Origin of the sequence: Elstera sp., assembly GCF_044372965.1 — a bacterium.
Taxonomy (GTDB): Bacteria; Pseudomonadota; Alphaproteobacteria; order Elsterales; family Elsteraceae; genus Elstera.
This window is the reverse complement of the sequence record NZ_JBILQX010000005.1, coordinates 1-54,279: the sequence shown is the minus strand read 5'-3', so window position 1 is coordinate 54,279 and position 54,279 is coordinate 1. Positions and strand designations below refer to the sequence as shown.

Below are 54,279 nucleotides of genomic sequence, written 5' to 3'. Positions count from 1 at the left end.
TGCAAAGCCGAACCGCGCGCTTTAACGAAGGCGAGATCTTTGCCCGACGCCACCGCGACTTCCTGCATTTCGGCTTCCGTGTGCGGCAGAAACTCGTGCAGGGGCGGATCGAGCAGGCGGATCGTGACAGGGAGCCCCGCCATGATGGTGAAGAGTTCGACGAAATCGCTGCGCTGCATCGGCAGAATCTTGGCGAGCGCCGCGCGGCGACCAGCTTCATCGTCGGCCATAATCATTTCACGTACGGCGATGATGCGGTCGGCGTCGAAGAACATATGTTCGGTGCGGCACAGGCCAATGCCTTCCGCGCCGAATTCCCGTGCGGTGCGGGCATCCAGCGGGGTTTCGGCATTGGTGCGCACCTTCATCGTGCGCTTGGCGTCGGCCCAGCCCATCAGCGTGGCAAAGCTGCCGGAAAGCTGCGGCTGCAGCGTCGGCACCTGCCCAACGAAGACTTCGCCGGTGCTGCCATCCAGCGTAATGTAATCGCCGACTTTCACGACGGTACCCCGAAGCGAAAGCGTTCCCGCCGCGTAATCGATGCGTACTTCCCCGGCCCCGGCGACGCAGGGGCGGCCCATGCCGCGCGCCACCACCGCCGCGTGGCTGGTCATGCCGCCGCGCGTGGTGAGAATGCCCTTGGCGGCATGCATGCCGTGAATATCTTCCGGGCTGGTTTCGATGCGCACCAGAATGACGGCCTCGCCCTTTGCGGCCAAATCTTCCGCCGCGTCGGCTGAGAAGACAACGCGCCCATAGGCGGCACCGGGCGAGGCAGGCAGGCCGCGCGTCAACAGATTACGCGGGGCATTCGGATCAAGGCGCGGGTGCAGAAGCTGATCCAGGCTGCGCGGCTCGACACGCTGAATGGCTTCTTCCTGGGTAATCAGCCCCTCGTTCGCCATATCGACGGCAATCTTCAGCGCAGCTTCCGCCGTGCGCTTCCCGCTACGGGTTTGCAGCATATAGAGCTTGCCCGACTGAACGGTGAACTCGATATCCTGCACGTCGCGGAAATGCCGCTCCAGCTTATCGCGCACCGCCGCCAGTTCGGCGAACACCTGCGGCATGGATTCTTCCATCGCGGGTAGGGTGGAATGATTAGCGATTTTGCCCTGAACGGTAATCTGCTGCGGCGTGCGAATGCCCGCCACCACGTCTTCGCCCTGGGCGTTGATGAGATATTCGCCGTAGAAAATATTCTCGCCCGTTGAAGGATCGCGGGTGAAGGCAACGCCGGTGGCGCAATCTTGGCCCATATTGCCGAAGACCATCGCCTGAATATTCACCGCCGTGCCCCAGCTTTCCGGGATTTCGTGCAGGCGGCGGTACACAATGGCGCGCTGGTTCATCCAGCTTGCGAAAACCGCGCCAATCGCGCCCCAAAGCTGCTCGTGCGGGTCTTGCGGGAAGTCGCGGCCCAGGGCGTGCTGCACTTCGGCCTTATAATCAGCAACGACTTCTTTCCAATCGTCTGCCGACAGGTCGGTGTCGAGCGAATGGCCCTTTTCGTCCTTATGCCGGTCCAGAATTTCTTCGAAATGATGGTGGTCGATGTCGAGCACCACATTCGAGTACATCTGGATGAAGCGGCGATAGCTGTCGTAGGCAAAGCGCCCGTCGCCCGAGAGCTTGGCGAGCCCTTCGACCGTGGCATCATTGAGGCCGAGGTTCAGCACCGTATCCATCATCCCCGGCATCGAGGCCCGCGCGCCGGAGCGCACCGAGACGAGCAGCGGGTTGGTGGCATCGCCGAACACCTTACCAACGATCTTTTCGACCGTCGCCAAAGCTGCTGCGGCCTGGGTTTTCAGTTCCGCCGGATACTGGCGGCCATTGGCATAATAATAGGTGCAGAGTTCGGTCGTAATGGTAAAGCCCGGCGGCACGGGCAGGCCGAGATTGCTCATTTCGGCAAGGTTTGCACCCTTACCGCCGAGCAGATTGCGCATCCCGGAATGACCTTCCGAGCTTCCGTCGCCGAAGCTGTAAACCCAACGATGCGTCGCCGTCGCCTCAACCATCTCGTTCCCCTTACCCCGATGAAAAAGCAGGCCCTGGGCGGGCCGCGCTAGCCTTCAATCACCCCGAAATCGGCAATGGCCGAACAGGTTTTGCGATAGCGGGCGAGCAGTGCCAAGCGATTGGCGCGCACCCCCGTATCGTCTGCATTTACCGTCACATGCGTAAAGAACGCGTCAACGGGATCGCGCAGCGCGCCGAGGCGTTTCATTGCCTCCACGAACTGTTCCTCGGCCACCAAGCTTTCCACGGCGGGCAATGCCGCTTCCAGCGCGTCGGCCAAGGCTTTTTCCTCTGCTTGCGTCAGCAGAGGCTGAGCGACGGTCTCCTGGGCAGGGCGACCGTCCTTCTTTTCTTCGATTTTCAAAATATTCGCGGCGCGGCGGAAGGCGGCCAGCATATCGGCCCCCACGGGGGTTGCAATGAAATCGCTGAGCGCGGTGACGCGCGCCAGCAGCCGCACCACATCATCTTCCGTACCGAGGGCGAAGACGGCCTGAATGAGATCATGGCGCTGGCCTTGGTCGCGCAGCGTGACTTTCAGCCGGTCGGCAAGGAAAGCGAGCAGCGCATCGACGGTGGCCGCCGTATCGAGCTTTTCGATCTGCGGCCCATAGAGCGATACCGCCGCATCCAGCACCGGACGCAGGGCCAAGCGCAGGCCGTTCTCGGTGATAATGCGCAGCACGCCCAGGGCGGCGCGGCGCAGGGCGAACGGGTCTTTCGAGCCGGTCGGCTTTTCGTCGATGGCGAAGAGCCCGGCGAGCAGATCGAGCTTATCGGCTAGGGCTACCACGCGGGAAACCGGCGCGGTCGGCACCCGGTCAGACGGGCCGACCGGCGCGTAATGATCGGCGATGGCATGTGCGACCGCCTCGTCTTCCCTCTGGTGGCGGGCGTAATAGCGCCCGATGACGCCTTGCAGTTCGGGGAACTCGCCGACCATGCCGGTGGAAAGATCGGCCTTGGCGAGGCGTGCGGCCCGGTCGGCCAGCGCGGCATCGGCTCCGGTTTGCCCTGCGAGCGTCACCGCCAGCACGGCCAGCCGGTCCACACGCGCGGCAACCGTGCCAAGCTTGGCGTGGAACACTCGGCTCGTGAGCTTTTCCGCCCAAACTTCCAGCCGAAGCTTGCGGTCTTGATCCCAGAAGAAGCGCGCATCGGACAGGCGGGCACGCAGCACGCGCTGATTGCCGGAGATAATCGCCGCCCCGCCATCGCGCGCCACCATATTGGCGACAACGACGAAATAGGGCGCGATCTTCGCGTCACCCTCGGCGGATTCTTGCGGCACCAGGGCGAAATATTTCTGATGCTCGCGCATAGAGGTGGTCAGCACTTCGGCGGGCACATCCATGAAGGCATCGTCGATGCGGCCCAGCAGCGGCACCGGCCATTCAACCAGCCCGGCCACTTCTTCCAGCAAGGCGGCATCCGGCTTGACGCGGCAGTTGACCGAGGCGGCGAGCGTTTCGGCTTCTGTGAGGATGAGGCGCTTGCGCTCCTCCCGGTCCAGCATCACGAACCCGGCGCGCAGCTTGGCCTGATAATCGGCGGCATCGACCACCGAAACCGCATCGGGCGCCAGAAAGCGGTGTCCGAAGGTCTGGTTGCCAAACGGCAGATAATTGAGATCACCCGTATCGCCCGCAGCGCGATAGCCCGGCTGCTCACCGCCCTCGACATTGCGGCCCAGGTGCAAACCGCCGGGCAGGGTTTGCCCGTCGAACAGCGCCAGAATCGACCGCAAGGGGCGCACCCAAGCAAGGCGCGTGTCGCGCCAGCGCATCGATTTCGGCCATGTATAGCCCAGGATCAGACCGCAAATCAGCTCCGGCAGCACGTCGCGCGTCGGGCGGCCCTGGATGTGGGTGACGGCAAACAGCACCGCGCCCTTATCGGTCTCGCGGGTTTCAAGCTGGTCGCGGGTAAGGCCGGTCGATTTGAGGAAGCCCTGAATCGCCCCCGCCGGCGCATCGGCGCGCGGGCCTTTGCGCTCTTCGGACCGATCCGGTTGGGCCGTGGGCAGGCCGGTGGCATGGAAAGTAACGCGGCGCGGCGTGACCCAGACCGCAAGGCTCTGCGGCGCAAGGCCCGCCTCGGTCAACGCGGCAGCCAGTCGGTCGCGCAGCTCTTCCGCCGCCCGCGCCTGCATGCGCGCCGGGATTTCTTCGGAAAAGAGTTCGAGCAGCAAATCGGCCATTATTCAGTTCCTGACGGTATTCACGCGCCGCGCACGGCAAGCCAGCCTTCGCAACACCCTTTGGAAAGGGCGCGCACCCGGCCGATATAGGCGGCGCGTTCCGTGACCGAGATCACGCCGCGCGCATCGAGCAGGTTGAAGGTATGGCTGGCTTTGATGGCTTGGTCATAGGCGGGCAGCGGCAGATTTACGGCCAACAGCTTCTGGCATTCGGCCTCGGCCTCGTTGAAGTGCCGGAATAGCACTTCGGTATTGGCGTGCTCGAAATTATAGGCGCTGAACTGCTTTTCATTCTCTAGGAACACGTCGCCATAGGTCTTCCGGCCAGGGCCTTTGACGCCGTTCCAATCGAGATCGTAGACATTCTCGACGCCCTGCACATACATGGCGAGGCGTTCCAGCCCGTAGGTAAGCTCGGCGCACACCGGATTGGCTTCGATACCGCCGACCTGCTGGAAATAGGTGAATTGGGTGACTTCCATCCCATCGCACCAGACTTCCCAACCAAGGCCCCAGGCCCCCAGCGTCGGGCTTTCCCAATCGTCTTCAACGAAACGAATATCGTGCTCGGCGGGGTCAATACCCAGCGCTTTCAGGCTGTCCAGATACAGCGCCTGCGGGTCGACCGGCGAGGGCTTCAGGATCACCTGGAACTGATAATAATGCTGCAAGCGGTTGGGGTTCTCGCCATAGCGCCCATCGGTCGGGCGGCGCGAGGGCTGGACGTAGGCCACATTCCACGTATCCGGCCCCAAAGTCCGCAGCGTGGTCGCGGGATGAAAGGTTCCGGCCCCAACTTCGACATCATAGGGCTGCAGCAACGCACAGCCTTGGCTTGCCCAAAAGCTTTGCAGCGTCAGGATCAGCGATTGAAAGGGAAGCGGGCCGGACGCCATCCTATGACCTTTCGGTGACACAGCGAAAATCGCGCGCACCTTAGTCTGCTCGCGTCGCGTAAATCAAGCGCTCTCCCGCGCCGTTTTTGCGTTGCAACCGGAACGATTTCTCGGGTTTTGGGGGATTAAGGCGCGTGCGGGCAGGTGGAGCGCCCGCAGGAGCGGGCATTGCGCACCGGAACATAGGTGTCGCAGAAGGTGCATTTCCGCAAATCTTCCATCTGCCCTGCGCTCTCTGCGGTGCGGGCGGCAGGCTGCGGCGGCGGAACGGGTTCCGGCGGCGCTCGGCGAGCGCTGGGCGGACCCGCGCGCAGCTTAGTCAGCAGCATCCAGCCGACGACGCAGGCGACGACGAGAACGAGGAGTTTTCCGAGAGATAAGCCAAACATGGCACCACCTTTCACCCTTTCGCGGGTTCTGGCAAGCGCCGCGATTTAAGATGAAAGCGCACCGTGAGCGCCACCGCCGCCACCGCAAGCCCCAAGGCAAGACCGCTCCACAGGCCGACCAAGCGCAGGTCGAGCCAAAAGCCCAAAATCGCCCCGCTCGCCATGCCAATCGGCCAATAGGCGATGAGCCCGATCACCATCGGTCCGCGCGAATCCTTCAGGCCGCGCAAGGCCCCGGCGGCAATCGCTTGCGTTCCGTCGAACAGTTGGAACAGGGCGGCGATCACCAGCAAGGGCGCGGCAAAATCGAACACCGTCGTTGCATCGGCTTTCGTGGGATCCAGAAACAGCGCGGCAATCCAACGCCCGCCGATGGCAAGACCCAGGCCGGTTCCGCCCATACCGACGATACCAAGGCCGATCCCCGCCCAGCCGATTCGGCGCACCGCCAGAAGGTCGCCCTCGCCCGCCGCGCGCGCCACCCGCACCATGGTGGCGTGCGACAGGCCGACGGCGATCATGAAGGCCGTGGTGATGCTCTGATAGCCGATGCTATGGGCGGCGACTTCGGCCTGGGTGAAAAACCCCGCCAACGTCGTCGTCAGCATAAAGAACAGCGTTTCCGCCCCAAAGGCCACGCCCATCGGCCAGCCGATGCGCCACAGATCGGCCAACTGCCCGGCCTGCGCCAGCCCGCGCCGATGCAAGCCATAGGCGCGCACCTGGGGGGCGAAACGCAGGTAGAGCAGCATCCCCGCCATCATGGCAAAGCAGCCAACCATCACGGCGATCCCGACCCCCGCCCCCCCCATCGGCGCACCGATCCAACCGGATAGCAGCACATGCCCAACCAGCAGTTCCACCAGAACGCCGAATATGGCCATGATCGTGCCGATCAGCGGGCGCTCGATTGCTGCGAGGAAATAGCGCAAGGCCAGCACAATGGCATAGGGCAGCATCCCCGGTGCAAGCGCCTGGAGATACTGCCCAGTCAGCGAAACCAACCCCGGTTCCTGCCCGATTGCCGATAGAAAATGCGGTGCGAAGAACAGCAGGGCCATGCTCGGAATCGCCAAGAGAATCGCCAGCAACACCCCGCGCTGCGCATATCCCGCCGCCCGCCGCCCGTCGCCCTCACCTTCCGCCTGCGCCACCATCACGCCGGTCGACGATAGAATTCCGTTCACAATCACGGCGGCGGAAAAAAAGAAGGCGCTTCCCAAAGCCCCAGCAGCCATCGCATCGGTCCCGATCCGGCCTAAGAGCAGCGTGCCCACCAGATTCATGCCGACCAGCGCCAATTGCCCGATGATGATCGGGATAGCGAGCCTGAGCGACTGTACCGCCTGCGCGGGAATCGAGAGGGGTGAACCGCTCACGACCCAGATCGATCAAGACTATTAGAAAGCATAGTATCCACGCGCTAACGACGGTAAGATGTAGTCGAGCCTGGGCCTGACTACATAGTCAAGATGTAATAGTCGAAACCGGAGGGCTTGGGGATATTTCCCACGCCGCCTCCCCGCGCAAAATCGCTTCGGTTTGCGCGGTATAGGCCGATCCTGCCCCATGCAGCACAAGGCCGGACTGCAGCGTTAGCGGGGCCTGACTGCCCAAGCTCGCCTGAACCAGAACGCGCTTTGCCGCTGTACCGACGCGCGGCCACAGCGGGGCGACGGTAATGCCGCCGAAGCGGGGGCCGGGGCGGTCCTCCCCCGTCAAGGCGGCGAGAAGCGCCGACAGCCCATCCGCCCGATAGATCAGGCTAAGCATCCCGCGACGGGGCAGCAGCCGGGCGGCAAGCGCCACCCAATCGTTCAGAATTGCGCCATGGGTTGCCCGCGCCCGCCGCCCGTCCGGCGAGGGGGTCGCCGCCGGGTCGTGAAAGGGTGGGTTGCTGAAGAGGGCGGCAATCGGCGGCAGCGCCTTCGGCGTTAAAGCCTCCACCGCCCCTTCGATCACCGTAAACCGGTCGCTCACCCCGTTCAGCGCGGCATTTTGGCGGGCAAGCGCGGCAAGCAGCGGATCAATCTCAACCCCGATCACGGATACATCGGGTCGCCGGGCCAAGAGGCACAGGCTTGCCGCGCCGACGCCGCAGCCTAAATCAAGTAGGGTCGACCCTTCGCGGGGGCCGAGGCTGGCCGCGAGCAAAACCGGATCGATGGCGGCGCGATACCCGGCACTGGGTTGGCGCAGGCGCAGCTTTCCGCCATAGAACGGGGTTTCCGTGATAGAATCGGAGGAGATCACGCGAGGATTTGCCTTTGTTACCGGCCACACGGGCATATCTGACTTGACCCTGCGGGTACGCCGCCTATGCTCCCGCCGCAAGGATGTGACTGAAGAGTAAGGGCTTACACCTCGCCCGTCGAGACGTGAGACCGGCTTCAAGGCCCAGAATCAAGGCCCCCGAATCAAGGCCCCGAACCAAAGACGGATTGCCGCGCAGCTATGACCCGAGCCCTGACCTCTCCCGATACGCCCCCGGCCGCGCCGTCGCTGGATCGCCTCGTCGCGCTGGTAGCGCCGGATATGGCGGCGGTCAATCAGATCATTCTCGACCGAATGCAAAGCCCCGTTGCCCTTATTCCGCAGCTTGCGAGCCATTTGATCGCGGCGGGCGGTAAGCGCTTGCGCCCGCTGATTACGCTGGCCGCAGCCCAACTCTGCGGCTATCAGGGCAGCCGTCATCAGAAGCTCGCCGCCTGCGTCGAGTTCATCCATACCGCAACGCTGCTGCACGATGATGTGGTGGACGATAGTCTGCTGCGCCGGGGCGCGGCCTCCGCCAATGCCATCTTTGGCAATAAGTCGAGCGTGCTGGTGGGCGATTTCCTCTTCTCCCGCGCCTTCCAATTGATGGTTGAAGACGGCTCCTTGCGCGTACTGGCCGTGCTTTCCGAAGCCTCCGCCGTGATTGCCGAAGGCGAAGTGCATCAGCTTCTGACAACCGGCGATTTGGAAACCACCGAGGCCCAGTATCTCGAAGTCATCAGCGCTAAAACCGCCGTGCTCTTCGCCGCCGCCGCCGAAGTAGGGGCCGTGGTCGCCGACCGACCGGAGGATGAAATTCAAGCCCTGCGCCGCTTCGGCACTAACCTCGGCGTTGCCTTTCAGTTGATCGACGATGCCTTGGATTACGCTGCAAGCGAAGCCGCGCTGGGCAAAACCGTGGGCGATGATTTCCGCGAGGGCAAAGTAACTCTCCCCGTCATCCTTGCCTACGCGCGCGGCAATGCGAAAGAACGCGCCTTCTGGCATCGGACGATCGAAGAGCTGGAGCAAACCGACGCCGACCTTGCCACCGCCCAAACCTTAATCGAAAAATACGGCACCGTGCGCGAAACCGTTGCCCGCGCCCGCACGGTCGGCGAAGCCGCCAAAGCCGAGCTTGCGCGCTTCCCCGATCTTCCCATCCGAAGCAGTCTGATGGAAGCCATCGATTTTGCCGTTTCGCGGGGGTATTGACGCTAAGGCATGGGGGCGCTATACAGCCGCCCTCTCCCGCGCAAAACCCGAGCGGGGGTAGACTGACGGAGTGTAGCTTAGCCTGGTAAAGCGCTTGCTTCGGGAGCAAGAGAGCGGAGGTTCGAATCCTCTCACTCCGACCAATCGCCGCCGCTGTGGAAAACCGCAGCGGCGGTTTTGTTTTGGGGTGCTAAAACCTCTCGGCTCTATCCACCTCCGGCAGTTTCGCCTATGGTGGCCTCATCTTATCTGCCCGAAAGGACCAGTCATGGCCCGCCTCGCCTTCCTGCTCGCCTGCGATCAAGAGACGATCTATCCCAGCCCCGAGGCCGATGAAGGCATCACCCTCAAGGCGCTCGCCGTCGATGAGGAAAATATTCCGCTGCTGTGGCTGTGCCTGTTCGGCACCGAGCAACTCTATCAAGCCGAAATGGTCGCCACCGAAGTCGAGGGCGGCGAAGAAGAGATGACGCAGCTCACGGCACCGCTCGCCAAAGTGACCGACGCGATTGCCCGGCTGGAACGCACCGTTCCGCGCTTGGAAGCCGCCTACCCCGGTCGTGGCAGCCTGTCGAACCATAAGGATCTGCTGATCCAGGTTTTGCGCGCGTCGGGCCTTGAGTATGTGACCATCGACGCCGCCGATATTTCGGAAGTGTTCGAATCGGACGAAGATTTCGCCGATCTGCTGGCCGTCTGCCTCGATTACCTGAACGGCGCAGACCTTGAAGGGCTGGACGATCCGTCGGAAATTCTCAGCACCCTGTGCGATCTGCCGGAAGACGGGCGGTTCCTGTCGATCCCCGAGTTGCACACCAGCCCGGACACGACCGAATCCGACCTGATCACGCTCTGCCGTCTGCTCGGCACGGAAGCCGAAGTGCCGCTGCCGTGGGAACCGGCGGAGGAAGCGTAACCTTCCGCCTATGAAAAGCGCCTTGCTTTGGCCGATCCCGGCGCGGCACCTGGAGGCAGGCAGCCTTCTGGAAGTCGCCCGGGCGGCCCTTGATCAGGAACCTAGCCTAGAGGCCGCCAAAAACCGCTTAGAGCGCCAGCTTAAAGCCGGGTCGGCCAGCGAAGCGCTTGTGTTCGGCACACGCGCTTCCTTTTTGTTGGTTGCCGCCGAGGCGGACGATCTACCCGCGCTTGAAGCTGCCGAAGATATGCTGCACGAGGCCATCGAACGCGCGCCGGAGGATGGGCGGCTATGGCAGGCGATGGGCATGGCCCTGCTGCGCATCGCCGATGCCGGATTGGAGCCGCCGCTTGATTTGCTACGCGGCGCGGAAGCGGCCCTGAGCAAAGCCCAAAAGCTCGATATTTCCCTAAACCGCCTCGCCCTTACCCAAACGCGGCTGCTGCTCGGCCTGCTGGAAGCCAGCGCCGGGGATGTTTCCGACGATCGGCTTGACGGGATCGATGCCGAGCTTGCCGCCGCCGAAGCCCGCTATAAAGCCGCGCCGATGCAGGTGGTCACGCTGTTGCCGCTACTCGACGCTTTGCAAGTCAGCGCCCGGCTGGATTCGGAGAATGTCGCCGCCCGCTTAAACCGTATCGTCACGCTGCTGCGCGCGGCGGTGCCAAAGCTACCCGAGTTGAAAAAGACAATCCCCGCCTTGGCTGAGATGCTGCTAAGCGGGGCCTATACGATTGCGGACGAGGATGCCGCCTTTGCGCTGGCAAAGCAGGCCGCCCTGATGGCGAACGACGCCGTGAGCCTGCTGCCCGACGCGGTCGAGGTTCGGGTTCTGCACGGCAAAAGCTTAATCGAAATGGCGGGCTATGTCGGCGATGTGGACGCCGCCCGGCTGATGTTCGTCGCCCTCAACCGGTTCCAAGAAGCCGTCGATAGGACCGAGCGGCGCGATGCAGCCTTGCTCGTCACCCTCGGCAATGCCCACCTGCTGCACGCCCGGCTCGTGCGCGATGGCGAAGCCGATCTGCATTTCGACGATGCCCTTGCCGCCTACAGCGCCGCCGCCACCGCGAAAGGCCACCGCCACACCTTCCAGGAAGCCATCGTCCACGCCCTGCGCGGGGATGAGGAAGCGACCCAGATCGCCCTGGAGGATTGCCAGGATCTACCGGATGGCCCGACGCTGCTCACGCTGCCGGGGATCGAGACGTATCGGGAGCGGGAGTGGTTGCGCGCCTTAGTCCAGACGGCCACCGCGCCCGAGTAAGGCCGCGTGCCACTGGCTTACGACGGCTTCAAGCTGATCCAACGATACGGTGAGCATTAGGGTTTCATCAAACAGCCCGCTCAGAAACGCCTCGGTCGCCGTCACCCGAAGCGCGTAAAGATTGCCATAGAAGCTAACCTCTGCCGCTCGGCCTTTGTCCCGCAGCGCCGTTAAAATCTCTTCGGCACGCGGCGTATAGAGCCCAATATCCGTTTCCAAAAAATCGGCCAAAAGCGGTGGCACCATGCCGGGTGTTATCCGTAAGGACCCTTCCGGTGTGGGGGTAATCTCAATCATCGGTGCCGCCTGCCTCAGATTATCGGGGGAACGCGGTATTGATCTTCAAACCGCTGCCGGAGCCGAGCGTCCCCATCCGAATTTCAAAGGGTTGACCCGCGCTATCCAGGCAATAGGCCCCGCCCCCTGTGGGCGGTGCCGACATGCCCGAAACCCCCCAAGGGGCCACCGGCCCGCCATTATGGGCATAGGCATATTGCACCGAGGTCACGATCTGCGCTTGCGTGCAGGCATTGGGAAAGAAGGTCGAGAACTTGGTCGATCCATTGCTGAACCGTGGCGTGGCATTATAGAGGCCGTTACGGATGGGCGCGATGCCGCTAATGCTCACGACCGTTTTTCCCGTAGCCGGTGGAATAACGGTAGCGGAATGATAGCCTTTTGGCGTGCCCCCCGTGATTTCACCGCAGAACACATGCTCCTGATTGACCGGAACCGGGCCACCACTCCAGGTCGGCAGCGAGCAAGCAGCCTGCGCGCCGCCGCTTGCGGCCATACCGATAAAAACTACCAACCCTAGGCTTAGTCCGAAGAATCGCATTGAGCACCCTCCTTATGCGTGTTGACCGCTAGAATCATACTCGCATAAGGATATATTTTGTCATGCTAAAATACGATTTAACCGACCCGCACTAAGCCATAACTCTTCTTACCCTTGCGTAAGACCAGCACGGTTCCCTCAATGAAATCATTCGCGGTCAGCACGGGTTCGCCCGAGACCGGCTCGCCGCCGTTGAGCCGCACGGCCCCTTGCTGAATCTGGCGCTTGGCGTCGCCTTTCGACGCGGTGAGGCCGGTTTCCGTGAGCAGATCGGTCAGCGCCACCCCATCAGCGATACGGCCCTGCGGCAGGGTGACGGCGGGCACATCGGCGAAAATCTCCAGCAAAGTCGCCACCGGCAACCCCTGAATCGCGCCGGAGAAGAGCGCGTCAGAGGCTTTCTTTGCCCCCTCCAGCGCGTCCGCCCCATGAATGTCCCGCGTCAGGGTCTCGGCAAGCAATTTTTGCGCGGGTCGCGCGCCGGAGTTGGTGTCGAGCGCGTCGATTTCCTCAAGCGCAATATCGGTGAACAAACGCAGCAGGCGCTGCACGTCCGCATCCGCCGAATTCAACCAGAACTGATAGAAGGCATAGGGGCTGGTGAGCGCCGGATCGAGGAAGATCGCCCCTTTCTCCGACTTGCCGAACTTCTTGCCGTCCGAATTGGTCAGCAGCGGAACCGTCAGCCCAAAGGCGCGGTTGCCGGTCACGCGGCGGATCAGATCGGTACCGGAGACGATATTGCCCCATTGGTCCGACCCGCCGGTTTGCAGTGTGCAGCCGTAGCGCTTATGCAGTTCCAAGAAATCGTAGGATTGCAGCAGCGAATAGGTGAATTCGGTAAAGGAAATCCCCTCCCCATCCCGCTCAAAGCGCGATTTCACCGAATCGCGCTGAATCATCGCATTCACCGAGAAATGCTTGCCGATATCCCGGAGGAAATCGAGCAGGTTCACCTCGCTCAGCCAATCGAGATTATTGGCGTAGATCGGCGGATTGTCGTCGGCCTGCAAAATACGCGTCACCTGGGCGTGGATCAGCCGCCCATTCTCCGCCACCGTTTCCGCCGTCAACAGGTTGCGCTCGGTCGACTTGCCCGAGGGATCGCCGATCAGCCCGGTGCCGCCGCCAATCAGCGCAATCACCCGGTGCCCCGCACGCTGCATATGCTTCATCAAGGTCAGCGGCAGCAAATGCCCGACGTGCAGCGAGGTCGCGGTTGGATCATAGCCATTATAGAACGTGATCGGCCCCGCCGCCAAAACCGCGCCCAAATCCTCAGCCGTCTTCTGATGGACCAGGCCCCGAGCTTCCAACGTCGCCAATACGCTCATTTTTTTATCCTTACTCTTTCGCTGCGCGAGATGGGGCGCTGCCCCAAACCCCGCTCAAGGGCCGAATGGCCCTTAAGAAACCCATTTTTGCCGTCAAACGGGAACACCCCGCCGTCAAAGCGCTTCGATGTAAGAAAAAAGGTTTCCAAAGGGCAAGCCCTTTGGTGGGGGTGCAGGGGGTGAAGCCCCCTGCAAACCTATCCTAGGCCTCGCCGAACACCCGTTTGAACAGGGTATCCACATGGCGCGTATGCTGGCCGAGATCGAAGAGGGCTTCGATATCCTTCGGCGTCAGATGCTTCGCCACATCGGCATCGGCTTCGAGCAGGGCGCGATAGTTTTTGCCCTCTTGCCAGGAGGCCATAGCGTTGCGCTGCACGGCCTTATAGGCGTCTTCGCGGCTCATGCCCTTTTGGGTGAGTTCCAGCAGCACTTGCTGGGAGTGAACGAGGCCGCCGAGCAGATCGAGGTTTGCTTGCATGCGCTCGGGGTAGACGACGAGCTTATCGACCACCGAGGTCAGGCGGGCGAGGGCGAAATCCAGCGTTACGGTCGCGTCCGGGGCGATCATCCGTTCGACCGAGGAGTGGGAAATATCGCGCTCGTGCCACAGGGCGACGTTTTCCATCGCCGGGATCACCGCCGCGCGGACGAGCCGGGCGAGGCCGGTGAGGTTTTCGGTCAGAACCGGGTTGCGCTTGTGCGGCATGGCCGACGAGCCCTTTTGCCCGGCGGAGAAAAACTCTTCCGCTTCGCGCACTTCCGTGCGTTGCAGGTGACGGATTTCCGTCGCCAACCGCTCGATGGAGGAGGCGATGACACCCAAGGTAGCGAAGAAGGCGGCGTGCCGGTCGCGCGGGATGACTTGGGTTGAGATGGTTTCGGCCTTCAGCCCCAGCTTTTCCGCTACATATTCCTCAACGCGCGGATCGAGATGGGCGAAAGTGCCGACCGCGCCGGAGATGGCGCAGGTGGCGATTTCTTCGCGCGCGGCCAACAGGCGGGTCTTGTTCCGGGCGAACTCGGCGTAATAGGTGGCAAGCTTCAGGCCGAAGGTGACGGGCTCGGCGTGGATGCCGTGGCTGCGGCCCACAGTGAGCGTGTGCTTATGCTCAAAGGCGCGGCGTTTCAGCGCAGCCAGCAGGCCATCAAGGTCTTCCAGCAGAATATCGGTGGCTTGGGTGAGTTGCACTGCAAGGCAGGTATCGAGCACGTCCGAGGAGGTCATGCCCTGGTGAACGAAGCGCGCTTCCTCCCCCACATACTCCGCAAGATTGGTGAGGAAAGCGATCACATCATGCTTGGTTTCCGCCTCAATCTCTTCGATTCGCGCCACATTGAAGGCCCCGCGCGCGCGCACTGCGACGGGCACTTCCTTCGGAATCGTGCCAAGCTCCGCCATCGCTTCGGCGGCGAGCGTCTCGATCTCCATCCAGATTTTATAGCGGTTCTCGGACTCCCAAATGGCGACCATCTTGGGGCGGCTGTAGCGAGGGATCATTTTCGGGCCTTGCTGCGTTGCAAAAAAGTAATCTCGATTTAATCCCTCTTAGGGCATAGTTTGTGTCAAACAAGCGACAAGAGCTTGACCCTGGTATGACAATCACCCGCCGGGGGACGTTCGATAGGCCCGAATGTGTCGGGCTTGCGTAGGATGGGGAGTTAGCAGATGTCGCCGTATTTCGCTACCCACGCCGGATTGCTCCAATATGTCGCCGATGATTTTTCGGCGCTGGCGGGGCGTGATCGAGAGTTTGGCGACAAGCTGGCCCTCTACGCCGATATTCTGCGCCATATGATCGATGAGTTGGCCCCAAAGGCCGATGAAACCGCCGAGCCGCTGCGCGAAGCCATTCCCGCCTGATCGCAAGGGCATTGCACGCATCTAATTGCAACCAAAAGGAAGTTTTTAGAGCTTTTTGCACATCATATCGCCTCCGGCATTTTCGATAATTGGGCCGCCGAAATCGCCCGGCGCACGGGGGTTGTTTTCGACATCAAACGCGCGCCGAGCGCCCGCTTGCAATAGGCGTTGAAAGACGGAAGTGTCGATCTTGCCTTCGGGGTCAAAAGCACCGGGACTGGCACGTTCGTCGATTATCCCGCCTGCCCGGTCGCAAGTCCGGTGCTGATTATCGCCGCCAAGGGCTTTAAAATGCAGCGAGTGGAAGATCTCTACAGCGCACCGCAGGGCGTCGGAGTTATTCGCGGCGTTAGCTATGATAAGGCGTTTGAGGCAATGGCAGCCGACGGATCGGCGGCAACGATTGTCACCAAATATGTCGGCAACGACTGGCATTAACCGCCCCCCCGTCGAGCTTTAGAAGCTCCGGTGCGGGGCCACAGCTCCTGCCGAGCATAAAGACGGCTTCCCAGCCAAGGCGGTCGCAGAGCGTTTGAGGTTTTATGGAACGCGAGGCTAGCGAACCAAAACCTCCGCCGCCTGCTTGGTGCTCGTTACCGCGCTTTGCACTTGTTCAACCGCAGAGCTAATCGCATCAATACTATTATTGAAGTTCGCGACGGCGGCGGAGGCGCTTTGCATGTTCATCGACATGGTCTGCGTCACCGCACTCTGCTCCTCCACCGCCGAGGCGGTTCCCACCACATGCTCCCGCACCGAAGAGACAATATCGCGGATGCCCGCGAGCGCCGTCGCCACCTCGCCCGAGGTTGCTTGAATCCCATCAATCTCGGTAGAGATTTGATCAGTTGCTCTGGCAGCTTGATTGGCGAGGTTTTTAACTTCCGACGCCACGACAGCAAAACCGCGTCCTGCGTCCCCCGCGCGAGCCGCTTCAATGGTGGCGTTCAGGGCCAGAAGATTGATCTGGCTTGCGATATTGTTAATCAGGCTCACGATGCCATTCATCGCCTGCCCCGCCACCGCCAAGCGTTCGGTGCTGCTGCTCGCGGCGAGCGTCTGCTCCACGGCGCTTTCGGTTGCGGTGCGGGCGCGGACCATGCTTTGCGCGATTTCCCCGATGGACGCCACCAGTTCTTCCGCGCTGGCGGCAACGGTCTGCACGTTAACCGACGTGGCTTCCGCCGCGTGGTGAGCCGAGGCAGCCTCAATGCTCGATTTTTGCAAGGCTGCATTGATGTCGCCGAAGTTGGTATCCAAAATAACTTTCAAGTTATTCAAAAGATTAACCTGGTTGGTCACATCAACCGCGAACTTAACAATCTTGGTCAGTTTACCATTTTGATCAAAAATTGGGTTATAAGCCCCCTCTATCCACACTTCCTTACCAGATTTAGCGATGCGCCGATATTGGGCTGCCTGATATTCACCTTTTGCTAGATTTTGCCAGAAACGCACATAGTCAGGACTATCGCGATAGGCACGATCCACGAAGATATTATGATGCTTTCCTAGCACCTCTTCCAAACGATAGCCCATGACCTTGAGGAAATTATCATTTGCTCGCGTAATAATACCATCGACCGTGAATTCGATAACGGCTTGGGAACGGCTGATCGCCATCATTTGGGCGGCGTAATCGAGATTCTCCAAGCGCTCCTTAGCATTCGACCATTCAACGACAAAACCGATGGACCGGCCCGCCTCCATTAAGGGGATAACCAGCAGGTCGAACTGGTAACTGGCCAGTTTAATGGTTGCGTTATGGGGCTTGTTTAAACTCGCCAGCATGTTGCGCTGATACTGCGGATTTTTATGAAAAACATCAATGTTGCTGCCAATGAGCGCATCCACCTTAAAGCGAGGCAGATCTCTTCTAAGATCAGTTTCAGCCTCTTTTAAAAGTTCAACGACAGATTTATTCACATAAACAATATTAAGATTTTCATCAGCGACCATAACTTTGGCGTTTAGTTCGTCTAAAGCCGCGATTTTGCGTTTCAGAACATTTTCCTTCTGAGATTTACGAAACATTTTTCCCCCACTTAAAAAACTCAGAAGTCCACAATATCACCACTTGATATATTATGTATTAAAATAAAAAAAATTATAGCCTAGCTTGAAAATAGATGAATTCAGCACATTTTTCTCATATACAACCAAAAATTGATCATTATTAGATATGTTGCAATTTTACTTTTACAAATAAACGAGATTTTTATTATCGATAATTAATAATAATTTTCATAAATATATCTAAATCTGCAACAAAATCCCTAGCTGCTTCCCGTCTAGACCGGCCACAACCACGCCGCGCCGCGCACCCCTGAACTATCGCCATGTTTATTCTTCAGAAACCGGGTGCGTAACGGGCCACCGCCGAACAACAGCGCTTCGATGCGCGGCGGCACGTTGGTATAGAGCCGGTCGAGGTTCGAGAGCCCCCCGCCCAGCACAATCGCATCGGGGTCGAGCACGTGAATGACCGTGGTGAGCGCCCGCGCAAGCCGGTCCTCATAGGTTTGCAACGCGGCCTCGGCCCAGGCTTCACCCGCACTGGCAGCGTCGGCGATGGCTTTGGCCTTGTGGCCGCGCCCTTCGGTCAACTCGAAGCCGGTGCCGGAAATCCAGGTTTCAAGACAGCCCGATTTGCCGCAGTAGCAGGGCGTGCCGGGAAGCTCGTCGGGGGTTGCCCAGGGCAGCGGATTATGGCCCCATTCGCCGCCGATCCCGTTCGGCCCGGCCCAAACCTGGCCTTTGAGGGCAACGCCCCCGCCCGTTCCCGTGCCGATGATGACGGCGAAAACCACATCGAGCCCGGCGGCAGCGCCATCCGAGGCTTCGGACGCAGCAAGACAGTTGGCGTCGTTCGTCACGCGCACCGGGCGGCCCAGGGCTTCGGTTAAATCCTGATCAAAGGGATGGCCGTTCAGAACTTGCGTATTGGCATTCTTCACCCGGCCCGTAATCCGGTCGACCGTACCAGGAATTCCGACACCCAAAGAACCCTGTTCGCCTAAGGCCGCCTCGGCCTGCGCCACCAGCCCGGCAATCGTCGCGATGATGGCGCGATAGTCGGTGCGCGGGGTTGGCACGCGCGTGCGGTAGGCTTCCGAGCCATCCGCGCGCAGGGCCACGATTTCGGTTTTAGTGCCGCCCAGATCGACGCCAAGACGCATGGTTTTCCTCCCGATTATCGCATTGTTGTAGCGAAATTTCTTCGCGCCGCCAGCCCCTCTTGCGTTAAAGAATGCAGCTACCGTTCAAAGCTGCATGTAAAGGACCGCTATGCCAGCCCTCACCGGAACAATCGTTGCCGTTAGCCTCAGCCCCACGCATCGTTTCAGCAAATCGCCGCAGCTTGAAATCCGGTTGCGCGCCGGGTTTGGCGTGGAAGGCGATGCGCACGCGGGCGAAAAGGTAAAGCACCGCTCGCGGGTGCGGGTTAACCCGGATCAGCCGAACCTGCGACAAGTCCATCTCATTCACACGGAACTGTTTGAGGAATTGGCGGCGAAGGGCTTCGATATAGCCCCCGGCACCATTGGCGAGAATATCGCAACGCGCGGGCTGGACTTGCTGGCGCTGCCGCAGGGCACCCGGCTTGCCATCGGCCCCAGCGCCCTCGTCGAGATCACAGGATTGCGCAATCCCTGCGCCCAACTCGACAACTATAAGCCAGGGCTAACGCAGGCAGTGCTGGACCGTGATGCGGCGGGCGAACTCGTGCGCAAAGCCGGAATCATGGGCATCGTCTTGGCCGATGGCCCTGTGCAGCCGGGCGATGCGATCCGGGTGACCCTGCCCCCCGAACCGCACCGCCCCTTAGCGCCCGTTTAACGCCCTATTTCGCGCGCAGAAGCTCCGTTACCTTCAGCAGCGTGATTTCATTATCGTCCGCCTTATCGACCGTCCGGCCAACCGAATAGGGCAGGTTGTTGTCGTTGGTGAGGGCGATATGGTCGGCATCGACGATGGCAACCCCTTCCGGCCCGAGGTGCGGCAGCACGAACTTCGCCTCGTTCGGGCCGATCTTGGCGAGCTTATTGGGGTTATCAATGTCGGTCAGGTCGATGTAACCCACCTTCTTGACGAAGCCTTCGGCATCGGCAGCGGCGAGATCGATCTTATAAACGCGCTTGAAGGCGGCGGGCTTGTTGAAGCAATCAAGCTTCGGCTCGCCCGCGCAGGCCTGGGCCTTGCTGCCTTCAGTCGTATCGTCCCGCTCGATGACAAGGGCGGTATCGCCGTCGATCATCGCCATATCGCCCAGCACATTTGCATTATCTTCGAGCAGATATTTGAACGACTTGCCCGTGTACGCCCCCTTGGCGACATCGAACTGAAGGATGCGCACGAACTGCTTGCCGTCTTTGGCTTCGGGGGCCTTGGTTTCGGCATTGAAGATCGGACCTTCAAAGGCCGGATAGAGGAACTGCCCATCGGGGGAGGCCGCCATCGGCTCGAACCCGCGCGAGCGGCGCACTTCAAAGCTCACCGCGCCCGGCACGTTCGGCAGCGCGCCATTGCGGTAATGATCCGGGCCGCGCGCCGGTTTGCCGTCCACCATGGTTTCATGGAAGGCCAACACTTTGCCCGCTTGGTCGACTTCGATGATGTAGGGGCCAAACTCGTCGCCGATGAACAGGCGATTGCCGACGAAGGCGATGGACTCGGGATCGAGGTCCGCGCCGGTCAAGTAGCGCTTGTCGGTGTTTTCATTGACGATGGCGAAGGGAATCTTCTTATCGGGATCGTGCAGGAAGCGCGTATCCTGCCGGTCGGCCTTGCCCGTCGCCCAATCGGTCTGCACGCGATGCACCATCAGCAGCGCATCGGGCGAGTTGGCTTTGCCGCCGAAGCCATTATCCGTGAGGATGTAAAATAGGCCGTTGCCGCGCGACTGAATGCCGGAGAACCCCTGCACCGCTTGGCCCTTCACCGGCAGGCTAACGCCGCTGGAGCGCGGGGCTTTCGGATCGGCGGTAAAAGTGGTCGTCGGGATCGTACCAACGGCCTCGACGCGCTTGCGGTCCGGTGCGGTGAATTTCCCCGCCGTCGCAAAGAAAGCCCCGGCATCGGCGGGCGGCGCGATCAGCGTGTCAGCCGGAACGGCGGCATGGCCTGCCAGCACCGCTGGAAACTTCGGCGCGGATTGAGCGGAGGCGGCACCCGCCGCCAGCACAAGGCCCATCGCCACCGAGAGGGAAAGACGCAACAGGGAGGACGACATGGAAAACTCCTTAAAATTCAATGAAATCGGGCTGACACCCGTCTCCCCTGCCGGGTATCAGCCCGCCGTTACAGCGCCGTGACCCGTCTGTGACTCTTTTGCAGCACGGTAAAAATCTGCATTTTTTTGCACTGCGGGGACTTGCGAATGTCATCGAATAGGCCGACCTTCGTAGGTGATGCAGCACCGCTTTAGCGCTTCGAGAGTGGTCGCCGTTTTGGGGCCAACCAATACCGGCAAGACCCATCTCGCAATCGACCGTATGCTTGGACATGCGTCCGGCATGATCGGGTTTCCGCTGCGATTGCTCGCCCGTGAAAATTACGACCGCATTTGCAAACTGAAAGGCGCGGGTTCGGTTGCCCTCGTCACCGGGGAAGAGCGGATCATGCCGCCGGGGGCGCGCTGGTTCGTTTGCACCGTGGAAGCCATGCCGCTGGATCGGCGGGTAGAGTTCCTCGCCGTCGATGAAATCCAGCTTAGTACCGATTGGGAGCGCGGCCATGTGTTCACCGACCGGCTGCTGAACGCGCGCGGCCTTTCGGAAACCATGTTCCTGGGCGCGGAAACCATGAAGCCGCTGATCCAGCGCCTCATTCCCGATATCGAGATTATCACGCGTCCGCGCTTCTCCTCGCTCACCTATACCGGACCGAAGAAGCTATCGCGCCTGCCGCGCCGCTCGGCCATCGTCGCCTTCTCGGCGACCGATGTTTATGCCTTGGCCGAACAGGTGCGGCGCACGCGCGGCGGCTGCGCGGTCGTGCTGGGCGCGCTCTCACCCCGCGCGCGCAATGCCCAGGTGGAACTGTATCAGACCGGCGAGGTCGACTATATGGTCGCCACCGACGCCATCGGCATGGGGCTGAACATGGATTTGGACCATGTCGCCTTCGCCCGTATTTCCAAATTCGACGGCCAAAGCCCGCGCCGCCTAACCGCGCCGGAAGTCGCCCAAATCGCTGGGCGCGCCGGGCGCTATATGCGCGACGGCTCGTTCGGCACGCTGCCGGACGTGGGCGCGCTCGATCAGGATTTGGTCGAAGCCATCGAAACCCACCGGTTCGATCCGATTGAAACGATCCAGTGGCGGTCGGCCAAACTCGATTTCCGTACGCTCGATGGGCTGTTGCGCAGTCTCGACGCCCCGCCGCCGCACGCGGCCCTGAAACGCAAGCGCGACGCCGAGGATCATCTGACCCTGCAAGCGATGGCGAAACTGCCGGAAGTGCGCCAGATCACCACCACCAGCCCGCGCCTGAAGCTGCTGTGGGACGTGTGCCAAATCCCCGATTTCCGCAAGAGCATGGCCGAAGCCCATGTGCGGCTGTTGCAGCAGATCTACGGCCATCTCACCGCGCGCGGCAGCAAACTGCCCGATTCTTGGGTGAAGGCGCAGATCGTCCGGCTTGACCGCACCGATGGGGAAATCGACCAGCTTTCCACCCGCATCGCCTATATCCGCACCTGGACCTTTATTTCCCACCGCCCGGAATGGCTGCAAAGCGCCGCCGAATGGCAGGAGATGACGCGCGGGATCGAAGACCGGCTGTCGGACGCGCTGCACGAAAAGCTAACGCAGCGCTTCGTTGACCGGCGCGGGGCCTTCCTCATCAAGCGGCTCGACGGGAATGAAACCTTGCTGGCCGGGGTGACGGCGGAGGGCGGCGTTGTCGTCGAAGGCCATCCGGTCGGGCGGCTTGATGGGTTTATCTTTTCGCCGGACGAGGACGCCGTGGGGCTCGAAGCCAAACGGCTGCTCACCGCCGCCCGCCGCTCCCTGAGCCTTGAAATCAACCGCCGCGCCGCGCTGATTGCGGCGGCGGGGGACGAGGATTTTACCTTAACCGCCGATGGGGCGATTCTCTGGCACTATCCGGTCGCAAAGCCGGTGCCGCTGGCCCGCCTCGCGCCGGGGCCGCGCTGGGGGCAGCCCGCCATCGACCTGCTCCCCTCCGATCTGCTGGACGGCGAGGCCCGCACCCGCGTTTCCGACCGGCTCACCCGCTGGGTTCGCGCCCATCTCGCCACCAGTCTGGGGCCAATCCAGGCCCTGCGCGATGCCGAGCTAACGGGGGCCGCACGCGGTCTTGCCTTCGAACTCGCCGAAGCGGGCGGCAGCCTCGCCCGCGCCGCCGTGACGATTGCGGTGGAAAAGCTGACGAAAGCCGACCGCAGCGCCCTGGGAAAACTGGGCGTGCGTCTTGGCACCGAAACCATCTATCTCGATGCCGTGTTGAAGCCTCAGGCCATTACGCTGAAAGCGCTGCTGCACGCCATCGCCCACGGCCAGCGCCCGCCGCTGCCTGCCCCGGCAGGCCCAGCGGTGCCGCGCGATCCTGATCGGTCGAACGAATGGTACGAGCGCTTGGGCTTCGTCGTTCTCGGTCCGCGCGTCGTGCGCGCCGATCTGGTGGAGCGCTTAGCCCAAGCCGTGCGCGAGAAAGCCGCACACGGCCCGTTCGCCGCCGACGCCAACCTTGCGCGCCTCGCCTATTGCAAGGCCGACGATGTTCCCGCCGTGCTCGCCGCCTTGGGCTATCGCGGTCGCCCCGATCCCGCAACCGCCGCCGAAGGAGCTGGTGACGCCGCCTCCGATCTGCGCTTCACCCGCCGTCGTCGCCGTCCACAACGGGCGCCCGAACGGCCAACCCCAGGGGTCTTTCACCCCGATTCACCGTTTGCAAAATTAAGGGAGATGGTGCTGATCCCATGACAAGTTTCCACGCCCCCCACCCCACTCACGGCATGCGGCTCGATAAATTCCTTTGGGCCGCGCGATTCTTCAAAAGCCGCACGCTCGCGGCTGGATTGCTCAAGGAGGGGCGGGTTCGCGTGAACCGAAGGCTTGTGGATAAAGCCCATGTAACCGTGCGTGTCGGCGACGTGCTCACCTTCCCCCAGGCCGACCGCATCCGCGTGGTGCGCGTTGTCGCGCTCGATGAGCAACGCGGCCCGGCCCCGGTGGCGCAAACGCTGTATGAGGATTTGGGCGGGTTGGCGTAAGGCTATGGCAAGGCTCAAGGGGCGGCGGCCCCTTGAGAAACCCGTTAGCGGGTAAAAATCACCGTTAGATTATTCGCAGGCATCTCCGTCACCTCCGGGGCCGAAAACCCGGCTTCTGCCGCGAGCGCCGCCACTGCGTCTAACCGCCGAATCCCCCAGGCGGGGTTGCGGCTACGTAAGCTTTCGTCGAACGCCCGATTGCTCGGCGCGGTCTCGATCCCCGCGCGAATATACGGCCCGTAGAGCATCAGCTTTCCGCCCGTTGGCAGAATGCGCGCAGCCCCTGCAATCAGGCCGACCGTCGCCTCCCAGGGGGAGATGTGGATCATATTGACGCAGACCAGCGCGTCGGCCCGCTCCAGCGGCCAAGTATCGGGCTGGGTCGCGTCCAAGAACAGGGCGCGGCGCAGATTGGATAGCCCCGCTTCCTCGGCATAGGCATCGATACTGGCGCGCGCGGAAACGTCGAAATCGGTCGGCTGAAAGGTCACATCGGGCCGCGCCCCAGCAAAGAACAGCGCATGCTCGCCCGTGCCGCTGGCAAGCTCCAGCACCAGTCCCCCAGCGGGGAGATGCGGGCTCAGCACCGCTAAGATCGCCGCGCGATTCCGCAAGGCCGCTGGAGCGCTTTGTTGGGCCAGACGTTTTTCGACCGAAAAATCCATAATGAACAATTCCATGTGTGAATTGGGGTATGCCGAAGCCGGGCTTGTGTCCTGAAACCAGCCGACTATGATACGCCCCGCCAAGAAGGTGCAGAAAAATCGCGCCTCGTCTAGATTGCTCGGGAAGGGAGCCTCCCCCTCATGACCTATATCGTTACCGATGATTGCATTCGGTGCCGTTACACGGATTGCGTAGAAGTTTGCCCGGTCGATTGTTTCTATGCGGGCGAGAATATGCTGGTCATCAATCCCGATGAATGCATCGACTGCGGCGTGTGCGAAGCCGAATGCCCGGCGGAAGCGATTCTGCCCGATAGCGATCCGCGCGCGGAAAAATGGATCGAGCTGAACCGCGAGTACAGCGCGCAATGGCCGAACATCAATCGCCAAGTCGCAGCGCCGCCCGATGCCGATGCGTTCAAAGGCGTTCAGGGCAAGTTCGAGAAATATTTCTCGCCGAAACCCGCCGCCGAGTAAGCCTAGTCGAAACGCCCGCCGTGCGCCGCAACCGGCCAATCGGCGGGCTTTCCTGTTTCTGAGATCGGTAAATGCGGCCCGAATGTCCAGCTTGCCGGGCGCGCGGGCGCAGCAAGGTGCAGCCTTACTTGGGCTTGCAAGGCGGATCGCACCGCGGCTTCATCGGCATCCGGCCCCGGCACGATGAAGGCTTTCAAGCGCCCAGTTTCCGCCAAACGCAGCGCGACATCTGCAACGCCCGGAACGCCCATCAGGCAGGCGCGCACCTCGGCAAGATCGACATTGATCCCCGCGACCTGCACTTGCCCGTCTTTGCGCCCGCGCACCGTAAAGCTACGCGCGGCTTGCCAGTCGAGCCAATCGGGCGGGCTCACGGCCACACCCTGATCATCCAACAGTCCGCCGTCACCCCCCGGCTGCCAGGTGTCGAGCAGAGTAAAAGCGCCGCCGCCTGCCGCGCGCCAACCAATCCCCGCCGTTTCGGTGGAGCCATAGATTTCGATTAAGCGCGCGAGCCCCGTCGCGCGAACCGCATCCGCCGTTTCCACTGGGCAGGGCGCGGTCGAAACCAGTCCCAATGCCGGCGCGCAGGCCCCGCCCGCCGCCGCAAACGCTCGCCACCAGAGCGGATGGCCAACGATTAAATCGCTCGCCTCGATTTGCGCCACCGCCGACCCCGGCGATGCGGCGCGCAGGTCGATCACAGGGACGCCCAGCCGCGCGGGCAGCAGGATCGTGAACAAAAACCCGTAGATGTGATGGGCCGGAACGGCGGCGATGACGCGCTTGATTCCCCCGGCGAAGACCGGCACGAGCGCGTCGAGTTCCGCGCCCAGCCGCGCTAGCCGATGTTCGTGCCAAACCGGCGCACCTTGGCTACCCGACGAGCGAAACTGCACAGTTTCCGAATAGCGAGCAAGGGATGCTTCCATCACATCGGCACAGTCGGACAGGTAGCGCCGCGCCAGCAGCACATCGGCAAGGCCCGAACGGTCGAGCCGAAGCTGAGCGCTCAGCACCGTTGCCGCGCTCAGCCTATCCAGCGAATCCGCGCCAAGCTGATCCGCAAAATCGAAATTTTCGGGCCAAGGAAGCGGCGGTGGAAACCCATCGGGATGCTGGATTAGAAACTCTGCCCTTACGCTATCGGCGACAAGCCGCAGCAACAGGTCGCGCCGCTGCCAATAGGGCTGTGAGTTAGACACGTTTGACGAATACCCAATAGCTCTCACCCACAATCGATTTTTTCATGTGAACCTTCACCCGCGTTGGCTTCATCATGTAATCGAAGAGATATTCGAACATAACGCTTAAATCGCCCGTCTTAACACCCGCATCGAAGCGGCCTTTGAAGTCGGCGGTATTGGTGCAGGGCGCAACATCGGTGAAAAAATTCTTGCCCACCATTTGTTTTGGATCGCGCCCTGTAATTTGCCCTTCCATCGCATTGAAACGCAGGACTTTACCGGTTTTATCGAGTTCGATTGCCCCAAAGGCGAGAGAATCTATCTCGCCATCGGAAAGCTTCGCGATTGTGTTTTGAATATCGTCTCTATCAAACTCAAGGACAGTGAGCGATATCTTAGTCTCCAGATCAGGTATAAGCGCGGGCTTATACTTGGGTCGGGTGCCGCCTGAAGCAAGCCGCAGAGTCAACTTTTTTTAGCGCGCGCCTCGGCGATTGCCGCTTTTAACGCCTCGGCATCAACCGCACCGGGAATCATCTTATCGCCAATGATAAAGGCCGGGGTGCCGGTGGCACCGATTTCCCGACCTTGGAGCAGCACCGCTTGTAGGCGCTGCTTGAGCTCCGGCCGCTCCAGATCGGCCTTCCAGCGCACCAGGTCAAGCTTCACCTCGCCCGCGATTTTCTCGAGGACTTTGTCGTCGAGCGGGCCGCGTTGGGCCATCAGCGCATCATGCATTTCGGCATATTTGCCCTGCCGCTGCGCCGCCAAGGCCGCGAGCGCGGCCTGGACCGACTGCGGCCCGAGGATCGGATACTCTTTCAAAACCAACCGCACCTTACCGTCGGCCTTTACCACCTTTGTCACCGTCTCCGCCGCCTGCTTGCAGTAGGGGCAACGGTAATCGAAGAACTCGACGATGGTCACGTCACCCTGCGGGTTGCCCAGAACCGGATCGGCAGGGTCGCGTTCTAGGGAGGCCCGGCTCGCGGCGATCATTTTCTGCGACCGTTCGGTCTGTTCGGCCTGTTGCTTGGCTTCGAGCGCCTGAAGTGCCTCGTAAACCAGTTCGGGATTGTCGCGCAGCACCTCGCGCACGAGGGTTTTTACCGCCTCCTTTTGGGCGTCGGTCAAGGGCTCCGCCGCGTGGGCGAGGCCGTTGAACATGAGCCCCACACCGAGAGCAGCCCCGAGGAGCCCCCCGAGAAACCGCCGCATAACCGTCATTCCCGTAACCTTTCTAACTCTTGAATCGCTTGGTTTTCCAAATCCTGGGCCCGGATCTGACCCGGTGCCCCCGCCGGAAGCAGCCGCAACGCCCGGCGGGCCTGATCGCGGGCGTCGCGCGGGCGGCCCTGAAGTAAGGCAAGCTCAGCCGTTGCCAGCGCCGCCAGCCCCAAATTATTCTCGCGGCCATAAATTACCGCGAGCAAGCGCCACAGTTTCGGCGATTCCGCCTCGAAACGCTGGGCTTCCATTAACAGCGATTGCGCGCGCTTGACCGCATCGTTTGCCGCCGCCTCTGCGCCCGGCGCTTCGGCCACGGCGAGCAGCACCTGCGCAAGATCGATTTTCAGAATCGGAATGCCGCCGCTAAACTCCACGGCCTTTTCGTAAGGCCCGCGCGCTTCCAAGGGGCGGCCATTCTCGAACAGCATCTGGCCCTTGAGTTCCCAAAAAAACGGGTCTTTAGGGTTTTCCGCGAGTAGGCCGTCGATGGTGCGGAGCGCCTGATTGATATCGGGCACGCGGTAATAGGCGATGGCGCGGGCGTAGCGCGCCTCCAAACTGGTATCGGTGGTCGGGTAGCGCTGGAACACGGTTGCCTGTGGCTCCAAAAACCCGATCAGTTTGGCTTTGATGCGCTTATGCGCCGCCACAAACGCGGGCGCGATCGGAACGTCGCTATAGGGCGATTTCGCCACCTGATTGCGCAGAAACTCGACGCGCTCGCGCGATAGCGGATGGGTGCGGGCATAGGGGTCCTGCCGCTCTAACGCCAGATATTCTTGATTGGCGAGGAGTTCCATGAACTCCAAAAACCCGCGCGCCGATTGTTGGGTTTGATTGAGCAAGGCTACCCCTGCCGCATCGGCCGAGGTTTCCTGCGTGCGGGTAAAGGCAAAGAGGCTTTTCATCGCCGCCGATTGCCCGCCGCCGCCGCCGCCCGACGGCGGGGTACCGGTATTGGAACTGGGAACGCCCGCGTCGCGGCTGCGTTGGGAGCCCGCAACGATCAACGCCCCCATCGCCAGAACGCTTTCGAAGATCGAGCTGATCATCGCCTCGCGCATCGCCCCCGGCAGCTTGGCGAGATGCCCGCCCTCCATATGCCCGGTTTCATGGGCGATCACACCCATCACCTGCCCAGCATGATCGGCGCGCACCAGCAAGCCCGTGTTCAAAAACAGATTTTGGCCGCCCGCAACGAAGGCATTCAGCCGCTTATCGTTGACCAACAGAATGCTGACCGCCTGCGGTCGCAATCCCGCCGCTTCAAAAAGTGGCGTTGCCAGAGCGCGGATGCTAGTTTCCACCTCCGCATCGCGGACGAGGTTCAAACTTTGCGCGTGGGCAGGGGAAATCCCCCCGACCACCGTCAAGGTTCCAGCCAGACATCCGGCAATCAGTCGCTTCAGCAAAGGCGCGCGCTTGGTCATGATGATCCTAGGTAAGCTTCCCCAGTCGAAGCGTCAATTATACGCAACGCTTATTCTTTCCCTTGCGGTCCTCAGCGGCTGCGCCGAGACACCGAAAACCCCTGTCGGCGCGACCGGCTACGTCAAGGGCTTCCTTGGCGGCGTTGCAGCGGACGAGCCGAATGCGGCGCTTGCAATGCGCGATATTCTATCGGCGGGCGGCACCGCCGTCGATGCTGCCGTCACGGGCGGTTTCATGCTCGGCGTCACCCTGCCCTCCGTGGCGGGCTTGTCCGGTGGCGGCGTCTGTTTGAATTTCGATAGTCTGACGAAGAAGATCGAAACGATCAACTTCCTCCCCCGCACCGCCGCCCAAGGCGGTATGAGCATTCCGATGACGCCGCGCGGCCTTGCGCTGCTGCACAGCAAGGGCGGGCGGTTGCGCATCGAGCAGACCATCGGCCCGGCGGAACAGGCGGCCCGCCTTGGCGTACCCCTCTCGCGCGCCTTCGCCGCCTATCTCAACATCCCCGGCGTCGCCCCGATGTTGGATGCGCAAACCCAAGCCCTCTATTTCGCCCCCGGCGGCTTCCCCTTGCCCGAAGGCACCCCTATTCGTCAGCCGGAGCTTTCCAGCCTGCTCGCGCGCCTGCGCCTCGCTGGGATCGGCGATCTTTACACCGGCCTTGCCGCGCGCCAATTGGTCGAGGCCAGCAAAAGCGCGGGCGGCACGCTCACGCCGGAAGATCTACGCGCGGCCCTGCCGCTGCTGGAAGCGCCGCTGCAACAGGCGCTCGGCCTGCATGTCTTCGCCACGCCGGGCGGGGCCGTTGGCGGCGGCGTGATTGCCGCCGATATTTTCGCCCAGCTTCAGCGCCTGGGCTTCGATAAGCTCCCGCCGCCGGACCGTCCGCAACGCTTCGCCGAAGCCACCCGGCGCGCGATTGCCGCCTATGTGAAGCGCAGCCGGGGCGATGCGATTGCCCCGCCGGGCACCGAGGCATCGGCCGCCGCCCTGCTCGCCGACTTCCGCCCCGGTCAGCCGACGCCGGACGCCGGGATTCCCTTGCCCGAAGGCAGCGCCCCGCCGAGCGCGAGCCTGGTTGCCGTCGATCAAAACGGCAGCGCCGTCGCCTGCACCTTCACCAGCGGCGGGTTGTTCGGCACGGGCCGCAGCCTGCTCGGCACCGGCCTGATGCTCCCGCCGCCCGCAAGCCTGAATGCCTCGCTGACGCCGGTTCTGGTGGTGAACGTCAATGCGGGAAAAACCTTCATGGCTGCCGCCGCCACCGGAGGCGGCCCCGCCACCGCCGCCGTCATGCAAGTTCTGGGCGGTGCCTTCATCGATCAGCACGATCTGGAAGAAGCCGTGATTCGCCCGCGCCAGTTCGCCGAAGGCCCCTACCTCTTCCTCGAACCCGACGCCGACGATAGCCAAGAGCGCCTAAAGCAACAGGGCTATACCCCCATCGACGCGCCCGGCATGGGCCGGGTCAATGCCGTCTTCTGCCCCTCCGGCATTCCCGACCAGAACCCCCGCTGCGACCAACGCACCGACCCGCGCGGCTTCGGCCTCGCCGTGGGGCAACAGCAGTGATGTGTCAGGGGCTTTGCCCCTAACAACCCCACCAAAGGGCTGCGGCCCTTTGGATACCCGTTTTCTTGATCCTCGCAACCCCATCTTGCTTCTCCCATGAAAGGGATTCTCAAGGGGCAAGCCCCTTGAGCGGGGCGTCGGGGCAGCGCCCCGATACAGTGACGAAAGAACTAACCATGCAGATTTCCCGTCGCGGCCAGATCGATCCGTTTCTTGTGATGGAGGTGATGCGCGCCGCCGATGCGCGGGCCGCCACCGGGGCGGATGTGCTGCATCTGGAAGTGGGGCAACCGTCGACGCAAGCCCCGGCCTCGGTACTGCGCGCGGCGCATGCGGCCTTGGATGCGGATAAGCTTGGGTATACCGATGCCTTCGGGCTGCCGGAATTGCGGGAGAAGCTGGCGGGGCACTATAAGGCGACCTATGGCGTTACCGTCGATCCGGCCCGGATTTGCTTAACGGTCGGCTCGTCGGGCGGGTTTCTGCTGGCGTTTCTTGCGGCCTTCGATGCGGGCGCGCGGGTGGCTTTGGCGAGCCCTGGGTATCCCGCCTACCGCAATATCCTGAGCGCGCTCGGGATTGAGGTCGTTGAGATTCTGACCGGGCCGGAAAGCGGCTTTCATCCCACAGTCGAGCAGCTTTCCGCAGTGCAGCCCCTCGATGGCGTGATCGTGGCGAGCCCTGCTAATCCCACCGGCACGGTGCTATCGCGCGAGGCTTTGGCTGCGCTGCTGTCCTGGTGCCGGAACCACGGCGTGCGCCTCGTTTCGGACGAGATTTACCACGGGCTGACCTACACCGGAAACGCCACCTGCGCGCTGGAACTGCCGGAATCGGGCGGCGAGCGGGCGATTATCGTCAACAGCTTCTCCAAATATTTCTCGATGACCGGTTGGCGCTTGGGTTGGCTGATTCTGCCGGAAGATTTGGTGCGGTCGGTGGAGTGCCTCGCGCAGAATTTCTTTATCTCGGCCCCGACGCTGGCCCAGCGCGCCGCCTTGGGGGCGTTTGAGGCGACGGAAGAGCTGGAAGCCAATCGCCAGCGCTACGCGCGCAACCGGGCGATCCTGCTAGAAGAACTGCCGAAAGCCGGGTTTAGCCAATTCGCCCCCGCCGATGGCGCGTTCTATCTCTATGCCGACGTCGGCCACCTCACCAATGATTCGGTCGCCTTCTGCCAGAAAATTTTGATGGAAACCGGCGTCGCCATTACGCCGGGCGTCGATTTCGACCCGCAGCGCGGCAGCCGCACGGTGCGCTTCTCCTTCGCGGGATCGGAAGAGGCGATGCGCGAATCGGCCCGGCGCTTGATTGAATGGTCGCATCGTTCGTGATTCTGCACGCTTTCCCGCCGCTCACCCGCGCCCGGCTGCTGAAGCGCTACAAGCGCTTCCTGGCGGATGTGGTGCTGCTCGACGGGCCGCGCGCGGGCGAGGAAGTGACGATCCATTGCCCCAATCCCGGCGCGATGACGGGGCTCGCGGAGCCGGATTGGGAAATTCTCCTCGCCCCCGGCAAGGGCAAACTGCCCTATTCGTGGGAAATCACCTGCCTGCCCGACGGCAGTTTCGCCGGGATCAATACCGGCCACCCGAACCGCATCGCGGAGGCCGCCATTTCGGCGGGGCTGATCCCCGAGCTTGGCGGTTACACAAGCTTGCGCCGAGAAGTGCGCTATGGCGTGAACTCCCGCATCGATCTTCTGGCCGAAGCGCCGGACCGCCCGCCCTGCTATATCGAGGTGAAAAACGTCCACCTGATGCGCCAGACGGGCCTTGCCGAATTCCCCGATTGCGTGACGGCGCGCGGCGCAAAACATCTTTTTGAACTCGCGGCGCAGGTTCGGGCTGGGGCGCGGGCCGCGATGCTGTATATTCTTCAGCGCGATGACTGCGATAGGTTTGCGCTGGCCGACGATATCGACCCCGGATACGCGCAGGCCTTTCGGGATGCGCGGGCCGCAGGGGTGGAAGCCTTCGCCTATGCTTGTGAGGTTTCCCCTGAGGGCGTAAAGCTAAAAGCAAAAGTGCAGATGCTTAACGCAGTTCAGGAAGTCTAATGTACGATACCAACGACGATGAGTGGGACGACGACACTTTGGCGACGATCAAAATCCATACGCCGGACGATTTCGAAGGCATGCGCAAAGCCGGGCGGCTCGCAGCGGAAACCTTGGATTTCATCACGCCCCATGTTGTGCCGGGGGTGAGCACCGAAGCGCTCAATCAGCTTTGTCATGATTTCATCATCCAAGCCGGGGCCATCCCCGCGCCTCTGGGCTATCGCGGCTTTCCGAAGTCCATCTGCACTTCCGTCAATCATGTTGTCTGCCACGGCATTCCCGACGACAAGAAGCGCCTGGAAGACGGCGATATCATCAATATCGACGTCACGGTGATTCTGGACGGCTGGTATGGCGACACGAGCCGCATGTTCTATGCCGGCAAGGTCGGCACCAAGGCGCGCAAGCTGTGCGACATTACCTATGAAGCCATGATGCGCGGCATCGAAGTGGTGAAGCCCGGGGCTACCATCGGTGATATCGGCTACGCCATTCAAAGCTTCGCCGAAGCCCAGCGCTTTTCGGTGGTGCGCGATTTCTGCGGCCACGGCCTCGGGCGTATCTTCCACGATGCGCCGTCGATCCTGCACTTCGGCAAGCCCGGCCATGGGGCGGAAATCAAAGAAGGCATGTTCTTCACCATCGAGCCAATGATTAATGCCGGAAAATTCGATGTAAAAGTTCTGTCGGATAATTGGACGGCGGTGACGAAAGACAAATCGCTGTCGGCGCAGTTCGAACATTCCATCGGCGTCACCGCCACGGGGTATGAAATCTTCACCCTCTCCCCCAAGGCGTGGCATGCGCCGCCCTATGCCTAATGTCCGCGCCCGACGCTGAGCCCGGTTCATCCGTCGAAGCGCCCCATTACGTCGGCCACCGGTCCCGCCTGCGGGATCGGCTGCTAACGGGGGATGCGGATGCTTTGCCGGATTACGAGTTGCTGGAACTCGTGCTGTTTGGGGCCAATGCGCGCGGCGATGTGAAGCCGTTGGCGAAGAAACTGTTGGCGCGGTTCGGCAGTTTCGCCGGGGTTCTCACCGCCGACCCCACGCAATTGGCGGCGGTGGAAGGCGTGGGGCCGGTGGCGATTGCCACGCTGAAAACCATTCAAGCCGCCGCCCGCCGCCTCGCCCGCGAGCAGGCGCGCACGGCCCCGGTGCTGGCGGGCTGGCAAGCGGTGTTGGATTACTGCCGCATCGCTATGGCCCATGAGCCGATTGAACAGGTCCGCCTGTTATTTCTCGACCGCAAAAACCATCTGATCGGCGACGAGGTGGTTCAGCGCGGCACCATCGACCATACGCCGCTATACCCGCGCGATGTGGTGAAGCGGGCGCTGGAGGTGGGGGCAACCGCCCTTATTCTCGTCCATAATCACCCGACCGGCGACCCCACCCCCTCGAAAGCCGATATCGATATGACCCGCACCTTGGCCCGCGCGGCGGAGGGCGTCGGCATATCCTTGCATGACCATCTGGTCATCGGGCGACATGGTCACAGCAGTTTTAAAGCGCTGGGTTTGCTGTAACGCGGGAGTTGCGTTAAGAATAAGCTTCCGTCCGCCTTCCCTTGGTTGGTTTCCCTATGCCGCTTGCCCCCACCCGCCGTCAGATTTTATTGGGTTGTGCAGCTTCGACGCTCCTTCCCGGTTTAAGCTTTGCCGCCCCCCCCGAACGCGCCCCCGGCTGGCCCGGTTCTCCTGACCATCGATGGAAAAATTAGCTGGTCCAACGCCACCAATGCCAATGGTGCCCGCGAAATTCTGCTGGACGGCGCAATGATCGACGCCTTCCCACAGGTGAGCGTGACCACCGATACCTGGTGGGAGCCCGACGTTCATACCTATCGCGGGCCGCTGTTGCGCGATGTCTTGGCGGCCTGCGGGGCCGACCTTCGTCAAGGCACGTTTCGGGTGCGTGCGCTCAATGACTTCGTCACGAATATTCCCATGGAAGATCTTCAGCGGTGGCAGGTCTTGCTCGCGCGTTTCATGGATGAGGCCCCCCTCCCCCGCCGTACCAAAGGCCCGTTATGGATCATGTATCCGCGGCGCGGTGAGCCTGCTCTGGAACGCGCCAGTATTCGCAACCGCTGGGTCTGGCAGTTGGAACGGATTACCCTTTCGTGACGGCTCTTCGCTTTCTTTATAATCGCCGGGTTCGGATTACCCTTCTCAGTCTGCTCACGTTTCTGACCATGATTGCGGCGGTTGTTACCTATCTTGCCGATAAGGAACGGCAAGCCGCCGCGCGCCTGGATTTCTCGCGAAGCCCCTGGGCCATCGCCGCGACCGAGGTTGAAGCCTTACGCTATAGCCACGCACTCAATCTTCTCGCGCGTACACCCGATGATCCGGCGTTGCGGCGCGAAACTTTGCGCCGGTTCGATACCACGTGGAGCCGGGTGGATGTTCTAAAACATGGGCCCGAGGGGAAACCGCTGTTTCGGCTGCCGGGCTACCCGGAAACCCTTGAAGCCTTCGATAAGGTTTTGAACGATCAAGATCCGCTGATTGCTCATCTCGACAAAGCAACCCCCGACGAGTTGCGGGCCGCCTATTCTCAAATCAACAAAATCATCCCGCGCCTGCGCGAAGCCTTTTTGACGATGCTGACCGACCCCAATTACAATGGCATGCGCTCCAGTGCCGCCCAAAACGAGTTAGAAGCCCGGTTGGGCCTGCTCTTGATTGGGTTGGATACGCTTATCATCGTACTGTTCATTCTGCTGATTACCGAAATTAGCAGCACCCAACGGCTGCTACGGCATTCCGATGCAATGGTAGCGGTGCTACGTGAACGCGAAGCCGAACTGGCCACGCTTCATGCCGCATCGCAACAAGCCCGACAACAGGCCGAGGAAGCAAATAACGCCAAGACGGCGTTTCTTGCGAACATGAGCCACGAGTTGCGCACGCCGCTGCACTCGATTTTAGGTTTTTCCGAAACGATCAAACGCGCCAGCTTCGGGCCGATCCAGCCCCCCCGCTATGCCGAGTATGTCGGCCACATCCATCAAAGCGCCGAACATCTCTTTAGCCTTGTGGAAGACCTTCTGTCGCTGACCCGGATCGAGGCGCGTCAGTATACGTTGAACGAAACCCGGCTCGATCTTGCCGCCCCCTGCCGCTTTGCTGTCGATCTGCTGCGCAGTAAGGCTGAGGCGGGCGGAATTAGCCTCACGTTGGGCGAAGCGCCCGCCCCGCCCGTGGTGATTTTTGCCGATTTGCGCACCGTGCGGCAATGCGTGCTCAACCTTGCCAACAATGCGGTGAAGTTCACTCCAGCGGGCGGATCGGTCAGCGTTACCTGGGGGGTGAATGCCGAAGGGGAGGCGGAAATAACCGTGGCGGATACAGGAATTGGCATTAGCGCCGATGAGCAGGGATCGGTCTTCGATCCGTTTTACCAGGTCGATCACGGTCTTGCCCGTCAGCATACGGGCGCGGGCCTGGGACTGCCGCTGGTGAAATCGCTTATCGAGTTGCACGGCGGGCGCGTTACCCTGGTCAGCCGCCCCGGCGACGGGAGCCGCTTTACCCTCACCTTTCCCAAAGATCGCCTTATCTGAGCCGGGCGAAAAAGAGCGGGGCAAAAAAAGAGCCGCGCAAAAAGCGCGGCTGCCGAGTTTAGGGAGGAAACGCTCAAGAGCGTCAGCGGGAAGAGAGAAACTCTCTATGCCGCACTGCAAAAGTACGTTGTGCAGTGCGGCGAGTCAAGGGTGAAACCACGCTACATTTGTAATTTTCCTATTCCGTCATCCGCAGCGGTTTAAATCTTTCCGCCGTTGCGGTCCTAGACTCGCGCCCCCCCATCGGATCAGGTATGCTTGTTGCGGGGAGAAGTGAGTTGACCTTGTCGTACGGGCGTTGGGCCGCCCGCTGACATTTTTTGATGGCAGGCGGTGCTGAACGTGGGGACAAGTGCTGCATTTATCGCGTTTCTCGGTATAGCGATCATCGCTACGGTCTTGGCGGCCTGGGGGCTCTCTCTGCGGCGACAAATGGGCCGCGTGCGGGAAGCCCAGCGGGTTCTTGAAGCCAAGTATCAGGATTTCCTGGCGTGTAGCGCAGATTGGTACTGGGAGATGGATGCCGAGGGGCGCTTTGTTCGGTTCGAACGCGGCGCGCAGTCGGCCGTGCCGGACGTGGAAGGCCCCGACCGCCTCCCCTACGGCAAGCGCAGGCAGGATCTGACCGCCGATGATACCGACCAAGCCCATTGGCGCCGCCATGCGGAAGATATAGCCGCTGGACGCCCTTTCGATAATTTCCTCTATTCTGTCCGCCGCGCCAACGGCACGTTGGCCTATGTTCGCTCGTCCGGGCGGCCGATTTTAGGGAGCGACGGCGCGATTCTCGGCTGGCGCGGCGCAGCCTCGAACCTCACGCGCCTACGGCAGCGCGAAATGGAACTGGCCCGGCAAACCGCCCTGCTGCGTTTGACCATCGATAACGTCGCAACTTCCGTGCTGCTCGTGGATGAAGATCTGAAGATTCGCCACTGGAACCGGCTGCTGCACGGTATTTTCGATCTGCCGAATGGCGTCATCAAACCCGGCATGCCCTATGCCGATCTGGTGCGCTATTTTGCCAAGCGCGGCGACTATGGTATTGGCGATCCTGAGACCATCGTGCAGCAGCAAATGACCAGCCTGCCGCCGAATGGGCCCGAGCGGATCGAATGGACGATCCTTTCGGATAAAATCATCGAAACCTACCGGCGCTTCACCCCCGGCCTCGGCTTCGTCTTCACCCATATCGATATTACCCATCGCAAGCGCAGTGAAGAAAAGATGCGTACGGCGATGGAAGAAGCCTTTGCCGCCAACCGCGCCAAAACCGTCTTCCTGGCTAATATGAGCCACGAGCTGCGCACGCCGCTCAATGCCGTCATCGGTTTTGCCGAAATTATGGAAGGGCAACTCTTCGGCCCCATCGGCAACCCCCGCTATCTGGACTATGCCCGCGATATCCGCGAGAGCGGCGCGCATCTGCTGGAAGTCATCAACGATATCCTCGATCTCTCCAAAATCGAATCCGGCAAGGTGGAGTTGAACGAGGAAGACCTTGATCTCGCCCGCATCATTCAATCGGTCGCCCGCTTGCTGCAACACCGCGCCGCCCGGGCAGGCCTGTCGCTGCACACTGAGCTTCCGCAACAAATGCCGAGCGTTTATGCCGATGGACGGCTGTTGCGCCAGATTTTACTGAACCTTCTCTCCAACGCGGTGAAGTTTACCGACGCGGGTGGCACCATTACCACCCGCGTCGAGCTTCTGGAAACGGGCGGCCTTGCTCTGCACGTCGCCGATACCGGGATCGGCATGGACCCCGCCGAAGTGCCGATTGCGCTGACGCCCTTCCGCCAGTTGGACAATAGCCTGTCGCGCAAATTCCAAGGCACCGGCCTTGGGCTACCGCTCGTGAAATCGCTGGTGGAACTGCACGGCGGCACGCTTCTGATTGAGACGGCGCTGAATGTGGGCACGACGATTACCGTGGTACTACCCGCCGAACGGGTTCTGTCGCGCCCGAATCTCCTGGCCGCCCCCACGTAATACAAACCGTCTGACATCTGTTGAAGATCGGTTGACAAGCCCCTGAACCAGCGGCATTCTCAGAGAACAGGTTCGGGGTTTGTTCCGAAATAAGCAACAGGAGATCGGGCATGGCGCGGCACGGATCGCAGGATCAGGCGGGTGATTTGGCGCGGCTGCCCAAGCTGCTGGCGCGCCTTGAAAGCGATCAGGACGCGGAGGTTTTGGCCGCCGCGCGCGCCGCCTCCCGCCTTGTGCGCGTTGCTGGATTAAGCTGGGACGAGGTTATTCTGCAAGCGCCTGCCAAAGGCTGGCGCAGCTTGATCGATCTGGGGCGGCAACTGGCGGCAGAAACTCGGCGCCGGGTCGCCGCCGAGCGCGCCGCCCACCATTGGCAGACCCTCGCCCGTCTGCGCGAAGACGCCGCGAGCCGCAAGCCCGCCGAACCGACGCCCGAGGCCGTAGCGCCCCTCCCCCCCGCGCACAGCCCGGCGGAGCCCCCGGCAGCGACGGTTGTCGAGGTTGAAACCGGCCATCCGCTAATTGACGGGTTGTTAGCCTCCCCCGCGCTCGACGCCACCCAACGGATTAGGGTGGAGGCGATTGCAAGCTGGTATCGTCGTAGCGGTGATTTGCTCGATGTCGAGTGCCAGGATTTGGAGCATTTCGGTCGAATGGCTGGGCTCATCCCCAGCTTTGGCGATCAGCGCGTCGCAGCCTAACTAACTGGGGCAAGAAAAACGGCCGAAGCGTTGCCCACGCTTCAGCCGTTTCAATTTTGCAGGCGCTCTTGCCCGAAAGCACCCGCGCAACCGGCCGACGGGGAGGGGAGGATTGCCGACCGATTGACGTGGGTTGAATGTATCATCGCTACATTCTTCTGTCACTCAGTTTTGAGAATCGGGCAATAGGGCCGCTTCAGACCAAATTTTAGCGCAAAACCCGTAGCCTGATTACAGTCGCATCCTACGGTCAGGTGAAACTATCCTAAAGACTTAACATCAGGACAGAATGATGGACGGATTCGTGTCTTTATCGATGAGATGCGCCAAGGGCATTCCTGCATAGGATTTTACTGGCTTAATGACGATATGACTAAAGAATTTATCAATCCCCATATCCGAATTAATCATTTTTTCGCTGAGAATTTGATAGTCCCGCACATCACCACAGACAAATTTTAGAAGATAATCATAGCCACCGCCAATCGAGTAGGCTTCGATGATCTCAGGTATCTTAGCAATTACTGTTTCAAATCGCTCATAATCTTCACTTCTTTGATTCTTCAGCGTTACTTCGGCAAAAACCAGAACATTTCGACACAATAAATCGAGATCAATTTCGGCGGAATAGCGGTTGATATAGCCCGCGGCCTCCAGCCGCTTCACCCGTTCCAGGCAAGGGCTGGGCGACAGGCCCACTTTTTCGGCCAGCTTGAGATTGGTAATCCTCCCCTCGGTCTGCAGGAGACTGAGGATTTTCAGATCGGTCCGATCCAACTTGCGTGGCGATTTGCCCATAGGAGACCCTGCCGAATTTTATTCTGCTTATGTCAGGGATAGCGCAATTCGGCGGCGCTGGCGAGGGGCTTACGCCCGCAAACAAACGTCAAATCCGTCGTTGCGCAAGATAGTCTGAAAACTCGTCGACCGTGAGTGGTCGCGCGAAGAAAAAGCCTTGAACCTCGTGGCAACCGATCTGGCGCAAACACTCAAACTGACCTTCGGTTTCGACCCCTTCGGCGACGGTTTCAAGCTCCAAGCTGGCGGCCATTGATACAATCGCCTGACAAATCGCGCGGTCATCGGCATTTTCTGAGAGGCCAGCAATAAAACTACGGTCGATCTTCAAGAGATCGATCGGCAGACGCTTGAGGTAGGAGAGCGAGGAATAGCCGGTGCCGAAATCGTCGATGGCGATGGTTATGCCGAGTTGCTTCAAATCTTGCAAAAGGTCAATCGCGCGGTCGAGATCGCTCATCAGCCCGCTTTCGGTAATCTCAAGCTCCAGATTAGCCGCAGGTAGGCCAGAGGTATTGATCGCTTCGACAACCTTCATTAGCAAGCCCGCGTCGCGGAACTGCCGCACCGAGAGATTAATCGCGATTTTAAGGTCAGGGAATCCGGCTTGCGTCCACAAACGCGCCTGCTTACACGCCGTTTCCAGAACCCAGTGACCAATCGGCACGATCAGCCCCGATTCCTCGGCAATCGGAATGAAATGCGACGGCGGGATACGGCCCATGTCCGGGTGATCCCAGCGCAGCAAAGCTTCCATGCCCAGCAGCTTGTGATCGGCCACGCCTAAGCGGGGTTGATACTCAATCGAAAGTTCCCCCCGCTCCACGGCGCGGCGCAGATCGGTTTCAATCGCCAGCCGACCGGCGCGCCGGTCGCGCACCCGTTCGGAATAGATCACCGTCGTCGCCCGCCCCGCTTCCTTCGCCTCATAGGTCGCCGCCTGGGCGGCCGTCAGCAGGTTCGATGGGTCGGTTGCGTGATCGGGGTAAAGGGCGATGCCTTGCGACAGCGAGATAAACAGTTCCGATTGGTCGATGAGGAACGTGCGCGCCGACGCTTCCTCCACCCGCCGGGCCAACCGGTCAATCGTCGCAATCGGGTCAGCGGTCGCCGAAACGATGACAAAATCATCGCCGCCGAGGTGGCCGAGCAAATCGCCTTCCTCAAGATCACCGCCCAAGCGCCCGCCGACCGCCTGCAGCAGCCGGTCGCCAGGGCCATGACCGAAGAAATCGTTCACATACTTAAAATGATCGACATCGATGGCAACCGCCACAATCGTGCCCAAGGGCGATTGCGCGACAAGCCGTTCCAGATGCTGCAGCACCTTGACCCGATTGGGCAAGCGCGTGAGCGGATCGTAAAGCGCCAGCCGCTCCAAGCGGCTTTCGATGCGTTTACGGTCCGAGACGTCGCGCACGGTAATGAGATGCGCCGAACAGCCCGGTAAGGGCAGCGGCGTAATGGCGATCTCGCCGGGGAAGCTAATGCCATCGGCGCGGGACAGCGTCATCGACCGCCCGGTGCCCAGCGTACTGCGCGGCACCGCGCGCAGCAGCATCTGAACCGAGGCTTCCGGGAGGGTATCCTCCCCCTCGAACAGCGTCGGCGCCAGCAGCGGCCAGATGGACATGCCGCGCGCCGGCTCCCGATCCATCGCAAAGACCCGCTGCGCGCCCTTGTTGAGATCGATAATCCGCCCGTCATTGCCGACGACGAGCACCGCATCGCCAACCGCATCCAACAGATGCGCTAAAATCGAACCCTGATCAGTGATCGGCCCCAGAATGCACCCACCCGGCCCAAGTGGGCGCAGGCAAAGCAGCCAGTCTCCCGCCCGCCCCGTGGGGGCTGGGGAAACCGAAACGTCGCAGAGGGCACCGCAGCTATCGCCGCCCGCGTGGGGAATGGCGAGTGTTTCCAACGGATCGGCGCGGGACATGCGACCAAGATCGATCGCGTCCGGATCGTCCGGTTTCAGCAGCGGCGCCAGGGCCCGACCCTTCAGGCTGACGGCAGACACACCCAAGAGAGTCGCTGCCGCCCCATTGGCGTAGAGAATATCCTTGTCACGCACACACAGCATAGCCACCGGCAGCCGATCATAGGCGGCGGCAAGAATTGCCGGACGGGCCTGAATCCGCCACTTGCGAGAGGGAGGGTTGGGCAACCATGGGCCTCAGTGTAGCGAAGGAAGACGAGCAATCCAGCTAAAAGCCGCCTACCGGATGGGAAAAAACTGTCGCGCTGCAAAAGATTAACCTTTTAAGGTGCAGGCAAGACTATTTTGATTCAAATTAAATAAAATTCTATTAACAAAATAAAAAAGAGAGTGGCGCGAAAACCACTCTCTTTTTCTCTAAACCTAAGCCGCCTGAACGTTAATACCGCGCGTGTTAAGCAGCTCGATCAACTCGCCGCTTTCAAACATTTCGCGGATAATATCGCAGCCGCCCACAAATTCGCCCTTTACATAGAGCTGCGGAATCGTCGGCCAATCGCTGTAATCCTTAATGCCTTGGCGAATACCGGGGTCTTGCAGAACGTCAATACCTTTGAACGGAACGTTCAAATGGTTGAGAACCTGCACGACGGCGGCAGAGAAACCGCACATCGGGAAAACCGGCGTGCCCTTCATAAACAAAACCACATCGCTGCCAGTCACTTCCTGGTGGATGCGGTCCCGAACGGTTGCGTCAGTCATAGCTTTATCCTTTCAGGTAAGATCAGGCGTCGGGCGTTGCGGTTTGCAGGGCAAGCGCGTGCAACTCGCCCCCCATTTTGCCGCGTAAGGCCGCATAGACCATTTGATGTTGCTGCACGCGCGACTTGCCCCGGAACTCGGCGGAAACCACATGGGCGGCGTAATGGTCGCCATCGCCGCGCAGATCCTGAATGCTCACCTGTGCATCGGGCAGGGCCTCGCGGATCATAGTTTCGATGGTGGCAGCATCCATAGCCATTCGAGCGGTCTCCTATTCCTCGTCCGACGAATCGTCGTCCGCATACAGATTGTCATCTTCATCGTCGCTGCCAAGACCATTTTCCATATAGTCCGGCAACCAACTTTCGTGAACGATCATTAGATCTTCAAGATCGATGCCGTCTTCGCCGTTGATGATGATGGCGTCACCGCCGGTCAGCCCAAGTTCCAGCAAGGGAATCTTCGCCTCGGCGGCGCGGCGGCGCAACGTGTCCGCATCCGCCGTGGTGACGATATAGCGGCCTTGATCCTCGCCGAAGGCAATGGCGTGCGGCGGCGCGGTATCGGGTAGATCGATTTCCGCCCCCATATCGCCGGCCAGCGCCATTTCGGTCACGGCGACGAGCAACCCGCCGTCGCTGACGTCGTGACAGGCGGTCACGAGTTTCTCAAGGATCAGCGCGCGGACGAAATCGCCGTGGCGCTTTTCCAGGGCGAGATCAACCGGCGGCGGCGCCCCCGCTTCGGCCCCGCACAGCTCGCGCAGGTAAATGGAATTCCCCAGCCAGCCTTTCGTTTCGCCGATCACGAAGATGGTTTCATCCTCGGTCTTAAACGCCATATCCATGGCGAGCGCCGCATCGGCCAAGAGCCCAACGCCGCCGATCACCGGAGTCGGCAAAATGCCTTCGCCGTTGGTTTCATTGTAAAGCGACACATTGCCCGAAATGATCGGGTAATTGAGCGCCCGGCAGGCTTCGCCCATACCTTCAAGGCAGCCGACGAGTTGGCCCATAATCTCGGGCCGCTCGGGATTGCCGAAGTTGAGGTTATTGGTCACGGCGAGCGGCGTTGCGCCCACCGCTGTCAGATTGCGCCAGCTTTCGACCACGGCCTGCTTGCCGCCCAAATGCGGATCGGCGAAGCAATAGCGCGGCGTGCAATCCGTTACCATCGCCAGCGCCTTTTTCTGGCCCGGCAGGCGCACCACGGCGGCATCGCCACCGGGGCGCTGGACGGTATGGCCGCCAACGAGGTGATCGTACTGCTCCCAAATCCAGCGCTTCGACGCCATATCCGGCGTGCCCATCAGCGTAATGAGCGCGTCGGTGAGCGAATCCGGCGCTTCGACTTCGCCCGCCAGCACCTCATCTTGCAATGGCGTCGGCTCGTAGGGCCGGTCGTAGAGCGGTGCATCGTCCACCAGGGGCGAGAGCGGCAGATCGCAGATCACGCCGCCCGATTTCTTTAGAACAATATGGCCCGAATCGGTCAGCACACCGATGGGGGCAAAATCCAGGCCCCATTTCTCGAAAATCGCCCGCGCGATGCCTTCCGATCCCGGCTTTAGGATCATCAACATGCGTTCCTGGCTTTCCGAGAGCATGATTTCATAGCCACTCATGCCGGTTTCGCGCGTCGGAACCAAATCGAGATCAAGCTCGATCCCAAGGTTGCCCTTGCCCGCCATTTCGACCGAGGAGGAGGTGAGGCCCGCAGCCCCCATATCTTGAATGGCAACGATCGCGTCGGTCGCCATCAACTCCAGGCAGGCTTCGAGGAGCAGCTTTTCGGTGAAGGGATCGCCGACCTGCACCGTCGGGCGCTTGCTTTCGGCTTCCTCAGTGAATTCCGCCGAGGCCATCGTCGCGCCGTGAATCCCGTCGCGACCCGTCTTTGCCCCCAGGTAGATCACCTGATTGCCGACACCGGCGGCGGCCGAATAGAAAATCTTATCCTGCTTGGCAATGCCGACCGTCATGGCATTGACCAGGATATTGCCGTTATAGGCCGGGTGAAACTGCGTTTCGCCGCCAACCGTGGGCACGCCCATGCAGTTACCGTAGCCGCCAATACCCGACACAACCCCCGCCAGCAAATGCCGGGTTTTCGGGTGGGCAGGATCGCCAAAGCGCAGAGCATTGAGGTTGGCAATCGGGCGCGCGCCCATCGTGAAAACGTCGCGCATAATGCCGCCCACGCCGGTCGCCGCCCCCTGATAGGGTTCGATGAAGCTCGGGTGATTATGGCTTTCGATCTTAAAGATGGCGGCGTCGCCGTCGCCAATATCAATAACGCCCGCGTTTTCGCCCGGCCCGCAGATGACCCAGGGCGCGGTCGTCGGGAGTTTCTTCAAGTGAATCCGAGAGGATTTATAGGAGCAATGCTCCGACCACATCACCGAGAACACGCCCAATTCCACCAGGGTCGGCGTGCGCCCGAGGCGGGTCAGAATGCGTTGATATTCGTCTTTTTTTAGGCCGAACTCGGTGGCGTCAGCCTCGGTCGCGGGGCGCGTGTCGAAGGCGAGCGTATTTGCCGTCACGGGATGAGAAGTCACGGGGACGAACTCCTTAACCGACGAGGGATTGGACGAGGCTGCGGAACAGGCCCGCGCCGTCGGTCGATCCCAGCAGCGGATCAATGGCATTTTCAGGATGGGGCATCAGCCCAAGGACGCGGCGGTTTTCCGACAGAATCCCGGCGATATCGCGCTGGCTGCCGTTCGGGCTCCAGCCTTCCTCGAACTCGCCATCGGGGCTTGAATAGCGAAAGGCGATGCGGTCTTCGGCTTCAAGCTGGTCGAGGGTCGCCGCATCGGCGAAGTAATTGCCGTCGTGATGGGCCACCGGCACTTGCAGCACTTGGCCGACGTGCAGGGCCGAAGTGAAGGCCGAATTCGTCGTTCCAACCGACAGGAACACATCGCGGCAGACGAACTTCAGCGAGGCGTTGCGCATCAGCGCGCCCGGCAGCAGCCCGGCTTCGGTGATGATCTGGAAGCCATTGCAGACGCCGAGGACGTGGACGCCCTTGTCCGCCGCCGCCTTCACGGCCCCCATGATCGGCGATTGCGCCGCCATGGCACCCGAACGCAGGTAGTCGCCGTAGGAAAACCCGCCGGGGACAACGATCAAATCGAGCCCCGCCGGAAGCTCCGTTTCGCCGTGCCAGACGAAGGCAGGCTCCGAGCCGCAGATTTGGCGCAGGGCCGCTGCCGCGTCATGCTCCCGGTTGGTGCCGGGGAAGACCAGAATCGCGCTTTTCATGGCGCTTAATCCTGCAACGAAACGGTATAGGATTCGATGACCGGGTTGGCGAGCAGCGTCGCGCAGATTTCGCGCACCAGGGTTTCGGCCTTGGCGGCATCGGTTTCGGCAAGGTCAAGTTCGATATACTTGCCTTGGCGCACGTCCTCGACGCCTTCAAAACCCAAAGTTTCGAGCGCCTGATGGATCGCCCGGCCCTGGGGGTCGAGAACGCCTTGCTTCAAGGTAACGTGTACGCGCGCCTTCATCGCCCCATCCTTCCAAAATTTTAGTGTTCTAAAGCTCAAAACCCGCCGGGAGGACCGGCGGGTTCGGATTTTCGTTAGTTTACGACGCGCGGCGGGCGCGGGTCTTCGCCCTCGCTGGCCTCGCCCTCAACCTCGACCGGAAGCACGCCCAAGCGGCGGGCGACTTCCTGATAGGCTTCCTGCACCCCGCCAAGATCCTGGCGGAAGCGGTCCTTATCGAGTTTCTGATTCGATTTTACATCCCAGAGGCGGCAATTGTCCGGGCTGATTTCATCGGCCAGAACGATACGCATTTCCTCTTCTTCCCACAGGCGACCAAACTCCAGCTTGAAGTCGATCAGCTTGAGGCCGACGCCGAGGAAAAGCCCCAAAAGATAATCATTCACCCGAAGCGTCAGGTGAATCATATCGTCGATATCTTGCGTGCTGGCCCAGCCGAAGGCGGTGATATGCTCTTCCGACACCATCGGATCGCCCAGCTCATCGTTCTTATAATAATATTCGATGATGGCGCGCGGCAAAGGCGTGCCTTCGGGAATGCCGAGGCGTTTGGACATAGAGCCCGCCGCGACATTGCGCACGACGACTTCAATCGGAATAATTTCGACCTGCCGCACCAATTGTTCACGCATATTGAGCGCGCGAATGAAATGCGTGGGAATGCCGATTTCAGTGAGGCGCGTCATCAGATATTCAGAAATCCGGTTGTTCAGCACGCCCTTGCCGCTGATCACGCCTTTTTTCTGATTATTGAAGGCGGTCGCATCGTCCTTGAAATACTGCACGATCGTGCCGGGTTCCGGTCCTTCGAACAGAACTTTGGCTTTGCCTTCGTAAATCTTCCTGCGTCGCGCCATCAAACCATCCTTCGGGGGTCACGCCGGTCGCGCCAACCCCAGCGGCGGCGATCCGGTTGGGTCTCTATAGCAGCGGGGGGAGGCCGATACAATCTACCCGTCGTCCCCCAAGGGTGCCCAAGGCTCGACCCGCCTATGCGACGGGTTCATAGGGGTGCGTCGCGGGCGGCCCATCCGCGTGCAAAAATACCGGCTGTCGGCCATCGCCCAAGGTGGGGAGCGCGATGAGGCTCGACGCGCGCGTACCATAGCCATTGGGCAGATGCAGCGTGAGCCCCTGGCGCGGATCAATCTTATCGTCTTGGGCGAGGAGCGCCTGCCACGCCCCCCAATCGCCGCTATCGGGATCCGGCACGGGGGCGGCAATGAAGCGCGTCAAATGCCGTTTCACGCGCGGATCCCCCGGATCACTGCGCTCCCAGGCCCCGAACATCGAAAATCCTTCGGGGATTTCGGCCACGGTCAGTTTTTCCTCGTCCGAGCGCAGCCAATAGGCGTCTTGATCGTCGGCTAGGACCAGATTGAAACCGCGATAGGCGCGCGGATCGAGATCGATCAAGGATTTCGCCGCAACGGACGCATCGGCATGGTCGAGCGCATCCAACACCAATTCCCCCCGGCTGCGCTTGCCTGCCTGCGGCCCCAACGTGCCGTGCCGGTTGAGTAGGGCTGCGGTGACGCCATAGTCGTTGATCCCCAGCCAGGAGCCGCCGGAACTTTCATCATAGCCCGCGCGCACCTCGGGCCGATCCGGCCAATGCCGCCCCGGCGGGCGCGAGGGCCGATCCGCCATTTCTTCACGGTTCGCCGCCATCAGCAGCGGCCACCGGTGCCCCGGACGCCGCAATACGAGCACAACACACATCGCTTACCCCTCCTCACGCCAAGCTCGTATAATTTGCCAGCTTTGAGCTCCATCAAAGACTAGGCTAAGCTTATTTTCCAGATAGGGAGTCGAAAGACCAACCATCAGGGGTCGCGCCCCCAGGAGTAAAGCAAACCATGACCAAGTTTGAAGATCGGGAACGGGCCTTTGAAGCCCATTTCGCGCTGGAACAAGACCAGGCTTTCCGCGCGGTCGTGCGCCGGGATAAGCTCTTCGGGCTGTGGGCCGCCGAGCGCATGGGCCTGCCCACCGCAGAAGCCGATATGTATGCCAAGGGCCTGATCGATTACGACATCGAGCACCCCGGCGATGAGGATATTCTGGAGCGCGTGGCCGATGATCTCGCCTCGCGCGGCGTTCACGCCGAACCCGCGAGCCTGCGCGAAGAGTTGATTCGCCTGCACGCGGTCGCCAAAGCCGAAATTCTGGGAACCTAAGCGCCGCTACCGCTTGCGTTGTTCTGCCGCGCACCCTATGTGTCCCGGCAGGATAACCAGGCCAGGGGAGCACCATGAGCGGCTTTAGCGATCGGGAAAAAGCGTTCGAAACCCAATTCGCCCAGGATGACAGCCTGCGCTTCAAGGTGGTCGCGCGGCGCAACAAGCTGTTCGGGCTTTGGGCCGCCGAAAAGCTCGGCGAGGCCGATGCGGACGCCTATGCGAAAACCGTTGTCGCCGCCGACTTCGACCGTCCGGGCGACGATGACGTGCTCGAAAAAGTCGCGGGTGATTTTGCCGCCAAGGGCATCAGCATCGGCGCGAATGAGTTGCGCGCCGAGATGGACCGGCTGCTGGGCGTTGCCAAGACGCAAATCGCGGCGGGGTAAGGGAAAGGGCTCCCCCTCTCTCACGGGGGTGGAGCCCAAAGTTTTCGGCTTGAAGCGCTACGCCGCAACCTCCTGCAACGCCCGCACCGGGGGCTGTTCGCGCTGCATTGCCACCCAAAGATCGTAATTCGCCTGAAGCGTGACCCAAAACCGCGCTGTGCTCACGCCCGCTTTTTCCAAGCGAATCGCCAAATCAGCGCTGATGCCCGCTTTGCCATTCAGCACCCGCGACAAGGCGACCCGCGATAGGGAAAGCCTGCTCGCCGCCTCCGTCACCGTGAGGTTGAGCGGCGCAAACACGGTTTCCTTGAGGATTTCGCCGGGATGGGGATGGGTGTGCATCATGGTCATGCCCTCAGTGATAATCCTGATAATCGACAAGCTCGACGTACAGCCCAATGAAGAAAGAATGAAAAATAACAAAATTCAATAAATTTAAAAAAATATTCAAAAAAACTCAGATGCAAAATAAATATAGATTATATTAAATACTATCTTATCACTTTCCACCCACCAGCTTTATTTATCTCCGGAGAAATTTTTGCCGCAATCAAAGCCGAAGGCAAAAACGAACCTCCACGAAATAAAAGACCTCTCGGCACAAAAGACATAACCAAGTCGCCTTTTTTTAAAGGCGGAACTCCATTTAAAGTTTGGGCAGAGAAGCAAATATTTTCAACACTACCAACAGACAACAACTTATCAACTTCCTCATATGGTATAGTGTCATCTTTCTGATTCGCAAATTTTATGCAAACCTCGTCACCAGCCCCCTTTAAAACAATGCTAACGACTAAATTCTCATCATCCAGAGAGTTGTTCCCAAACTTACATGCCATTTGAAATGCTGCTTCGTTAGAACGGAAAACTAGATTACCTTTAGGCTGACGTTGCTGTCTTTTCCTAAAAATAACCAAACATACTAAAATGCTCCAGAATTTTAAAAATTATGAGCAGCATAAACCAAATAAATTCAACTTTCAAGTTTATAACTAAAGCGATAGCTCTCTCAAAGTCAGAAGCCAATGTACATAAAATCAAATTACCGCGCAAACAACCAATTTCTAAAGAAAATCATCCCTACCATATTAGCCGTCCGAGAGCACTGCCTCGACAGTTGACAGGGGCAGTGCCGTAACGAGAATTTCTTTCTAAATCAGGCCCAGATGCGGGCAATTATAAACTTTACTACTTCACCCTAAACCCCCTCCGGCACCCCCGCCGCCGCCAGCGCCGCGCTCTGCCGCGCTGCCAGCGCGTCCGCGTCGAAATCGGCGGCGAGATCGTGGAACAAATCGTACCAGTTGATCTCCGCCTGCAAATGGGTGAAGACCGAGCCTAAGCCAATCGCGGCGCGGTCCATGAACACGAACTCGCGCGGCGGCTTCACCCCGCCCAGGCGGCGCAGTTCGGCGTGGACCTTGGACGCGACTTCCTTACCGTATTCGGTGCCGCCCGCCTCTTGGATCAGCCGCGTGCGGTTTTCAAGAATCGGACCGTAGAGGAAGCTGGCCCATTGGTTCAGCACATCCACCAATTCCTTTGAGAGATTGGTGAAGCCCCAGGTTTCATAGGCTGCAATCGCCCGGTCGCGGTCGCCGGTATCGAGCGCGTGATAAAGCTCGATCACGCCATTCACGAAGCGCGGCGGGAAAACGCGGATACAGCCGAAATCGAGCAGGTTAATCCCATCGTCGGCGCGGGCGGCGTAATTGCCGGGGTGCGGGTCGCCGTGGATCACGCCATAGCGGTAGAAGGGCACGTACCAGGCGCGGAAGAGGTTATAGGCGAGGCGATTGCGCTGTTCCAGCGGCGCATCCTTCAGCGACAGCAGCGGCACGCCGTCGAGCCAGGTCATCGTCAGCAGGCGCTTGGTCGAAAGCTCGTTGATGGGCTCGGGGACGGAAACCCCCGGCTCCCCGGCCAGAATCTCCCGATACAGGTGGATATGGCGGCGCTCGCGGTCGTAATCCAGCTCCTCGCGCAGCCGGTCGCCGATTTCAAGGTGAATATCGCCGGTCGAAATGGCCTTATCCGCCCGCTCATAAAGCGAGAGCAGCAGTTTGAGCTGCTTCAGGTCCGCTTCCACGGCGGACGCCATGTCGGGATATTGCAGCTTCACCGCCACCGCGCGGCCATCGTGCAGCCTTCCCTTATGGACTTGGCCCAAGGAGGCGGCAGCGGCCGCCTCCTGCCCAAACTCAGCAAAGCGGCTTTGCCAGCCCGGCCCAAGCTCGCCTTGCATGCGGCGCTTCACAAAGGGCCAGCCCATCGCCGGCGCGTCGGACTGAAGCTGGCGAAGCTCGCGCGCATATTCTTCCGGCAGCACGTCCGGCAGCACCGCGATCAACTGCCCCACTTTCATCAGTGGGCCTTTGATGCCGCCCAGAATCGCGGTGAGTTCGGCGGCGTGCTTATCGCGGTCGATGCCGATGCCGAGGAACCGTTCACCCGCGAGCCGCGCCGCGACGCCGCTCATCTTGGTGGTGACGGTGGCGTAGCGGCGCATGCGCCCGCCGAAGCTGTTTTCCTCAGACATGCGCGGGCAGCCCTTCTAGCTCGTCAATGAAGTCGGCGATCATTTGCAGGCCGCGATCCCAGAAGGCCGGGTCGCGCGCATCCAGCCCAAAGGGAGCCAGCAGCGCCGAATGATGCTGGGAGCCCCCGGCCTTCAGCAGGGTCAAATAGCGTTCGGCGAACCCGTCTTCGGCCTTCGCATAGACGGCATAAAGCGAGTTCACCAAACAGTCGCCATAGGCATAGGCGTAGACATAGAAGGGCGAATGGATGAAGTGCGGAATATAGGCCCAGAAATTCTTATAGCTGTCGTCGAACCGCACCGCATCGCCCAGGCAATCGCGCTGGGTTTGCAACCAGATTTCCGACAGATCATCGGGCAGCAACTCGCCGTCGCGGCGGCGATCATGCACCGCCTCTTCAAACGAATGCAGCGCGATTTGCCGAACTACCGTGTTCAGCATGTCTTCGACCTTGGAGGCCAGCAGGAACCGCCGCTGCGCCGGGTCTTTTTCAGCGGCCAGCAGCGCGCGGAACGTGAGCATTTCCCCGAAGACCGAGGCGGTTTCGGCGAGGGTCAAGGGCGTGTCGGCCAGCAAATGCCCCTGTTCCCGCCCCGCCAGCACCTGGTGAACCCCGTGGCCGAGTTCATGCGCCAGCGTCATCACATCGCGCACTTTGCCCTGATAATTCACCAGCAAATACGGATGGGCCGAGGGCACCGTGGGGTGGGCGAAGGCCCCAGGGGCCTTGCCGGGCCGCACGGGCGCATCGATCCACGGTTTCTCGAAGAATTGTTCGGCCACCTTGCCGAGATCGGGCGAAAACTGCGTGTAGGCCGACAGCACGGTTTGCGTGGCCTCACTCCAGGGAATCTGCCGATCCGGCGCGCCGGGCAGGGGGGCGTTGCGGTCCCAGGCTTCGAGTTGCTTGAGGCCCAGCCACCCGGCTTTCAGCTTATAATAGCGGTGGGAGAGGCGCGGATAGGCGGCACGGACGGCGGAAATCAGCGCGGCAACCACCTCGTCTTCCACGCGGTTGCCGAGATTCCGGCTGGAAATCGGGCGCGGGTATTTGCGCCAGCGGTCTTCCACTTCCTTATCTTTGGCGAGCGTATTGGTGATGAGCGAGAAGACGCGCGTCTGTTCCCCCAACGCCTTGCCGAAGGCTTGGGTTGCGTCTTGGCGGATTTTACGGTCCGGCGAGACCATCAGCGCCAGCACTTCGGTAGAGGTCAACTCGCGCCCATCGAGCGGAATGCGCAAGGCCGCCATCGTTTCATCGAACAGCCGCACCCAGGCCGACCGCCCGGTGAGCGATTTCTCCAGCAGCAGCTTTTCCTGCGCGTCGGGCAGTTGATGCGGGCGGAAGGCGCGGGTGGCGGCGATCCACGGGCGGTAGCGCGCGGCGGCGGGGTCCGTCAGCAGCCCTTCGACCACCGCTTCATCAAGCTGATTGAGTTCCAGCCCGAAGAACAGCACACGGCTGGCAATCTCGGTAATCCGCTCCTGCACCGACTGGTAAAAGCGCCCAACATCGGGGTTGCTCATGTCTTGGGCGTAGAGAAGCTGCGCGTAGGAGCCGATTTTACCCAGGCGCTCGTCCAGCGCCTCATAGCGCTTCAGCACGGCGGCAAAATCGGGCGAGGCGATGCCCGCAAGCTTGCCTTCCGCCTCCGCTACCAGCGCCTCGGCCTGGCCGCGCGCCCAAGCGAAATCCGCATCCAGCGCGGGGTCCGTCGGCCCGGCATAGAGATCCGACAGATCCCAGGTTGGCAAACCCCCCGACGATTTGAGCGACACCGACATGAACATCTCCTTTGACCTTTAAGGATATAGAGCCTCCGCCGCCCACCACCAACCCACACCCGTGCAGCCCTGATGGTTTTTCGCGTACCGACAGGGAAGATTTTGGGCTATATCATGAACATGAGCCCGCCGCCCAACGCCGCCCTTAGCCGCCTCGCCCGCCTGCGCGGGGGGAGAACCTCGACCCCACGCGGCAAGGTGCCCGCGCCGCCCCCGCCGCGCAGGGGGTTGCGCCTTCCCCGTCCCAGTTTTCTGTCGGCCCTCGCCTTGCTGGCGGTATTGATCGCCGGATGGTTCGGCACACACGACAGCGCCCCCTGCCCCACCGACGCCAAACTGACCGGCCCCGCCTGCGCGGTCGATGGCGACACGCTCCACTTGGGCGGACATCTCACCGGGCGGCGCTGTTCGGGCGGCGATTTGGTGCGCCTCTGGGGCATCAACGCCCCCGAAAGCGGCACCCCCGGCCACCGCAAATCCCAAGACGCGCTGCAATCCCTGGTCGCAGGCCGCAACATCGCCTGCGCCGCCGTGGACACAGACGACCACGGTCGCACCGTCGCCCGCTGCTGCGCCGCCGGGCAGGATTTGAGCTTTTCCCAAGCGGCGAACGGCTGGGCGTGGGATTATGCGAAATATTCGAAAGGCGCGTATGCGGGTGCGGAGGCGTCGGCGCGGAAGGAAGGGCGGGGGATTTGGGGGGCGGGGGAGTAAGGAAGGTTAATTTTGGTAAGAGCCTAGTGCCACAGATACCACCTTAAAACAATTTTCCAGTAGAGGTCATGATGGCGCGCTTTCCTACATTTCTTCAGTTTCGACGCTCTGATGCTGCTACCTCGGCGACCGCTGACACTGTGTTAGACACTAAGCTTCGGTATTTGGAAAAGGACATCGACCGGCTAAGAGAGGAGATGAAGGGATGGCCAGAAACAATCAAGGCGGTCGAGAAATCAGTCCTTGAGTCCCTAAAAGAGAGATTGGACACTCAAGATAAAAGGATTAGCGATTTATCTATTATTTTAACCGAAGGGGCCAACAAGGTTGCCGCGTCGAGCAATGCCATTTCAAGCGCTTCAAACAAAATGAGTTCTGTTTTAGGGCTTGGTAGCATACTATTAACAGCAGGCTTGTTCGGCGTAGGGCTTTATTCCGTTATAAAAGTCACAGAACAGGCTAAATTAGCAGCAGAGCAGAACATTAAAGAGTATTTGCGCAGTCCCGAGGCAAAGAAAGATTTTCATAGTAGTGTTGAAACACTTTTTTCTTCTGATATTGCCGAGATCAGGGATTTACTTAAGAAATGGGAGCGTAGTCGCTCGAGTCAATATGACGAAAATGCAATAGCTCTCTCCCCAACGGCGGAAAGAATCTTATTAAAAATTATAGATATATCTGAGAAACAGCGTACTCCAGACCAATGGCGTGTCCTTATCATTGCTCGTACCGAACAGAAATCTTACGAATCTGCCCTCGCCTTAACGGACAACTGGTTGTCACAACCGACACAGACTACAGAGCAAACTGCACACGCCTTAGCTTTGAAAGGTTGGGTCCTGGGAAGAGCAGAGCGTTTCAAGGAGGCGGTATCTACTTTTGAGGAGGTGACGCGCCGTTTCAGCACTGTCTCGACTCTGCGAGAGCTAGTCGCAAGAACGCTTACGGACAAGGGCTACACCCTATGGCGAGTGACCCCACCGCAATATGATGCCGCAATCACGGCATTCGAGGAAGTGGACCAGCGGTTTGGCAATGATCCAAGCCAACGCAAGCAGGTAGCAAGTGCCCTTATCGGTAAAGGGACAACGCTTGGAATTATGGGAAAATATCAAGCCGCAATCGCAGCCTATGACGAAATCAACCGCCGCTACACCGCAGACCCAAATTTGCATGAAATAATTACAGTATCTCTAAATAATAAAGCGAGCATGCTAACGCTTCTCCAACCGCCCCAGAATGAGGCTGCTATAGCGATCTATGACGAAATTATTCGCCGATTTGGAACCGATCCAACTCTTTTTGTTCGTGAAAATGTTTCTA

At 60.7% G+C, this 54,279-nt stretch carries 53 protein-coding genes and 1 tRNA gene; 23 read left to right on the top strand and 31 right to left on the bottom strand.

Features of this window, described 5'->3' with window-relative positions; all coding sequences use genetic code 11:
* The 6 genes from ppdK to ACIQ36_RS01730 all read right to left on the bottom strand — a co-directional run.
* On the bottom strand, positions 1-2,024 hold a 2,024-nt coding region (ppdK, locus tag ACIQ36_RS01755), incomplete at its 3' end, for a pyruvate, phosphate dikinase (protein ID WP_395824922.1).
* 47 nt (positions 2,025-2,071) lie between these two features.
* On the bottom strand, positions 2,072-4,225 hold the full coding sequence (glyS, locus tag ACIQ36_RS01750) for a glycine--tRNA ligase subunit beta (protein ID WP_395824919.1): 2,154 nt from the start codon (positions 4,223-4,225) through the stop codon (positions 2,072-2,074).
* Between the two features lie 20 nt (positions 4,226-4,245).
* The gene (locus tag ACIQ36_RS01745) at positions 4,246-5,121 is read right to left on the bottom strand and encodes a glycine--tRNA ligase subunit alpha (RefSeq protein ID WP_395824916.1); all 876 of its coding nucleotides are present in this window, start codon (positions 5,119-5,121) and stop codon (positions 4,246-4,248) included.
* A gap of 125 nt (positions 5,122-5,246) precedes the next feature.
* Positions 5,247-5,510, bottom strand: a complete 264-nt coding sequence (locus tag ACIQ36_RS01740; protein WP_395824913.1) for a hypothetical protein — start codon at positions 5,508-5,510, stop codon at positions 5,247-5,249.
* Positions 5,511-5,521: 11 nt separating this feature from the next.
* Positions 5,522-6,889, bottom strand: a complete 1,368-nt coding sequence (locus ACIQ36_RS01735) for an MATE family efflux transporter (RefSeq protein ID WP_395824910.1) — start codon at positions 6,887-6,889, stop codon at positions 5,522-5,524.
* Between the two features lie 88 nt (positions 6,890-6,977).
* Positions 6,978-7,763 carry a tRNA1(Val) (adenine(37)-N6)-methyltransferase gene (locus ACIQ36_RS01730; RefSeq protein ID WP_395824906.1) on the bottom strand — a complete coding sequence of 262 codons (786 nt, stop codon included), beginning with the start codon at positions 7,761-7,763 and terminating at the stop codon, positions 6,978-6,980.
* 201 nt (positions 7,764-7,964) lie between these two features.
* On the opposite strand from ACIQ36_RS01730, the gene ACIQ36_RS01725 reads away from it, so the two are divergent.
* The 4 genes from ACIQ36_RS01725 (at position 7,965) to ACIQ36_RS01710 (ending at position 11,164) form a co-directional block, all read left to right on the top strand.
* Positions 7,965-8,981: a polyprenyl synthetase family protein gene (locus ACIQ36_RS01725; RefSeq protein WP_395824903.1), complete on the top strand. Its 1,017-nt coding sequence runs from the start codon at positions 7,965-7,967 to the stop codon at positions 8,979-8,981.
* Between the two features lie 66 nt (positions 8,982-9,047).
* Positions 9,048-9,124: transfer RNA gene (locus ACIQ36_RS01720), tRNA-Pro, on the top strand.
* Between the two features lie 125 nt (positions 9,125-9,249).
* On the top strand, positions 9,250-9,897 hold the full coding sequence (locus ACIQ36_RS01715; protein WP_395824900.1) for a hypothetical protein: 648 nt from the start codon (positions 9,250-9,252) through the stop codon (positions 9,895-9,897).
* 10 nt (positions 9,898-9,907) lie between these two features.
* Positions 9,908-11,164, top strand: a complete 1,257-nt coding sequence (locus ACIQ36_RS01710; RefSeq protein ID WP_395824897.1) for a hypothetical protein — start codon at positions 9,908-9,910, stop codon at positions 11,162-11,164.
* Here ACIQ36_RS01710 and ACIQ36_RS01705 read toward each other — a convergent pair.
* From ACIQ36_RS01705 to purB, 4 genes are all read right to left on the bottom strand, one after another.
* Entirely contained in the window at positions 11,135-11,461 is a 327-nt protein-coding gene (locus tag ACIQ36_RS01705; protein ID WP_395824894.1) for a hypothetical protein, read from the bottom strand. The genes ACIQ36_RS01710 and ACIQ36_RS01705 overlap by 30 nt on opposite strands.
* A gap of 19 nt (positions 11,462-11,480) precedes the next feature.
* Positions 11,481-12,002 carry an EndoU domain-containing protein gene (locus tag ACIQ36_RS01700; protein ID WP_395824892.1) on the bottom strand — a complete coding sequence of 174 codons (522 nt, stop codon included), beginning with the start codon at positions 12,000-12,002 and terminating at the stop codon, positions 11,481-11,483.
* 77 nt (positions 12,003-12,079) lie between these two features.
* Entirely contained in the window at positions 12,080-13,336 is a 1,257-nt protein-coding gene (gene tyrS / locus ACIQ36_RS01695; protein ID WP_395824889.1) for a tyrosine--tRNA ligase, read from the bottom strand.
* Positions 13,337-13,538: 202 nt separating this feature from the next.
* Positions 13,539-14,837 carry an adenylosuccinate lyase gene (gene purB / locus ACIQ36_RS01690; protein WP_395824886.1) on the bottom strand — a complete coding sequence of 433 codons (1,299 nt, stop codon included), beginning with the start codon at positions 14,835-14,837 and terminating at the stop codon, positions 13,539-13,541.
* Positions 14,838-15,005: 168 nt separating this feature from the next.
* Between purB and ACIQ36_RS01685 the strand changes: the two genes are divergently transcribed.
* The gene (locus ACIQ36_RS01685) at positions 15,006-15,200 is read left to right on the top strand and encodes a hypothetical protein (protein WP_395824883.1); all 195 of its coding nucleotides are present in this window, start codon (positions 15,006-15,008) and stop codon (positions 15,198-15,200) included.
* 168 nt (positions 15,201-15,368) lie between these two features.
* The gene (locus ACIQ36_RS01680) at positions 15,369-15,638 is read left to right on the top strand and encodes a hypothetical protein (RefSeq protein WP_395824880.1); all 270 of its coding nucleotides are present in this window, start codon (positions 15,369-15,371) and stop codon (positions 15,636-15,638) included.
* Between the two features lie 117 nt (positions 15,639-15,755).
* On the opposite strand, the gene ACIQ36_RS01675 is transcribed toward ACIQ36_RS01680, so the two are convergent.
* Positions 15,756-17,234, bottom strand: a complete 1,479-nt coding sequence (locus tag ACIQ36_RS01675) for a methyl-accepting chemotaxis protein (RefSeq protein WP_395824877.1) — start codon at positions 17,232-17,234, stop codon at positions 15,756-15,758.
* Between the two features lie 257 nt (positions 17,235-17,491).
* A complete protein-coding gene (locus tag ACIQ36_RS01670; RefSeq protein ID WP_395824874.1) occupies positions 17,492-18,379 on the bottom strand; it encodes an ROK family protein in 888 nt (295 codons plus the stop codon).
* Between the two features lie 109 nt (positions 18,380-18,488).
* Between ACIQ36_RS01670 and ACIQ36_RS01665 the strand changes: the two genes are divergently transcribed.
* A complete protein-coding gene (locus ACIQ36_RS01665) occupies positions 18,489-19,040 on the top strand; it encodes an MOSC domain-containing protein (RefSeq protein WP_395824871.1) in 552 nt (183 codons plus the stop codon).
* 4 nt (positions 19,041-19,044) lie between these two features.
* Here ACIQ36_RS01665 and ACIQ36_RS01660 read toward each other — a convergent pair whose 3' ends face one another.
* Positions 19,045-20,433 carry an esterase-like activity of phytase family protein gene (locus ACIQ36_RS01660; RefSeq protein WP_395824868.1) on the bottom strand — a complete coding sequence of 463 codons (1,389 nt, stop codon included), beginning with the start codon at positions 20,431-20,433 and terminating at the stop codon, positions 19,045-19,047.
* 205 nt (positions 20,434-20,638) lie between these two features.
* Between ACIQ36_RS01660 and ACIQ36_RS01655 the strand changes: the two genes are divergently transcribed.
* Positions 20,639-23,149, top strand: coding sequence for a helicase-related protein (locus ACIQ36_RS01655; protein ID WP_395824865.1), 2,511 nt, complete (start codon positions 20,639-20,641; stop codon positions 23,147-23,149).
* On the top strand, positions 23,146-23,439 hold the full coding sequence (locus ACIQ36_RS01650) for an RNA-binding S4 domain-containing protein (protein WP_395824862.1): 294 nt from the start codon (positions 23,146-23,148) through the stop codon (positions 23,437-23,439). The genes ACIQ36_RS01655 and ACIQ36_RS01650 overlap by 4 nt, the downstream gene beginning before the upstream one ends.
* Positions 23,440-23,483: 44 nt before the next feature.
* Here ACIQ36_RS01650 and ACIQ36_RS01645 read toward each other — a convergent pair whose 3' ends face one another.
* Positions 23,484-24,119 carry a DUF938 domain-containing protein gene (locus ACIQ36_RS01645; protein WP_395824859.1) on the bottom strand — a complete coding sequence of 212 codons (636 nt, stop codon included), beginning with the start codon at positions 24,117-24,119 and terminating at the stop codon, positions 23,484-23,486.
* Positions 24,120-24,245: 126 nt separating this feature from the next.
* Here ACIQ36_RS01645 and fdxA point away from each other — a divergent pair, with 126 nt between their 5' ends.
* Positions 24,246-24,581, top strand: a complete 336-nt coding sequence (fdxA, locus tag ACIQ36_RS01640; protein ID WP_395824856.1) for a ferredoxin FdxA — start codon at positions 24,246-24,248, stop codon at positions 24,579-24,581.
* 2 nt (positions 24,582-24,583) lie between these two features.
* On the opposite strand, the gene ACIQ36_RS01635 is transcribed toward fdxA, so the two are convergent.
* From ACIQ36_RS01635 to ACIQ36_RS01620, 4 genes are read right to left on the bottom strand one after another with little or no spacing between them, the layout of a single operon-like run.
* The gene (locus tag ACIQ36_RS01635; RefSeq protein WP_395824853.1) at positions 24,584-25,786 is read right to left on the bottom strand and encodes an AMP-binding protein; all 1,203 of its coding nucleotides are present in this window, start codon (positions 25,784-25,786) and stop codon (positions 24,584-24,586) included.
* The gene (pyp, locus tag ACIQ36_RS01630) at positions 25,779-26,237 is read right to left on the bottom strand and encodes a photoactive yellow protein (protein WP_395824850.1); all 459 of its coding nucleotides are present in this window, start codon (positions 26,235-26,237) and stop codon (positions 25,779-25,781) included. Before pyp ends, ACIQ36_RS01635 begins: the two co-directional genes overlap by 8 nt.
* Entirely contained in the window at positions 26,234-26,986 is a 753-nt protein-coding gene (locus tag ACIQ36_RS01625; RefSeq protein WP_395824847.1) for a DsbA family protein, read from the bottom strand. Before ACIQ36_RS01625 ends, pyp begins: the two co-directional genes overlap by 4 nt.
* A gap of 5 nt (positions 26,987-26,991) precedes the next feature.
* Positions 26,992-28,428 (bottom strand): M48 family metalloprotease, encoded by a 1,437-nt coding sequence (locus tag ACIQ36_RS01620; protein WP_395824844.1) that lies wholly within the window; start codon positions 28,426-28,428, stop codon positions 26,992-26,994.
* On the opposite strand from ACIQ36_RS01620, the gene ACIQ36_RS01615 reads away from it, so the two are divergent.
* The 9 genes from ACIQ36_RS01615 (at position 28,427) to ACIQ36_RS01575 (ending at position 38,329) form a co-directional block, all read left to right on the top strand.
* Positions 28,427-30,004 carry a gamma-glutamyltransferase gene (locus ACIQ36_RS01615; RefSeq protein WP_395824841.1) on the top strand — a complete coding sequence of 526 codons (1,578 nt, stop codon included), beginning with the start codon at positions 28,427-28,429 and terminating at the stop codon, positions 30,002-30,004. The two genes, ACIQ36_RS01620 and ACIQ36_RS01615, sit on opposite strands and share 2 nt — an antisense overlap.
* 176 nt (positions 30,005-30,180) lie before the next feature.
* Complete coding sequence (locus ACIQ36_RS01610; RefSeq protein ID WP_395824838.1) at positions 30,181-31,338, top strand: pyridoxal phosphate-dependent aminotransferase; 1,158 nt, start codon at positions 30,181-30,183, stop codon at positions 31,336-31,338.
* Positions 31,320-32,063 carry a DNA/RNA nuclease SfsA gene (gene sfsA, locus ACIQ36_RS01605; RefSeq protein WP_395824835.1) on the top strand — a complete coding sequence of 248 codons (744 nt, stop codon included), beginning with the start codon at positions 31,320-31,322 and terminating at the stop codon, positions 32,061-32,063. Before ACIQ36_RS01610 ends, sfsA begins: the two co-directional genes overlap by 19 nt.
* Positions 32,063-32,887: a type I methionyl aminopeptidase gene (map, locus tag ACIQ36_RS01600; protein WP_395824832.1), complete on the top strand. Its 825-nt coding sequence runs from the start codon at positions 32,063-32,065 to the stop codon at positions 32,885-32,887. Before sfsA ends, map begins: the two co-directional genes overlap by 1 nt.
* Positions 32,887-33,597: a DNA repair protein RadC gene (radC, locus tag ACIQ36_RS01595; RefSeq protein ID WP_395824829.1), complete on the top strand. Its 711-nt coding sequence runs from the start codon at positions 32,887-32,889 to the stop codon at positions 33,595-33,597. The genes map and radC overlap by 1 nt, the downstream gene beginning before the upstream one ends.
* Before the next feature lie 129 nt (positions 33,598-33,726).
* Entirely contained in the window at positions 33,727-34,197 is a 471-nt protein-coding gene (locus ACIQ36_RS01590; protein WP_395824826.1) for a molybdopterin-dependent oxidoreductase, read from the top strand.
* Positions 34,194-35,639 carry a sensor histidine kinase gene (locus ACIQ36_RS01585; RefSeq protein WP_395824823.1) on the top strand — a complete coding sequence of 482 codons (1,446 nt, stop codon included), beginning with the start codon at positions 34,194-34,196 and terminating at the stop codon, positions 35,637-35,639. The genes ACIQ36_RS01590 and ACIQ36_RS01585 overlap by 4 nt, the downstream gene beginning before the upstream one ends.
* 342 nt (positions 35,640-35,981) lie before the next feature.
* On the top strand, positions 35,982-37,628 hold the full coding sequence (locus tag ACIQ36_RS01580; RefSeq protein WP_395824821.1) for an ATP-binding protein: 1,647 nt from the start codon (positions 35,982-35,984) through the stop codon (positions 37,626-37,628).
* Positions 37,629-37,738: 110 nt separating this feature from the next.
* Complete coding sequence (locus tag ACIQ36_RS01575; RefSeq protein WP_395824818.1) at positions 37,739-38,329, top strand: hypothetical protein; 591 nt, start codon at positions 37,739-37,741, stop codon at positions 38,327-38,329.
* 279 nt (positions 38,330-38,608) lie between these two features.
* Here the strand turns inward: ACIQ36_RS01575 and ACIQ36_RS01570 are convergent, their stop codons facing one another.
* From ACIQ36_RS01570 to ACIQ36_RS01530, 9 genes are all read right to left on the bottom strand, one after another.
* Complete coding sequence (locus ACIQ36_RS01570) at positions 38,609-39,127, bottom strand: Lrp/AsnC family transcriptional regulator (RefSeq protein ID WP_395824815.1); 519 nt, start codon at positions 39,125-39,127, stop codon at positions 38,609-38,611.
* 88 nt (positions 39,128-39,215) lie between these two features.
* The gene (locus ACIQ36_RS01565; RefSeq protein WP_395824812.1) at positions 39,216-41,297 is read right to left on the bottom strand and encodes a putative bifunctional diguanylate cyclase/phosphodiesterase; all 2,082 of its coding nucleotides are present in this window, start codon (positions 41,295-41,297) and stop codon (positions 39,216-39,218) included.
* Positions 41,298-41,492: 195 nt separating this feature from the next.
* Positions 41,493-41,831 carry a Grx4 family monothiol glutaredoxin gene (gene grxD / locus ACIQ36_RS01560; RefSeq protein ID WP_395824809.1) on the bottom strand — a complete coding sequence of 113 codons (339 nt, stop codon included), beginning with the start codon at positions 41,829-41,831 and terminating at the stop codon, positions 41,493-41,495.
* A 22-nt stretch (positions 41,832-41,853) separates the two neighbouring features.
* The gene (locus ACIQ36_RS01555; RefSeq protein WP_045774568.1) at positions 41,854-42,090 is read right to left on the bottom strand and encodes a BolA family protein; all 237 of its coding nucleotides are present in this window, start codon (positions 42,088-42,090) and stop codon (positions 41,854-41,856) included.
* A gap of 12 nt (positions 42,091-42,102) precedes the next feature.
* Complete coding sequence (gene purL / locus ACIQ36_RS01550; RefSeq protein ID WP_395824925.1) at positions 42,103-44,376, bottom strand: phosphoribosylformylglycinamidine synthase subunit PurL; 2,274 nt, start codon at positions 44,374-44,376, stop codon at positions 42,103-42,105.
* Positions 44,377-44,404: 28 nt separating this feature from the next.
* Positions 44,405-45,100 carry a phosphoribosylformylglycinamidine synthase subunit PurQ gene (gene purQ, locus ACIQ36_RS01545; RefSeq protein WP_395824806.1) on the bottom strand — a complete coding sequence of 232 codons (696 nt, stop codon included), beginning with the start codon at positions 45,098-45,100 and terminating at the stop codon, positions 44,405-44,407.
* 5 nt (positions 45,101-45,105) lie between these two features.
* Positions 45,106-45,348 (bottom strand): phosphoribosylformylglycinamidine synthase subunit PurS, encoded by a 243-nt coding sequence (gene purS / locus ACIQ36_RS01540; protein ID WP_395824803.1) that lies wholly within the window; start codon positions 45,346-45,348, stop codon positions 45,106-45,108.
* 74 nt (positions 45,349-45,422) lie between these two features.
* Positions 45,423-46,205 (bottom strand): phosphoribosylaminoimidazolesuccinocarboxamide synthase, encoded by a 783-nt coding sequence (gene purC, locus ACIQ36_RS01535; protein WP_395824800.1) that lies wholly within the window; start codon positions 46,203-46,205, stop codon positions 45,423-45,425.
* A gap of 133 nt (positions 46,206-46,338) precedes the next feature.
* Entirely contained in the window at positions 46,339-47,070 is a 732-nt protein-coding gene (locus ACIQ36_RS01530; protein ID WP_395824798.1) for an NRDE family protein, read from the bottom strand.
* Between the two features lie 137 nt (positions 47,071-47,207).
* On the opposite strand from ACIQ36_RS01530, the gene ACIQ36_RS01525 reads away from it, so the two are divergent.
* Entirely contained in the window at positions 47,208-47,528 is a 321-nt protein-coding gene (locus ACIQ36_RS01525) for a DUF1476 domain-containing protein (protein ID WP_395824795.1), read from the top strand.
* 74 nt (positions 47,529-47,602) lie between these two features.
* Positions 47,603-47,917 (top strand): DUF1476 domain-containing protein, encoded by a 315-nt coding sequence (locus ACIQ36_RS01520; RefSeq protein WP_395824792.1) that lies wholly within the window; start codon positions 47,603-47,605, stop codon positions 47,915-47,917.
* Between the two features lie 57 nt (positions 47,918-47,974).
* On the opposite strand, the gene ACIQ36_RS01515 is transcribed toward ACIQ36_RS01520, so the two are convergent.
* The 4 genes from ACIQ36_RS01515 to ACIQ36_RS01500 all read right to left on the bottom strand — a co-directional run bounded on the left by ACIQ36_RS01515 (position 47,975) and on the right by ACIQ36_RS01500 (position 52,242).
* On the bottom strand, positions 47,975-48,262 hold the full coding sequence (locus tag ACIQ36_RS01515) for a HigA family addiction module antitoxin (RefSeq protein ID WP_395824789.1): 288 nt from the start codon (positions 48,260-48,262) through the stop codon (positions 47,975-47,977).
* A gap of 146 nt (positions 48,263-48,408) precedes the next feature.
* Positions 48,409-48,834, bottom strand: a complete 426-nt coding sequence (locus ACIQ36_RS01510) for a hypothetical protein (RefSeq protein ID WP_395824786.1) — start codon at positions 48,832-48,834, stop codon at positions 48,409-48,411.
* 281 nt (positions 48,835-49,115) lie between these two features.
* On the bottom strand, positions 49,116-50,456 hold the full coding sequence (locus ACIQ36_RS01505) for an ABC1 kinase family protein (RefSeq protein WP_395824783.1): 1,341 nt from the start codon (positions 50,454-50,456) through the stop codon (positions 49,116-49,118).
* A complete protein-coding gene (locus tag ACIQ36_RS01500; protein ID WP_395824780.1) occupies positions 50,449-52,242 on the bottom strand; it encodes a M3 family oligoendopeptidase in 1,794 nt (597 codons plus the stop codon). The genes ACIQ36_RS01505 and ACIQ36_RS01500 overlap by 8 nt, the downstream gene beginning before the upstream one ends.
* A 120-nt stretch (positions 52,243-52,362) precedes the next feature.
* On the opposite strand from ACIQ36_RS01500, the gene ACIQ36_RS01495 reads away from it, so the two are divergent.
* Positions 52,363-52,956: a thermonuclease family protein gene (locus tag ACIQ36_RS01495; protein ID WP_395824777.1), complete on the top strand. Its 594-nt coding sequence runs from the start codon at positions 52,363-52,365 to the stop codon at positions 52,954-52,956.
* Between the two features lie 68 nt (positions 52,957-53,024).
* A partial coding sequence (locus ACIQ36_RS01490; RefSeq protein WP_395824774.1) for a tetratricopeptide repeat protein occupies positions 53,025-54,279 on the top strand: 1,255 nt, incomplete at its 3' end.

What these genes read in the sequence shown, in the direction of transcription:
- glyS (WP_395824919.1), bottom strand. Translation starts at nt 4,225, where the DNA reads ATGGCCGATTTGCTGCTCGAACTCTTTTCCGAAGAAATCCCGGCGCGC.
- ACIQ36_RS01745 (WP_395824916.1), bottom strand. Translation starts at nt 5,121, where the DNA reads ATGGCGTCCGGCCCGCTTCCCTTTCAATCGCTGATCCTGACGCTGCAA.
- ACIQ36_RS01740 (WP_395824913.1), bottom strand. Translation starts at nt 5,510, where the DNA reads ATGTTTGGCTTATCTCTCGGAAAACTCCTCGTTCTCGTCGTCGCCTGC.
- ACIQ36_RS01725 (WP_395824903.1), top strand. Translation starts at nt 7,965, where the DNA reads ATGACCCGAGCCCTGACCTCTCCCGATACGCCCCCGGCCGCGCCGTCG.
- ACIQ36_RS01715 (WP_395824900.1), top strand. Translation starts at nt 9,250, where the DNA reads ATGGCCCGCCTCGCCTTCCTGCTCGCCTGCGATCAAGAGACGATCTAT.
- ACIQ36_RS01710 (WP_395824897.1), top strand. Translation starts at nt 9,908, where the DNA reads ATGAAAAGCGCCTTGCTTTGGCCGATCCCGGCGCGGCACCTGGAGGCA.
- ACIQ36_RS01705 (WP_395824894.1), bottom strand. Translation starts at nt 11,461, where the DNA reads ATGATTGAGATTACCCCCACACCGGAAGGGTCCTTACGGATAACACCC.
- ACIQ36_RS01700 (WP_395824892.1), bottom strand. Translation starts at nt 12,002, where the DNA reads ATGCGATTCTTCGGACTAAGCCTAGGGTTGGTAGTTTTTATCGGTATG.
- tyrS (WP_395824889.1), bottom strand. Translation starts at nt 13,336, where the DNA reads ATGAGCGTATTGGCGACGTTGGAAGCTCGGGGCCTGGTCCATCAGAAG.
- purB (WP_395824886.1), bottom strand. Translation starts at nt 14,837, where the DNA reads ATGATCCCTCGCTACAGCCGCCCCAAGATGGTCGCCATTTGGGAGTCC.
- ACIQ36_RS01685 (WP_395824883.1), top strand. Translation starts at nt 15,006, where the DNA reads ATGTCGCCGTATTTCGCTACCCACGCCGGATTGCTCCAATATGTCGCC.
- ACIQ36_RS01675 (WP_395824877.1), bottom strand. Translation starts at nt 17,234, where the DNA reads ATGTTTCGTAAATCTCAGAAGGAAAATGTTCTGAAACGCAAAATCGCG.
- ACIQ36_RS01670 (WP_395824874.1), bottom strand. Translation starts at nt 18,379, where the DNA reads ATGCGTCTTGGCGTCGATCTGGGCGGCACTAAAACCGAAATCGTGGCC.
- ACIQ36_RS01665 (WP_395824871.1), top strand. Translation starts at nt 18,489, where the DNA reads ATGCCAGCCCTCACCGGAACAATCGTTGCCGTTAGCCTCAGCCCCACG.
- ACIQ36_RS01660 (WP_395824868.1), bottom strand. Translation starts at nt 20,433, where the DNA reads ATGTCGTCCTCCCTGTTGCGTCTTTCCCTCTCGGTGGCGATGGGCCTT.
- ACIQ36_RS01650 (WP_395824862.1), top strand. Translation starts at nt 23,146, where the DNA reads ATGACAAGTTTCCACGCCCCCCACCCCACTCACGGCATGCGGCTCGAT.
- ACIQ36_RS01645 (WP_395824859.1), bottom strand. Translation starts at nt 24,119, where the DNA reads ATGGAATTGTTCATTATGGATTTTTCGGTCGAAAAACGTCTGGCCCAA.
- fdxA (WP_395824856.1), top strand. Translation starts at nt 24,246, where the DNA reads ATGACCTATATCGTTACCGATGATTGCATTCGGTGCCGTTACACGGAT.
- ACIQ36_RS01625 (WP_395824847.1), bottom strand. Translation starts at nt 26,986, where the DNA reads ATGCGGCGGTTTCTCGGGGGGCTCCTCGGGGCTGCTCTCGGTGTGGGG.
- ACIQ36_RS01615 (WP_395824841.1), top strand. Translation starts at nt 28,427, where the DNA reads ATGATGATCCTAGGTAAGCTTCCCCAGTCGAAGCGTCAATTATACGCA.
- ACIQ36_RS01620 (WP_395824844.1), bottom strand. Translation starts at nt 28,428, where the DNA reads ATGACCAAGCGCGCGCCTTTGCTGAAGCGACTGATTGCCGGATGTCTG.
- ACIQ36_RS01610 (WP_395824838.1), top strand. Translation starts at nt 30,181, where the DNA reads ATGCAGATTTCCCGTCGCGGCCAGATCGATCCGTTTCTTGTGATGGAG.
- sfsA (WP_395824835.1), top strand. Translation starts at nt 31,320, where the DNA reads ATGGTCGCATCGTTCGTGATTCTGCACGCTTTCCCGCCGCTCACCCGC.
- map (WP_395824832.1), top strand. Translation starts at nt 32,063, where the DNA reads ATGTACGATACCAACGACGATGAGTGGGACGACGACACTTTGGCGACG.
- radC (WP_395824829.1), top strand. Translation starts at nt 32,887, where the DNA reads ATGTCCGCGCCCGACGCTGAGCCCGGTTCATCCGTCGAAGCGCCCCAT.
- ACIQ36_RS01575 (WP_395824818.1), top strand. Translation starts at nt 37,739, where the DNA reads ATGGCGCGGCACGGATCGCAGGATCAGGCGGGTGATTTGGCGCGGCTG.
- ACIQ36_RS01570 (WP_395824815.1), bottom strand. Translation starts at nt 39,127, where the DNA reads ATGGGCAAATCGCCACGCAAGTTGGATCGGACCGATCTGAAAATCCTC.
- grxD (WP_395824809.1), bottom strand. Translation starts at nt 41,831, where the DNA reads ATGACTGACGCAACCGTTCGGGACCGCATCCACCAGGAAGTGACTGGC.
- ACIQ36_RS01555 (WP_045774568.1), bottom strand. Translation starts at nt 42,090, where the DNA reads ATGGCTATGGATGCTGCCACCATCGAAACTATGATCCGCGAGGCCCTG.
- purQ (WP_395824806.1), bottom strand. Translation starts at nt 45,100, where the DNA reads ATGAAAAGCGCGATTCTGGTCTTCCCCGGCACCAACCGGGAGCATGAC.
- purS (WP_395824803.1), bottom strand. Translation starts at nt 45,348, where the DNA reads ATGAAGGCGCGCGTACACGTTACCTTGAAGCAAGGCGTTCTCGACCCC.
- purC (WP_395824800.1), bottom strand. Translation starts at nt 46,205, where the DNA reads ATGGCGCGACGCAGGAAGATTTACGAAGGCAAAGCCAAAGTTCTGTTC.
- ACIQ36_RS01530 (WP_395824798.1), bottom strand. Translation starts at nt 47,070, where the DNA reads ATGTGTGTTGTGCTCGTATTGCGGCGTCCGGGGCACCGGTGGCCGCTG.
- ACIQ36_RS01525 (WP_395824795.1), top strand. Translation starts at nt 47,208, where the DNA reads ATGACCAAGTTTGAAGATCGGGAACGGGCCTTTGAAGCCCATTTCGCG.
- ACIQ36_RS01520 (WP_395824792.1), top strand. Translation starts at nt 47,603, where the DNA reads ATGAGCGGCTTTAGCGATCGGGAAAAAGCGTTCGAAACCCAATTCGCC.
- ACIQ36_RS01515 (WP_395824789.1), bottom strand. Translation starts at nt 48,262, where the DNA reads ATGATGCACACCCATCCCCATCCCGGCGAAATCCTCAAGGAAACCGTG.
- ACIQ36_RS01505 (WP_395824783.1), bottom strand. Translation starts at nt 50,456, where the DNA reads ATGTCTGAGGAAAACAGCTTCGGCGGGCGCATGCGCCGCTACGCCACC.
- ACIQ36_RS01500 (WP_395824780.1), bottom strand. Translation starts at nt 52,242, where the DNA reads ATGTCGGTGTCGCTCAAATCGTCGGGGGGTTTGCCAACCTGGGATCTG.
- ACIQ36_RS01495 (WP_395824777.1), top strand. Translation starts at nt 52,363, where the DNA reads ATGAGCCCGCCGCCCAACGCCGCCCTTAGCCGCCTCGCCCGCCTGCGC.